The following is a 57,671-nucleotide window of genomic DNA, read 5'->3' on the forward strand; positions in this document are numbered from 1 at the left end:
CCCGCCGAGCATCTCCGCAGCGAACGCCACCAGCCGCGGCCTGACCTGGTCCATCTCCTCCGGGGTCACGGATCAGAACACGACCACATCACGAGCCGGATCAGCGGTAGCGACACACGTAACAAAGTACTACTAGGCGCGTACGCCGCCCGAGGTACGCCGGGTGTCGTCAGCGGGCGGACGTCAGCCGGCCCGATCCGGCGGAGCATGAGGCTCACGTTCCCGTCGAGCGATGAGTTTCGGGCTCCCGCCCGGTCTCCCTCGGCAAGCCCCGGAGGAGAGCCGCCATGACCGCCCAGACATTGCCCCTGACCACCCCCGCCGACGCGCTGCGTGCGCTGCGCGCCCGCCTCGCAGGCTCGGTGTACGTGCCCGGCGACGCCGAGTACGCAGGCAAGGAGAGTTACCGCGGCGCGCCCGCGTTCGTGGTCGAGGCGGCCACGCCCGCCGAGGTACGCAGCGCCCTGGGTGTCGCGCGCGAGTACGGCCTGCCGCTCACCGTCCAGTCCACCGGTCACGGCACCATCGTCGCGCCGACCGGCGGGCTGCTGCTGCGGACGTCCCGGATGGCACGGGTGCTCGTCGATCCCGACCGGCGGATCGCCCGTGTCGGGGCCGGTGCCCGGTGGAGTGAGGTCATCGCCGCGGCCGAGCCGTTCGGCCTGGCACCGCTGTCCGGTGACACCCCGTCCGTCGGCGTCGTGGGGTACACGCTGGGCGGCGGGCTGAGCTGGCTGTCCCGCAGGTACGGCTTCGCCGCCGACAGCCTGCTGCGCATCGACCTGGTGACGGCGGACGGCCGGTACGTCACCGCGACCGAGCACCGGAATCCCGACCTGTTCTGGGCCGTCCGGGGCGGCGGAGGCAACTTCGGCGTCGTGACGTCACTGGAGTTCCGGCTCTACCACGTGCCCGAGGTGTACGGCGGCAGCGCGGTCTTCCCGATCGAACGGGCCGCGGCCGCGCTGACCTTCCTCGCCGAGCACGGCGAGGAGCTGCCGGACGCGCTGTCCCTCTCGCTGGTCGTCGCCAGGAACGCCGGCGAGGACGGCCCCGGCCTGATCGTGCGCGCCGTCCACGCGGACGGGGCGGACGCCGGGGAGCGCGCCCTGCGACCACTGCTCGACATCGTCGGCGCTCCCGTCTCCGGCGGCTTCCGGCCGATGCGGTACTCCGAGGTCAGTGGTATCGGAGGCACGCCGCCGCGAGGTTTCGCGATGTACGACCGCCTGTCGCCCGAGCTCGTGGAGCGGGTGGTCGGCTCGGTGACACGTCCCGACTCCGGCGTCTCGGCCCTGGAGATCAAGCACTGGGGCGGCGCCATCGCCTGGCCCACCGACCCGGCACCGGGACCGGTGAGCCACCGCGACGTCCCGTTCGTGATGAAGCTGGACGCATCGCCGCACGCCGTCGCCGACCTCACCAGGTACGCCACCGGCCACTCGTACCTCAACTTCCTCAGCGACACGACGCGGACCGCCAGGGCCTACACCGAGGACAACTACCGGAGGCTGCGCGGCGTGAAGGCGGCCTACGACCCCGACAACATGTTCCACCGCAACCACAACATCCCGCCGGTGCTCAGGGCAGGGTGATCGCCGGCGTCGGCTCGTCGACGTCGGTGGGATCAGCGAGGCCGGTGCAGTCGACCTCGAGCACGTCGCCCGGATGCGTACGCATCCAGGCCCGCGCGCCCGCGTCGCCCTCCGCCTCGTCGGCGACGCCCGCCCACACGTCCCGCGCGAGCAGCACCGGGTGCCCGCGGTGTCCCTCGTACGTCGCCACTGCGACGCCGGGACGTCCGTCCGCCGCCCAGGCGTCGACCACGCGCCGGATACACGCCTCGGTCAGCCACGGTGTGTCGACGAGGAACATGACGCACCCGTCGGCCTCGTCCGGCAGGGCGGCCAGACCGGCGCGCAGGGACGCGCCCATCCCGTCGCGCCATGCGGCGGCGAACACCGTCGTCGCGCCCTCGACCCGGCCGAGCGTCGCGGCGCCCTCCACCACGACGACCGGGTCGCACCCGGCCGCACGCACCGTCGCCGCGGCGCGGTCGACGAGCCGTTCGCCGTCGAGCCGCGCGAGCGCCTTGGGCCCGCCGAACCTGCGACCCTCCCCCGCGGCCAGCACCAGCCCCGCGATGGTGCTCACGGGTCGGTGCGAACGGTGAGCCCGGCCGACTCGCGGTGAATCGGGCCGCTCAGCACGCCCAGCCGAGCACCGGTGCCGCCCCACCGGATCTGCACGATCTCGGCCGCGATCGAGACGGCCGTCTCCTCGGGCGTACGTGCGCCGATGTCGAGGCCGGTCGGCGACGAGATGCGCGACAGGTCGTCGTCGCCGAGACCGGCCTCGCGCAGCCGCTCCATCCGGTCGTCGTGGGTGCGCCTGGAACCCATCGCGCCGATGTACGCCGCCGGCGTACGCAGCGCGGCCTGCAGCAGCGGGACGTCGAACTTCGGGTCGTGGGTGAGGACGCACAGCACGGTGCGCCCGTCGATGGTGCCGGCCTCGAGCTCCCTGTCGAGGTAACGGTGCGGCCAGTCGACGACCACCTCGTCGACGTCGGGGAAGCGGCGCTTGGTCGCGAAGATCGGGCGGGCGTCGCACACCGTCACCCGGAATCCCAGGAAGGTGCCCATCCGCGCCATGCTCGCGGCGAAGTCGATCGCGCCGAACACGATCATCCGCGGCTTCGGCGCGAGTGACTGCACGAACAGCGCGAGGTCGTCTGCCCTGCGCTCGCCGTGCCTGCCCAGTCGCAGCACCTCGGTCGTGCCGGCGGCGAGCATGCCGCGCACGTCGTCGGCAACGGCGTCATCGAGGCGCGTGGAGCCGAGCGTGCCCGACCGGCGATCGGGCCAGACCACCAACCGGCGGCCGAGCTCGGGTGGCGACCCGTCACTCGACTCGCCCTCGACCGTGGCGCCGGAGCCGTCGACCTCGATGACCGTGACCACCGCGACGGGCTCGCCCTCACGCACTGAGGTGAGGACGTCGCCGAGCTCGGGGAACACCTGGTGGTCGACCGGCTCGACGAGGATGTCGATCACACCGCCGCAGGTCAGACCCACCGCGCCGGCGTCGTCGTCGCTGATGCCGTAGCGCTGCAGGACCGGCCGGCCGGACTCCGTCACCTCGCGCGCGAGCTCGTACACCGCGCCCTCGACGCAGCCGCCCGACACGCTGCCGAACGCCGCGCCGTCGGCGCCGACGGCCATGGCGGCGCCCGGTGCGCGGGGCGCGCTGCGCCAGGTGCGCACCACCCGCGCCATGCCGAACGGGCGTCCCTCCGCCCACAGCGTCGACAGCTCGTCGAGCACGTCCCGCATGCAGCACCTCCGGTATCCCGCATCTATCAGAGTACGGCGCCTCACGCCCAGCCGAGCTTGTGCAGTTGTTCGTCGTCGATGCCGAAGTGGTGGGCGATCTCGTGCACGATCGTGACCTTGACCTCCTCGGCGACCTCCTCAGGGGACGAGCTGATCGCGCAGATCGGGCGGCGGTAGATCGAGATCCGGTCCGGCAGGACGCCCGCATACCAGTCGCCACGCTCGGTGAGCGGCACGCCCTGGTAGAGGCCGAGCAGGCCGTCCTGCGGAGGGTCATCTTCGACCACGACGGCGACGTTGTCCATCATCTCGGCGAACTCCTGCGGGATGCCGTCGAGGGCGTCGCGCACCAGCTCCTCGAACTCCTCGCGCGTCAGGTCGATCACGAGTGTCATTGTCGCGGGGCTGCCCGCGGAAGGCGTCACCGGATGAGAGTCTGGGCCGATGCGCGTGGTCAAGGCGGTGTGGCAGCGGGTGCGGCGGCTGTTCGGGCCGCGCACCAGGCGACGCCTCGCCGTCACCGCGGTCGCCCTGGTCGGCGGCTGGTTCGGGCTCCTCGTCGGCGGCTCGGTCACCGCGCCCGTCGGCCCGGTCGAGGCGCAGCTGTCGCTCCGCCCGTCCATCACCGGCAACACCTTCGTCGACGTCGCGCCGCTCGGCACGCTCGAGCTCGACACCACCGACGCGCCACTGGCGATCAAGGCGTCCGTCGCCGAGATCAGGGTCGAGGCGGCCCGCGAGATCTTCGACGACCCCCGCAGTCTCAACGGCATCCAGGACCGGATCGTGTCCGACCTGCAGCGAGCGCTGGTACGCCTGGCCCTGCAGTCGCTCGGCTTCGGCGTGCTCGGTGCGGCGGCGTTCACGGCGGCGGTGTTCCGCACCTGGCGACGCGTCCTGAAGGGCTCGCTCGTGACGCTGGGCCTGATGCTGATCACGTACGCGGCCGCGGCCGCCACGTGGAACGAGCAGGCCGTCGAGCAGCCGCGCTACACCGGCCTGCTCGCCAGCGCGCCGAGCCTCGTCGGCAGCGCCGAGAGCATCGCGAGCGACTTCGGCCGCTACCGCATCCAGCTGGCGAAGCTCGTGACCAACGTGTCCAAGCTGTACGACGCGACCTCGGCGCTGCCGACGGACGAGCCCGACCCCAACACCATCCGGGTGCTGCACGTGTCCGACATCCACCTCAACCCGGCCGCGTGGAACGTCATCACGTCGGTGAAGGAGCAGTTCGGGGTGTCGATGATCATCGACACCGGCGACCTCACCGACCACGGCAGCAGCGCGGAGAGCCAGTTCGTCGACGAGATCGAGAAGCTCGACGTCCCGTACGTCTTCGTCAAGGGCAACCACGACTCCGAGGCGACGGTGCAGGCGGTCGAGCGTCAGGACAACGCGATCGTGCTGTCCGGCAGGTCGCGCACGGTCGACGGCATCAGGCTGTGGGGCATCGGCGACCCGCGGTTCACACCGGACAAGGACGTGCACACCGACGAGGACACCGTGCCACTGGGGGCGTACGGCCAGCAGCTCCGTTCGCGGATCGAGGCCGCGGGCACGATCGACATCGCGCTGACCCACGACCCGACGGTGACGAAGGAGTGGCAGGGCATCGTCCCACTCACCCTCGCCGGGCACACCCACAAGCGGGAGACGCGGCTCACCGCCGGCGGCACCAGGGAGATGATCGTGGGCTCGACGGGTGGCGCGGGCCTGCGCGCCCTCGACCACGAGGAGCCGACCCCGATCGAGCTGAACGTCCTGTACCTCGACAAGCGCACCAAGCGGCTGCAGGCGTGGGACGAGATCACGCTCGGCGGCCTGGGCCTCACCTCCGCGCAGATCGACCGGCACACCGAGGAGAAGCCCAACCGCCCGCTGAACCGCCTCGCCGGCGAGTCACCCACCCCCGTGCCGACGCCGACTCCGTCGGGCAGCCAGACCCCGTTCACCGTCCCGGCCACCACCCCACCGCCGGCCGGCTCGACCACCGGCCGCCGGCGCAGACCCGGTGGCCCACCCGCGCCGTAGCGGCGGTATCCGCGTTGGCGGGCGAGACGCCGGCGTCCTATCCTTGAGCCGTCTCAGTCGTCGACGTCCCCATCGTCTAGCGGCCTAGGACTCCGCCCTTTCAAGGCGGCAGCGCGGGTTCGAATCCCGTTGGGGGCACGTACAGCATCTGTTCTTCGCTTACCCGAAGGTCTTCGCCGTGGCGTAGCCCTTTCCGTCGTACTTCTGCACGATGACCGACGACACGGCCGGCTGGCCGTCCTTCGTGGTGTCGACTGCGGTGCCGTCCAGCATGAGCGGCGCCTGGAAGTCCGAGATGCCACGCAGCGCTTCCATGAAGCTGGCGCGTGTCGGATCGGTCGTCTTCTCGAACGCCTGCTCCAGCGTGGCGCCTACCATGTAGCTCCACATGCAGTGCGGGAAGGCGGGCGTGTCGGGGTAGTCCGCGTACTCCTCGAGGTCCGACAGGAACGTCACGACGTCGTCGTCCTTGGCGAACGCCGGGCTCTGCGGTGCTTTCGCGAACGACACGGAGTAGACCCCGGGGAAGGCCTTGGCACCGCCGGGCTCGAGAATCGCGGACGGACTCGAGGTGTTCGACGGGAGGAACCAGCTTGGTTTCCAGCCGGTCTGCCGGGTCTTCTCCAGGGACGAGATCACGAGCGGCGTGATCGACATCGCGTTGAAGAAGACATCCGCGTCGGTCGCGGCGAGCTCGGTGAGCTGCGCGTCGACCGACGTGTCGGTGGCCTCGTAGGTGAGCTCCTTGACGACCTCGATGTTGTCGGCACTGGCGATCGCCTTCTTGAAGCCCTCGACGTAACCTTTGCCGTAGTCGTCGTTCTGCGACAAGATCGCCACCTTGTGGTCGTCGTCCGAAGCGGCGAGCAGGTCACCGAACGCGGCGCCCTCATTCTGGTAGATCGGGACGAACCCGAGTTGCCAGGGGCTCTTCTTCCGGTTGCTGAACAGCGGGTCGCCCGTCATGACGAGCACCTGCGGGAACTCCTCGTCGACGGCCGCCTCCCGGTAGGCGCGGTTGGTCGGCGTGCCGAGCCCTGACGTGACGGCGAACACGCCGTCCGAGCCCATCTGCTGGAAGTTGGCCAGGGCCTTCTGCGGGTCGTACGCATCGTCGTAGCTCTTGATCTCGACGGTGCGTGTCTTGCCGTCGCCGAACTTGACGCCACCCGCCTCGTTGACCGCGCCGAAGTACGCCTTGATTCCTGCGACCGTGCAGGTGCCGGGGCCGGCCGTCGGGCCGCTGAGGGGGGTCGTGATCCCGAGCGTGATCGTCTTGTCCGTGATGCCAGGGCTCGTGGATCCCGCGCTCCCCCGAGGCCCGCCGCGAGCGCAGCCCGACACCGCGAGAGCGACGATCGACGCCATCGCGATGATGCGGACGAAGGTCCCGGCTCTCATTCGAATGTTCATTCCTGACCTGGCCTCTCTGTCTCTCCGGGTCATGCCTGCGCGCTGTCCGTGGACGGATGCTGCGCGGGCGGGGTTTGCGGGGAATCTTCCTGCGATGGTCGGGCACTGGGCCGCCGCGTGAGCCGACCGATCACTCGCGGGAGGCTCACGAGTCCTCCCGGCAGCAGGAACAGCACCGCCAGGAGGATCAAGCCCTGGCTGACGGCCGTCAGGTTCGGGTCGATCGCGTTGGTGAGCTGCGGGACGAACACGTAGTACGCGCCACCGAGCAGCGAGCCGGTGATGCGGCCGGCGCCGCCGATCACCATCGCGGCGACGAGGGCGATCGAATGGCCGAAGCTCAGGGTCTCGGGCGACGTGTACTGCACCGCGACGAGGTAGAGGAAGCCGCTCACACCGCCGAGGATCGATGCGATGGTGAAAGCAAGGACCTTGTAGCGATAGGGCGAGACGCCCATCGACGCGGCCACCGCCTCGTTCTTGCGCACCGCTACGAGGGCGCGGCCGAACTTGCCGCGCACGAGGTTGCGGGCCAGCAGGAAGGCTGCGGCGGCCACGACCAGCACGATGTAGAACTGCCACTGGTCGTTGTAGAGGCCGGTCCAGTCCGGTGCGCTGGAGAACCGGGCCGAGGTGCCCTGCGACCCCCCGGTGAGGCCGGACAGCCGCTTCGCCAGTGGAACGCCGACGATGGGAAGGGCGATGGTGACCATCGCGATGGCGAGGCCGCCCAGCCGGGCAGCGGCCAGCGCGACGAGCAGGCCCACGACGCCAGGGATGACGCAGGCCGCCACGAACACCAGCACGACGTTCCAGTCGTGGGTGACGCCGTAGGCGGCGGCGTACGCGCCGAGCCCGAGGAAGAAGATCTGCCCGAGATTGACCTGCCCGGTGTATCCCATCACGATGTTCAGCCCCAGGACGGCCACGGCGTAGACGCCGATGCGGATGAGCGTCTGGTTGGCGAACACCGGGAGGAAGAGCGGGGCGGCGAGCAGCAGGATCGCGACCACGATCACGAGCGCACGCCACACCCACCGGTTGCGAAGCCGAGCCGACATCGTGTTCATCAGACCCGCACCACGACCTTCCGCCCGAACAGGCCCTGGGGACGGACGACGAGGATCACGAAGATCAGGATGAACGGCACGGCGATCTTCAGGTCGTGGCCGATGAAGGGCACGTAGACGGCAACCAGGCTCTCGAGGACGCCGATCGCCCAGGCAGCGACCACGGCGCCGATCGGGCTGCTCAGTCCGCCGAGGATGACCGCGGCGAGCGCGTACACCAGCGGGGTGTCCAGCATCCCGGGGGTGAGGCTGAGCTGCGGGGCGACCAGCGAGCCGGCGATCGCACCGAGAGCGGCCGCGAGGCCCCAGCCGACCATGAGGAGACGGCCGACGGGAAGGCCCGAGAAGGCCGCGGATGCGGGGTTGACGGCAACGGCGCGCAGGGCGAGTCCGAGCTTCGTGCCGAAGAAGAGGAGCTGCAGCACGACCATGATCGCGATGATCGCGAGCGTCGTGCCGACCGAGCGGACGCTGACGACTACGCCGAACATGTCGACACTCGTGAGCGGGAACAGCGAGGGGAACGGGCGGTTGTCGTAGCTCCAGATCCACGCGCAGACACCGGTGAGGAGGGTCAGCAGTCCGATCGTCACGACGATGGCGGTATCGGGATCGCCCCGCTCGAAGCGCCGGATGAGGAAGCGCTCGACCACCGCACCGATGAAGAACGAGACGACCACGGCGGCGAGGATGCCGAGGAGTACGGGAAGCCCCAGCCGCACGAAGCTGTACGCGATGTACGCCGACAGTACGGCCATACCTCCTTGGGCGAAGTTGATGAGTCCGGTCGCCTGGTTCACGAGCACGATCGCGAGCGCGAGCGCGGCATAGATCGAGCCTGTCGAGAGTCCGTCGACCACGAGCTGGATGAACGTTCCCACGCTCTCAACCCCCCAGGTAGGCGCGTCGGATCTCGTCCATGCCCTCGAGCTCGGCCGAGGGGCCGGTGAGGACGTTGCGCCCCGTCTCGAGGACGGTCGCCGTGTCGACGAGGCGGAAGGCGAGGTTGGCGTTCTGCTCGACGACGACCATCGCGATGCCCGACTCCCGCCGCAGTCGGCCGATCGCCTCGTACACGGCCTTCGCCGTGCTCGGCGCGAGCCCGAGGGACGCCTCGTCGAGCAGCAGCAGCCGGGGCCCGGCCATGAACGCGCGCGCGATGGCGAGCATCTGCTGTTCTCCGCCGGAGAGCGCGGCCGCGCTGGCCGCGAGGCGATCCTTCAGCTGCGGGAACAGCGTCAGGCAGTAGTCGAGGTCGGCCGAGATCGCCCTGCGATCCTTGCGCAGGTAAGCACCGACCCGGAGGTTGTCCCTGACGCTCAGCTGGGCGAGCGTCCCCCGGCCCTCCGGCACGTGGGCGATGCCGAGTGCTGCCACCCGGTCGGGGCGGAGTCCCCGGATGTCGCGTCCGTCGAAGGTGATGCGTCCGGAGGTGCGGACCGTGCCGCTGATCGCGCGCAGAGTCGTCGTCTTCCCCGCGCCGTTCGCGCCGAGGATGCCGACGGCACCGCCGTCCGGCACGCTGAGCGAGACGCCTTCGAGCACCCGCACGGGACCGTAGGACGCTGTGACGTCGGTGAGCTCAAGCAGCGTCATCCGCGGCGTCCTTCCCGAGGTACGCCTCGACGACGCGCGGATCGGACTGCGCCTCGGCCGCGGTGCCCTCCATGAGCTTGCTCCCGTGGTCGAGCACGACGACCCGGTCGGTCAGTGCCGAGATGAGGCCCATGTGATGTTCGACGATGACGACGGTGATGTCCTCCTCGGTACGGATCCGCCTGACGGTGTCGATGAGCTGCGTCACCTCGCCGTGCGAGAGGCCTGCCGCCGGCTCGTCGAGCAGGAGCAGCGCGGGCTTCGACAGCAGCGCGCGGCAGAGCTCGATGCCCTTGTGCAGGCCGTGCGACAGCTCGTCCGCGCGAAGGTCCGCTGCCCAGCCCAGACTCACGCGATCGAGGAGCTCGAGCGCCTCCGCGCGGATCGCACGCTCGGCGCGCGTGGTATGCGGCAGGCGCAGTGACCACGACACCGGTCCGCCGCGAAGGCGGATGTGCCCACCGAGCAGCACGTTCTGCAGCACCGTGGCGTCGAGGTGGAGGGCGGGCTGCTGGAACGTGCGGGCCAGCCCGAGGCGCGCGAGCCTCGACGGCGACGTGCCGACCACCTCGGTGCCGTCGATCGTGACGGACCCCGAGCTGGGCTCGTAGTGACCGCTGATGCAGTTGAAGAGCGACGTCTTCCCCGCACCGTTCGGGCCGACGAGCCCGAAGATCACGCCCGGCTCGACATCGAAGGTGACGTCCTGGAGAACCTTGACACCACCGAAGTGGAGGGTCACGTCCTGGAGACTCAGGCGTGCGGCCACACCGCACCTCGCCTAGTGGTTGCTATCGGCAAGAGGTCGAGCCTGTGCAATCTTCGCTCCCTCGCCACTACGACGCAAGGACATCGTCATCGCGTCAGCTTTGTCGTGCGGGGAGAGTATGTCGCCTGCCATCGACGTTCCGCAGTGTGAACTTCCGCTAGACGGAACGATTGATTGAATGCTGCGGCGACTGCGGAGTAGCCTGCATCGTTCTCCGACCACCGCGACGAGGAGGTAGTCATGGCAGGTCGGGTGAAGAGTGAGCTGCTGCTCGTGGGCAGCCTGCCGGCGGCGACGACGGAAGCGGCACTGCGCAGCGGCGTGGAGTTCTTCGGAGACCTGGTGTTCGCGCTGCCCGACGGGGAGACCGGGCCTCGCGTCGCGTGGGCCGGGTACGAGCGTGAACACCTGGTGCGACCGCATCCCGACATCGAGACCGTCGAGGAAACCGCGTCGCCGACGGGGATCCCGCGCCATGCGTACGAGACGCCGATATTCCGGCTGCGTCCAGGTGTGCGCGAGCTGCGGTTCGAGTCCTGGCCGCGCATCGACGACGCCGTCATCTCCTACCGTCGATTCCGCGCCTTGCGTGACGAAGGCGTGATCCCGGCGCATCTGCGCTTCCAGGTGGGGTTGCCGTTCCCGCTGAGTGGGTTGTCCGGGTTCAAGGCGAACTTCGCCGCCGACTATCCGACCGCCTCGCGCGGCTACGAGGACATGGTCACCCGCGAGCTGGCGCGGCTGACGACGGAGGTGCCGCCAGAGGACCTCGCGATCCAGTGGGACGTGTGCTACGAGGTGCTCGACATCGAGGGCATGTTCAAGTGGACGTCCGGCGACGCGTGGGAGCGGTTCACCGGACCGGTCGAGCGGTTGACGCGGCTGATCCCCGAGCAGGTACTCGTCGGCTACCACCTCTGCTACGGCACATTCCCCGAGTGGCCGATGTACGAGGCCAGGGACATGGGCCTGCTCGTGCGCATGGCCAACTTCGCGGTCGCGAACTCAGGCCGCACCGTGGACTGGCTGCATCTGGCCGGGCCGCGCTACCTGCGCAGCGAGGACGACCGGTTCTTCCGCCCGCTGCACGGTCTCGACGTCGGCGATGCCCGGGTGTTCCTCGGCATCGTGCTGCCCCTCGACGGGGTGTCAGGACTGCAGCGCAGGAAGACGACCGCGGCTCAGCACCTCGCCGACTTCGGCGTCGCGATGTACTGCGGGTTCGGCCGTCAGCCGGGCAAGGACGGCGAGGAGACCATGCGCGAACACCGGACGGCAGCACTGGCCGCACGCGGCTAGTGTCCTGCGTCCTCGTTCTGCCAGTAGGTCTCAGGTCAGGTGGTCGAAGTCGCCGCGAACCCAACCGATGTGGCGGTCGGCGGAGCGTCGCACGACCTGTCGCGCGTCGGTGTCGATGACATTCTGGAAATTGCCGTAGAGGCGGTCGAACGCGAACTGCTCGACGTGCTCGGTGACCCGCTCGACCACCGCGGCGGACAAGGGGATGCGGTTAGGGAAGCTGCGCATGAAGCTGACCGACCTGCGGTCGGGGTTCGCGAAGACGGTGTCACCGCTGAGCAGCACACCCCTGCCCTCGGCGCCGGCGGCCCAGTGGACGACCGCGCTGCCGGGGAAGTGACCACCGGGCTGGGTCAGCGTGACACCCGGCAGCAGGTCCAACGTGCCCGACCAGGGCCGGATCATCGGATCGGGCCGCGCAACCCAGGACAGGTCCGCTTCGGCGACGAACACCGGCACCCCACCCAGGGCACGACCCCACTCCACCTGGAGGCCGAACATGTGTGGATGGCTCGCCGCGATCGCGACGACATCCCCGAGCTCACGCACCCGCCTGACCGCCTCCTCGTCGAGGAAGCCGATGGGATCCCAGAGCAGGCCGCCAGCCGGGGTACGGAGCAGCTTCGCCTGCTGCCCGATGCCGACCCCTGGCTCGCTGGTGATGCCGAACAGATCCGGCTCCAGCTCGACGACCTTGCTGCGGCGGCCGGACGCCGCCAGCTCCGCCAGCGTCGTCCACTGCTGTCCCTCGGCCGGCACCCACTGCCGCTCGTCCACGCAGATCGCGCACACGTCGACCTTCTCCCCGTGCTCGACGGCGCACGTCGCGCAGATCCAGAAGTCCACTGCCCATCCTCGCTCTCTGCATGCACCTGCTCGTCGGCGAAGCCCTTGGATCATGGCATCGATCTCATCCGCTCGACGGGGGTACCGACAGATCACTGTGCCTACGTCGACCCCACACTCTCGGTGAGGACCAGACCTTCGCTGTCGCTTGCCATGACATCAGCCCACCTGCACGGAGAGCTCGGACCCGTCCTCGAGGAGTGGGTCACCGAGCGGTCCTTCGCGCACGCCTACCCGCCGCTCACCTGAGCAGCGGATGCCGCGGTCCTCGCTCATCCGGGTCGTTCCGGACCGTCGCAGCTGCCCGGCTCCAGGGCGAGCCGGTAGCCACGCTTGACGACGGTCTGGACGAGCCGGGGCGTGCCGAGCGCCGAGCGCAGCCGTGCGACGGCCATCTCCACGGCGTGCTCGTCGTCACCGCCACCGGGTAGTGCGGCGAGCAGTCGCGACCGCGACACGACCTCGCCGGGCCGCCTGGCCAGCTCGCGCAGCAACGCGACGGCTGCGGGCGCCAGTGGCCTGACGGTGCCGTCGACGATCACCGCGCGCCGGCGTAGCTCGATCGTGTATCCGGCGACGGGCAGCACCCGCGCGCGAGCCGGCAGCTCCTCGGCGAGCCGGCGGACGAGCGCGCCGAGCCGCGCCCTGGCAGGCCAGACGGTGGGTATCTCCCGCTTCTCCAGTGGCCCGGCAGTGACCGGGCCGACGCACATGGCGAGGACGTCGTGCCGCAGCGCGGCGCACACCTCCCAGCCGAGGCCGAGGCCGTGGGCGTGGGCGAGCAGGCTCGCGGCGGCGGGTGCGCTGGTGAAGGTGACCGCGTCGAGCCCGCGCCGGACGATGGCGTCGACCAGCCGGTCGAGCGGGCCCGTGTCGGCGGGGGTCACCCACCGGTAGACCGGCACGGTGACCACCTCGGCGCCGGCGAGGCGCAGCGCGGCGCAGAAGTCGGGCAGCGGCTCGCCGTGCAGCTGGACGGCGACGCGCTTGCCCGCCACGCCTTCGGCGAGCAGGTGGTCGAGCACCTCGGCGGACGACTCCGACGGCGGGGACCACGCCTCGGTGATTCCGGCGGCGCGGACCGCGCCCTTGGCCTTGGGTCCGCGTGCGAGCACGGCCGCTCCGCGGAGAACGTCGAGCAACGGGTCGGTCAACCCCCACGCCTCGACGGCCTCGATCCAGCCGCGGAACCCGATGCCGGTCGTGGCGACGACGACGCTCGGCGGGTGGGCGATCACGTCGCGGCTGGCGGCGAGCAGCTCGGTGTCGTCGGCGAGCGGAACGATGCGGATGGCGGCGGCGTGCAGGACCGTCGCGCCGCGGCGTTCCAGCATCGTGCACAGCTCATCCGCACGTCGCGCGGCCGTCACCGCCACAGAGAACCCGGCGAGCGGCTCCGGGCCCGGTTCCGTGGCCTGGACGGTCACCGCGCTCACGGAGAACCACCCTGGCGCACTTCCACCGCCCCGTCGCGGACGCGGACGTCGTACCTCGCCACCGCGAACCGTGGATCGGTCAGGCACTCCCCGGTCGGCAACGCGTAGACGTGCTTGTGCATCGGCGAGGCGATGGTGGGAACTCCGGCGCGGTCACCCACGATGCCGCGCGACAGCACAGCCGCGCCGCAGGCAGGATCGACGTTCGCGACGGCGTAGAGGTCGCCGTCGTAGGTGCGGAACACGGCGACCTGGGTGCCGTCGCGCAGCAGCGCGGCCACGCCACGTTCGGGTTGCAGCCGCGCCAGGGGCCAGACCCTGGCCCAGTCGCCTCGCCGCTGGTCGACGCGACGTCTCTCGGTCGTGACGGTCATCGGGTCACCTCCGGTTCGCGTTCGGCATGCCGAGATCGACCGATACCGGTGCTGGGACGCGCTGATCGCGTTCGACGCTGAACGTGATCGACGGGTCGGGAGTGTCGGGCGCGTTGACGAACGAGACGAACCGCGCCAGCTTGTCCTGGTCGTCGAGCACCGCCCGCCACTCGTCGGCGTACGACGAGACGTGGCGCGCCATCGCCGCGTCGAGCTCGGCGCAGATGCCGAGGCTGTCGTCGACGATGACGGCGCGGAGGTGGTCGAGACCACCGTCCATCGCCTCGATCCAGGACGCGGTGCGCTGCATCCGGTCGGCGGTCCTGACGTAGAACAAGAGGTACCTGTCGATGAGCCGCACGAGCGTGTCGCGGTCGACGTCGTTCACGAACAGTTCCGCGTGGCGGGGACGGAACCCGCCGTTGCCGCCCACGTACAGGCTCCAGCCCTGCTCGGTGGCGATGACCCCGACGTCCTTGGCCTGGGCCTCGGCGCACTCCCTGGCACAGCCCGACACGCCCGCCTTGATCTTGTGGGGTGCGCGCAACCCGCGATAGCGCAGCTCGAGCTCGATCGCCAGCGTTACCGAGTCCTGCACGCCGTACCGGCACCAGGTCGAGCCGACACACGACTTCACGGTCCGCATCGCCTTGCCGTAGGCATGACCCGACTCGAAGCCGGCGTCGACGAGCCGGCGCCAGATCTCCGGCAGCTGTTCGACCCGCGCACCGAACATGTCGATGCGCTGACCGCCGGTGATCTTCGTGTAGAGGCCGAAGTCCTCCGCGACCTGCCCGATGACCATCAGCTTCCGCGGGCTGATCTCGCCGCCGGGAATCCGCGGCACCACCGAGTACGTGCCGTTGCGCTGGAGGTTGGCGAGGAAGTGGTCGTTGGTGTCCTGCAGCGTCGCCTGCTCGCCGGCCAGGACGTGGCCGTTGCCCTGGGACGCGAGGATGGACGCCACCGCCGGCTTGCAGATGTCGCACCCGCGCCCGCGGCCGTGCCGGGCGACCAGGTCGGAGAAGGTCCGTACCCCCGTCACGGCGACGATCTCGAACAGCTCCGCCCTGGACTGGTCGAAGTGCTCGCACAGCGCCTTCGACTGCTCGACTCCGGCGGTCGCGAGGAGCTGACCGAGCGACGGGACACAGCTGCCGCAGCTGGTGCCCGCCCGGGTGCACGCCTTGATCGCCGGGACGTCCGTGCACCCCTCGTCGGTGATCGCCGTCAGGATCGCGCCCTTGGTGACGACGTTGCAGGTGCAGATCTGCGCGTCGTCGGGCAGCGAGCCGACGCCGACTCCCACGGCGTCGCCGGGGGCCGGGGCGATGAGCACGGCAGGATCGGCGGGCAGCGGTCGCCCGACCAGCGGACGCAGTGTCGCGTACCGGGTCGCGTCTCCGACGAGCACGCCGCCGAGCAGCGTGCGCGCGTCGTCGGAGACGACGACCTTGGCGTAGGTGCGGGCGACGGGGTCGTTCAGCACGACCTCCAGCGCGCCGTCGGTACGGGCGTGCGCATCGCCGAAGCTGGCCACGTCGACGCCGAGCAGTTTCAGCTTGGTCGCCGTGTCGGCGCCGGGGAACGCGGCGCTGCCGCCCAACAGCCGGTCGGCGACCACCTCGGCCATCGCGTAACCCGGTGCCACCAGTCCGTACACGCTGCCCTCGAGACACGCGCACTCCCCGACCGCGAAGATGGACGGGTCGGCCGTACGGCAGGCCGCGTCGACGACGACGCCGCCGCGCTCGCCGACGGGCAGTCCGGCATTCCTGGCCAGCTCGTCGCGGGGGCGCACTCCTGCGGAGAAGACGACGAGGTCGGTGTCGATCGCCTCGCCGTCGGACAGCACCAGCCGCCGCACCCGCCCGTCCGAGCCGCTCTCGACGGATCGACCGGAAACGTCGCAGTGCACGGTGACGCCCAACTCCGTGACCAACTGGCCAAGCAGGGCACCGCCGCCCTCGTCGACCTGCGCCGGCATCAACCGCGCGGCGAACTCGACGACGTGAGTGTCGAGGCGAAGCGACGTGAGTGCGTTCGCCGCCTCGAGCCCGAGCAGACCGCCGCCGACGACGACACCGGTGCGTGCTCCCTCGGCGGCGGCCCGGATCGCGTCGAGGTCGTCGATCGTCCGGTAGACGAAGCAGCCAGGAGCATCCGCGCCCTCGACCGGCGGGACGAACGGCCGCGAGCCGGTGGCGAGCACGACCGCGTCGTAGGCGTGCGTCGCACCCGACGCGGTCGTGACCGTCCGCGCCACGCGGTCGATGTCATGGACAGGTTCATCCAGCCGCAGGTCGAACAGCCCGTCGCCGTCGGGCACGGGCTCAAGGCGGAGGTCGTCCTCGGTGGCGCCGTCGAAATACGACGACAGCGCGACCCGGTCGTACGCGGGCCGCGGTTCCTCGGCGAGCGCGGTGATCCGCCACCGGCCCGCGGTGTCACGGGCACGCAGGGCCTCGACCAGCCGGTGACCGACCATCCCCTGCCCGACGACGACGAGCTCCGCCATCACGCGACCTCCCCTTCCGTCGCCGTCCGCTCCGCGTCGGCCAGCCGGTGCACGACGGTCTCGAGGTCGCGGTGGCAACCACCGCACCCGGTGGTGGCGCGGGTCGCCGCGGCGAGCCCGGTCGTCGACCGCGCGCCCGCGTGCCAGGCACGGCGGATCGCACCCACGGTCACCGTGTTGCACCGGCACACGACGTCGGTCTCGGCAGGTTCGGCGGGGGACGCGTCGCCGGCGGGGAACGCGCGCCCGAGCAGCAGCGCGAGGCGGTCGGCGGGAGCCGGGTCACCGGTGTCGAAGAGGCGCAGGACGGTGGCGGCGGCATCCGGCAGGCCGAGCATGATCGCGCCGACGACCCGATCGTCGCGAAGCACGAGCTTCGCGTACCGGCCTCGTCGCGGGTCCTCCACGCGCACCGCCTCGGTCGTTCCGTCGTCCTCGGCGTGCGCGTCGCCAGCGGAGGCGAGGTCGAGGTCGGCGGCCTTGAGCCGGGTCACCGGCCGGGTCCCGCCGTACCGCGCGCTCGGGTCGGCGCCGGTGAGCAGGTCGGCGAGCACCGCCGCCTGCTCCCATGCCGGCTGGACGAGGCCGCCGACGACGCCGCGGTGCTGGGCGCAGTCGCCGACGGCGTACACGCGCGGATCGGACGTCGCCAGCCGGTCGTCGACGACGACACCGCGGTCGACGGCCAGACCCGAACGGTCGGCGAGCGCCGTCGCCGGCCGCACCCCGGCGGCCACCACGACGGCGGCGCAGTCGAGCCGACTGCCGTCGTCGAGGGCGAGCCCACGCCCCGGGATCCACCGCGCTGCGGTCGCGTTCAGCCGGACGGTGACGCCCAGACCCGCCATGCCGTCCCGCAGGACGCCCCCTGCCGCCGCGTCGAGCTGGCGTTCCATCAGGTGGCCCACCGGGTGGACGACCGTCACGCGGCAGCCGGTCGCGGCGAGTCCGCGGGCCGCCTCGAGGCCGAGGAGACCGCCGCCGAGGACCGCCACGGCGTCACCCGGCTCGACCAGCTCGCGGATGCGGCGGCAGTCGTCGAGCTCGCGGAACACCGACACACCGGCGGCGAGCCCGCCGTCCGGTGACGCGAGCCCGTCGATCGGCGGCAACCACGGCCGGCTCCCGGTCGCGAGGACGAGGCCTTCGTAACCCACCGCGGTCCCGTCACCCAGCCACACCCGTCGCCGCGCGCGGTCGATCGCGGCGACCGCAGTGCCCGTGCGGACGTCCACGCGGGACGTCCGCGCCCAGTCGGGACCGTGTGTCTCGACCGCGGCGAGGTCGAGCCCGCCGGCCAGCGCGCTCGACAGCAGCACCCGGTTGTAGGCGCGGTACGGTTCCGCGCCCAGCACGGTGAGGCGCACGCGGCCGGCATCCGGGTCGCGACGCCGCACCTCCTCGGCGAACCGGGCACCCGCCATCCCGTACCCGACGACGACCACGTGCCGCGTCACGACGACCGCTCCAGGCGGACGGCACAGGCCTTGAACTCCGGCATGCGGCTGATCGGGTCGAGCGCCGGGTTGGTCACGGCGTTCGCCGCCTGCAGCCCTGGGAAGTGGAACGGGAGGAAGACCGTGTCCAACCGCAGCCCCGGCGCGTACCGCACCCGCGCGTGCGTCGTCCCGCGACGGGACACCACGCGTGCCCAGACCCCGTCGACCAGCCCGGCGCGTCCTGCGGTGTCCGGGTGCACCTCGACGAACGCCTCGGGAACCGCCTCGGCCAGCTCGGCGACCCGCCGGGTCTGCGCGCCCGACTGGTAGTGCTGCAGCGCCCGGCCGGTCGTGGCGCGCAACGGGTACGCCGCATCCGGCATCTCCGCGGGGTCACGGTGGTCGACCGTGACGAACCGTGCCCGTCCGTTGGGCCGGGCGAACCGGTGACCCAGCGGCCGAGGTGTGCCCGGGTGACCGGCGTCGGGACACGGCCAGTGCACCGCGTCGGGCTGGTCGAGCCGCGGGTAGGTGATCCCGCCGTAGTCGGCGGTGCCGCCCGCCGACGCGGCCGCGAGCTCGGCGAAGACGCGCTCCGGGTCGGTGGGGAACCGTTCCGCGGGCTGGCCGAGCCGTACCGCGAGGCCGTGCAGCACCTCGAGATCGGTCCGCACGCCCGCAGGCGGCGCGACGGCACGGCGGCGGCGCAGCACCCGACCCTCGAGGCTCGTCATCGTGCCGTCCTCCTCCGCCCACTGCGTCACGGGCAGGACGACGTCGGCGCGTGCGGCCGTCTCGGACGGCACGAAGTCCGCGACCACCAGCAGGTCGAGCGCCGCGAGCCGATCCGCCACCGCTGCCGAGTCAGGAGCCGACACCAGCGGGTTGGAGCCGAAGAGCAGCAGCGCCCGGGGGCCGTCGTCCCTGCCGAGTGCGAGCAGCAGTTCGTACGCGCTGCGCCCTGGTCCCGGGAGGGTGTCGGGCTCGACCCCCCACACCCGCGCGACGTGGCGCCGCGCGTCCGGGTCGGTGATCATCCGGTAGCCGGGCAGCTGGTCGGCCTTCTGCCCGTGCTCCCGGCCGCCTTGCCCGTTGCCCTGCCCGGTCAGGCACCCGTAGCCCGACCCGAGGCGCCCGGGCAGGCCGAGGGCGAGGGCCAGGTTGATCCAGCCGGCGACCGTGTCCGTGCCGTTGGCGTGCTGCTCGGTGCCGCGCCCGGTGAGCACGAACGCCCTCTCGGCGGCGGCGAGCACCCGGACGACCTCCCGCATGTCCGAGGCAGCGACCCCCGTGACCCGCTCGGCACGTTCCGGCCACCACTGCGCGGCGATCCGCCACGCGTCCGCGAACCCCTCGGTCCGGTCGGCGAGGTATGCCTCGTCGTGCAGGCCTTCGGCGACCGCGACGTGCAGCAGTCCCAGCGCCAGCGCGAGATCCGTGCCGGGTAACGGCTGCAGGTGCATCCCACCGGCCGCGACCGCGTCCGCGGCCGTCGCCGTCCGCCGCGGGTCGACCACCACCAGCCGCGCGCCGCGCAGGTGACCCATCAACGGCGGCATCGTCTCCGCCACGTTCGCGCCGACGAGCATGATCACGTCCGCCCCGCCGAGATCGGTCACCGGGAACGGCAGCCCTCGGTCGACACCGAAGGCCGCCATGCCCGCCGCCGCGGCCGACGACATGCAGAACCGGCCGTTGTAGTCGACCTGCGACGTACCCAGCGCGACCCGGGCGAACTTGCCGAGCAGGTACGCCTTCTCGTTGGTGAGACCACCGCCGCCGAACACCGCGACAGAGTGCGGCCCGTACCGCTCACGCAGCTCGGCGAGGCGACCCGCGACGTGGTCCAGCGCGGTGTCCCAGCCCACCGGCCGCGGCGGCGCGCCTCGATCGTCGCGCACCAGCGGCGTCGTCAGCCGGTCCTCGACAGCGAGCAGCTCGGCCGACGTCCACCCCTTCTGACACAGCCCGCCTCGGTTCGTCGGGAAGTCTCGCGCCGTGACCACGACCGGCGCACGCGGATCGTCGACCGGGGTGAGGGTCATCGCGCACTGCAGCGCGCAGTACGGGCAGTGCGTCGCGACAGCGGCAGTCCCGGTCACACGCGTGCCCGTATCGGCCGGCGCACGTAGACGGCGAACGTGACGACCATGCAGACCACGTAGAAGACGAGGAAGGCGACGAAGGCCGGTGACCCGGACGCGAAGCTGAGGAACGACTGGCGGAACGCCAGGTTGATGAGCACGCCGCCGACCGCGCCTATCGCACCGCACAGACCGATCAGCGAGCCGGCGGCGAGGCGGGCCCACCTCCTCGCGTCCTCGGGATCGACGCCGGCCGCGATCCGGTCCTGCGCCTTGGCCGCGAAGATCGACGGGATCATCTTGTACGTCGAGCCGTTGCCGATGCCCGTGAGGACGAACAGCACGATGAACCCGACGGTGAACACGGTCAGCGAGTCCCGCGCCGACCCGACCAGGATCACCGCGACGCCGCCGATCATCAGACCGAAGTTCCAGAACGTCACCCGGGCGCCGCCTGCCCGGTCCGACAGCCAACCGCCGAACGGCCGGGACAGCGACCCGAGCAGCGGCCCGAGGAAGGTGACGGCGGCCGCCTCGAGCGGAGTGCGGTCGAACTGGTTCTGCAGGACCAGCCCGAACGCGAAGCTGTAGCCGATGAACGAGCCGAACGTCCCGATGTACAGCAACGACATGACCCAGCTGTGGCTGTCCTTCATCACGCCGAACTGCGCGCGCACGTCGGACCTGACGCCCGCGATGTTGTCCATGAAGCGTGCTGCCGCGAGGCCCGCCAGCACGATCAGCGGCAGGTAGATCATCGGCAGGTACTCGGGGTGGCTCGTTCCCGCCACCGCGACGACGACCAGCCCGACGATCTGAATCATCGCCACGCCGAGGTTGCCGCCCCCCGCGTTCAGCCCGAGCGCCCACCCCTTGCGCCGCTCGGGGAAGAACATGTTGATGTTCGTCATGGACGACGAGAAGTTCCCGCCGCCGCAGCCGGCGGCGACCGCGACGAGCAGGAACACCCAGTACGGCGCGTCCGGCCGCGACACGACGAGCGCGGCCAGCGCCAGGGGCACCAGCAACAGGAACGAGTTGACGATCGTCCAGTTCCGTCCACCGAACCGCGGCACGGCAAGCGTGTACGGCACGCGCAGGACGGCTCCGACGAGTGCCACCATCGAGGTGAGCAGGAACTTCTGCGCCACGTCGAGCCCGAACCCGTTCTCCGGGGTCATGAAGAGCACGAGCATCGACCACATCGTCCACGTGGAGAAGCCGAGATGCTCGGAGAATATCGACGCCCAGAGATTGCGGTTGGCGATCCTGCGTCCGGTGACCTCCCAGAACCGCGCGTCCTCGGGGTTCCAGTCGGCGAGCCAACGACCACGGCGTCGTCGTTCCTGTGTCGACACGACGTCAGCGGTCATCCCGCCTCCTCACACGACTTCGGTCACTCGACCTCGGGTCTCACGACCGTAGGAGGCGCGTGTTGCGTGCCCGTGATCCCACGTAACTTCTGTGAAACACCGCGCTCACACCCGGGACCTAGCGCGGCGTGAGGCCGGCTCCCCACCACGTCCCGCAGGACCGACAGGGCGGCACGGGTAGGTCGTCTCCGTCGGCGCTCAGAGCAGTTTCCTGCTCAGGGGTGACGGCGCTGCGTTGCCGGCTGGACGCGGCGTCACACGTGGTCTGGCCGTCGGGCTATCATACGATCGCATCCATACCGTCCAGGAGGCCTCATGGCGACCCGGAAGTCTCTCAGGGTCGAGCGCGTCCCGGCGCCCATCCGGTCCAGGGTCACCGACAACCTGCGCCGCGCGATCATCTCCCGCGAGTTCCAGCCCGGTGAGCGCCTGATCGAGCGTGAGCTGGTCGAGATGACCGGCGTCTCCCGCACGAGTATCCGTGAGGCTCTGCGAGAGTTGGCCGCCGAGGGCCTGGTCAGCACGACTCCGAACAAGGGCACCGCGGTGACGACGCTCAGTGCCAAGGAGGCCTCTGAGTTGTACCAGATGCGCTCCGTGCTCGAAGGGCTCGCCGGGCGGCTGTTCGTGGAGAACGCCACGGAGGCGCAGAAGAGGGCGCTGGCCAAGCAGGTGACCAAGCTCGAGAGGCTGGCGAAGAAGGGGGCGCGAATCCTCGACGCCAAGGACGAGTTCTATCGGATCCTGTTCGAGGGCGCCGGGAACGACACCCTGCGCGCGACCGTGTCCAGCCTGCACGCTCGCGTGACGTACCTGCGGTCACTGTCGTTGTCGACCAGCGGGCGGCCGCAGGACAGCGTCGTGGAGCTGCATGCGATCGCGGATGCGGTCATGTCCAACGACGCCGGCGGTGCCGAGAAGGGCTGCTCCGAGCATGTCGAACAGGCCCGCCTGGCCGCGATGCTCGCGCTGGAGTCGTTGGAGCCGACGGCAGACGGGCGCAAGGCCGGCAGGTCGTCGAAACGCTGAACGGCGTGAGTTCAGCGTACGGAGAACGATGCCGGCGTGGTCGATCTCGGACAACGCGGTCACGTCGGCCGGAGCCTTGGTCGTGTGCGCGAACGATCCCACGTTGAGGAAGCAGATCACCCGCGTGGCCGCGTGCGGCAGGATGTGCACGGGAAAGACGCCGACGTCGGCGATGCCGACCGACCCGGCGTCGACCACCGTGGTGACCCCTGACTGGACGCCGACCTCGTCCGGAGGACAGCACCCCATGCCGACGCTGGCGGTCGCGGCGCCGTGCGCTACATGCGCGTGCACGTCGACCAGGCCGGGCACGACGGAGCGACCCGGTCCCGACGCGTCGATCACCTGGCCGGCTTGGCTCGGGTCGACGGCGGGAGCGATCGTCGCGATCCGACCACCAGCGATCCCGATGTCCATGGGAGTGCGGCCGTCTCCCGTCAACGGTCGCGCCTCAGGCGCCGGCGAGTGGAGCCTCCGCGGCGATGTCGGTGTGCACGTCGATCACCACGGGCCTGTCGGCCTGCATGGCCCGTTCGAACGCCAGGGGCAGCTCGGCGGGCTTGTCGACGCGGATGCCGACCGCGCCCAGGTTCTCGGCGACCTTGGCGAAGTCCACCGGTTCGAAGGTCCACATCTCGCGCGACCGCGGCGTCGCCTGACCGTCGTACGCCCGGTCGAACCCGCGCTTGCTCTGGTTCCCCGAGTCGTTGTTGTTGACCACGGTGATGCTGTTGATCCGCCAGCGCACCGCGGTCTCGATCTCGGCGAGGTGGTAGTAGATCCCCGAGTCGCCCGTGAACACGAAGGTCGGACGCTCGGGTGCCGCTGCCTTCGCGCCGATCCCGGCGGGGAACGCCCAGCCGAGATGACCGGCACTGCGGAGGTAGTCCTGCTCGGTCGAGGTGACGTCGTGGAACTCGGCCATCCACATGCCTGCGTGCCCGGTATCCACGACGACCACGGCGTCGGCGGGCAGGGACGTGGTCAGCTCGCCGCAGAGCCGTTCCGGTCGGACCGGCACGTCGCTGCTCGTGAGCACCTCACGGTACTGGGCCGCCCAGTCCGACATGAGCGTGTCCACCCGCGCCAGCCAGCCCGACCGAGCGGGCCGGTCCATCCCGTCGAGCAACTCCAGCATCCGCCGCAACGCCGTGCGGGCATCGGCGAGCACAGCGACCTCCACCGGATAGTTGCGCCCGATGTGCTGCGGCTCGATGTCCAGCTGGACCGCCTTGCTGCCGAGCGGCGGGACCGTCCAGAAGTGCGTGGTCATGCCGCCCGTCTTGGTGCCGACGAAGAACACGAGATCGGCGGCGGTGACCGCGTCGTTCGCGCACTGGCGTGAGTACGTGCCGCAGACCCCCACCGACAGTGGATGGGTGCCGGGAATGACGTCCTTGCCATTGGCGGACGTGGCGACGGGGACGGACAGTGCCTCGGCCAGTGCCACCAGCTCGGCGCCCGCCCGCGACGAGCGCACGCCACCGCCGGCCACGATGATCGGGCGTTCCGCGGCCGCCAGCGCGTGCAACAGCGCGAGCAACGACTCGTCGTCGGCTACCGGGCGATACGCCGGCACTTCGGCGAACGACGGCTCGACCACCGCCTGCAGCTCGCCCGTGCGGCCGTCCAGCTGACCTTCGTTGCCCTGGACCTGCAGGTGCACCGGACCTGGGTGCCCGGTGGTGGCCACCCGGAACGCGTGCCGGAACATGTCGCTGAACCGGGACACGTCGTCGATCGACCCGTTGAACTTGGTCACCTGGTCGAACGCGGGCAGGTCGTCGACCTCTTGGTAGACGTGGCGGAACTTGGTGGCCGGATCGCGGCCCCCGGTGATGGCGATGACCGGAGAACCGGCGAGGAACGGTTCGCGCAGGCCGGCGCAGAGGTTGAGCGCGCCGATGACCTGCGCAGCGCACACGCCGGGACGATGTGCGACCCGCGCGTACCCGTCCGCCATGTAGGCGGCCGACTTCTCTCCGTGTGTCGTGATCCGGGAGATCTGCGGTTGCCGGCGCTCCATCTCCGCGAAGCTCCGCCGAATCACGGCAGGGACCTGGAAGATGTGGGTGACTCCGTAACCGCCGAGAGTGTCGGCCACTACCGAGGCACCGGTACGGGAGCTCGCCGTGCTTTCGGACATCGCGTGGTCCTCTCGACGACATGTGGCACCGACGGTGCCAAGCGCGAAACATCGACCAAATTGTACGACGAGCCTACCATCAGCCGACCGGACGCGAGGCGTCTCGGAGCACGACGGGAGCGGCCGTGTACGAGGTCATCGCCTTGCGATACGGGACCCGCCGGACGATGAAGAGCGATGTCTACCTGAACTACGACATCTACGCCGAGCAGTCCGACATCGCCGAGCTTCGCCGTGCGGCGGAATAGGACTGGATCGAGCTGTTCGCGGACTCGTACGAGCTGGCGCCGGGCATCGCCGTGATCGAGGTCGGCGGGCACACACCAGGGCAGCCGGTGCTGCAGGTAGCGACCCCGTCCGGCCCGGTGCTCGTGGCGTCGGACGCGGTGCACTACTACGAGGAGCTGAACCTGGGCCGGGCCAGGAGGCGGCCGACGAGCTCGCCTGGATATTCGCGCCGTTCGCCACCAAGGTCGTCCCGATGGGCCGGGTGGGTGTCGGGCACACCATGAAGCTGCTGAACAACCTCCTCAACGCGATCGCCCTCTCGGCCACCGCGGAGGTGATGGTCACCTGCGCAGCTACTACGCCTTCGCCGGCGCGCAGGTGGCGACGGCGAACGCCGAGGCGGCGGTGTACTCGCCCGACGCGATCCGTCGCGCCGTCGCCGACTACGCAGCGATCGGCATGACCGAGCTCACCTTCGCCCCGACCCGGCCGGACCTGGCGGAGATCGACAGGCTGGCCGACCTCATCCTGTGAACTCGTCACCGCGCCAGGGGGTGGAGAGGTCGTCCGATTCGCGGTGACTCGGGGTTCTTCTCCCGATCGCGTCGGCGCGGTACCGTGAACGCATCGGCTGAAGGGTCGTGACGGTTGCCGTGAACGTCCATGTCGATGCCGACCGCGACACCGAGGACACCCGCGTACGCGTGCGCCGGATGTTCTCCGAGAACGTCGTCGTGTGCGACGGCGCGATGGGCACGATGCTCCACTCCACCGGGGTCCCTCTCGACCGTGCGCTGTGCGAGCTGAACATCTCCCAGCCGCGGCTGGTACGCGACCTGCACGCCGCGTACGTCGCCGCCGGCGCCGAGATCATCCAGACCAACACCTTCAACGCCAACCGGATGCGACTGGTCCGAGTCGGCCTGGAGGACAGTGTCGTCGAGATCAACATCGCCGGCGCGCGGTGCGCGAGGGAGGCCGTCGAAGACAGCGGTCGCCCCGTACTCGTCGCCGGGTCGGTCGGGCCGGCACTGAGCGCGACCTGGGTGCCCCGTCCCCCTGGCGACGCGCGCGCGTCCACGCTCCGCGAGCAGATCGCCGCGCTGGCCGACTGGGTCGACCTCGTCGTGCTGGAGACGTTCGGCGACATCGAGTCGCTGGCCCAGGCCGTCGACATCGCCCTCGACGAGTGCGACCTGCCGATCGTCGCCCAGCTCACCTTCGGCGACGACGGCCGCACGTTGCGCGGTGAGGATGCCGTCGCCGTGGCCGAGGCGCTCGGCGGGCTCGACCTCGCGGCGCTCGGCGCCAACTGCGGTGTCGGCCCCGGGGCGCTGCAGCCGGTCGTCGCCGACCTCGCGCGGCTGGCCACGCTGCCGATCTCGGTCCAGCCCAACGCAGGCGTCCCGCGACGGCTGGGACGTCAGGTCCGCTACGTCCACGACACCGAGTACTTCGCCGAAGCCGCGCGCCAGTTCGTCGCGGCGGGCGCCACCGTCGTCGGCGGCTGCTGCGGCACGACGCCGGCACACGTCCGCGCGATCGCCAAGGCGGTCGCGTCGCTGACGCCCACCCGCACGCTGCCACCGATCCAGCAGCCGACGACCGCGACGGTTCGGCCGGAGATCGTGGCCGCGGAGGTCGACCACCCGAACCGAGCGAGCTGGCCACCGGCCGACCAGTTCGTCGTGATCGCGGGCATGCAGCCACCACGAGGCGAGGACATCGCCGGCTTCGTCGAGTACGCGCGCGAGCTGGAGGCAGCGGGCGTCAACGCACTCGCCATCACCGAACCCGCGCCGCCGATGGCGCGGATCAACCCCGTCGGCGTGTGCGTGGTCCTGCAACAGAGCGCCCAGGTCGACGTCCTGCTCCCGGTCGAGACCGCGGACCACAGCCTCGCGGCGCTGCAGGCGGACCTCCTCGGGGCCCACGCCCTCGGCCTGCGCACCGTGGTGTGCCGCACGGGCTCGCCGCGCGGTGTCGGCGACTACCCCGACCCCGGCCCGTTGTGGGACGTCGACTCGGTGCGGCTGATCGCGGCGCTGTCCGGGCTCAACGAGGGGATCGACTGGCGTGGCGTCCCGATCCCCGACTGCACCGAGTTCGTCATCGGTGCCTCGGTCAACACCTCGGCGGCCGAGCTGGACAACGAGCTCGACCGCGCCGAGGAGAAGGTACGCGCGGGCGCGCACTTCCTCGTGACCGACCCGATCTTCGACCCCGAGGAGGCGCAGGAGGCGTTGTCCGCCCTGCGCCAGCGCGGGGTACGTATCCCGGTGATCGCGACCCTGGCGCCGTTCGAGGACGCACGGACGATCGAGCGGCTGCGGCACGAGCTGCCGGAGGTGGCACAGCGCACCACGCCGCTCGCCGTGGTGACGAACGATGGCGCCGGACCCCGGTCGGAGCTCGATGTCGCGGTCGAGATCGGGGACAAACTGCGCACCCTCGTCTCCGGCGTCACGATCCACCTGCCCACACCACCCGACCCCCGCGCGATCCGGCTCATCAGGCGCCTCGTCGGGCCCGGGAGCGGAGCATGAGCAAGAGCCGCGTCGAACGAGCCAGGGACCCGGCGGAGGAGCCGGGCAACGGCCACCAGGAGCCACCCGAGCTCTCCGACATGGTCACCGGCCTGTCGCGCCAGAACACCGTCTACCGCCGCACCCTCGAGGTCTGCGACGAGCTCGCCGACGCCGTGCTCGACGGCGTCGACCCCGTCGAGCTGACCCGCGTCCTCGCCGACCTGGTGGACAAGCGGATCGTGTTGATGGATCCGGCGTTCGTTCCCCGCGCCGAGGCCGGGGCCGACGACGACAGCGCCGCGCTGCGCTGGGACCGGTCGGACCCGAGCATCGACCGCCTGCTGCGGGCGCTCGTCGTGAAGCGCCGGCCGCTGCGGGTGCCGTCGGTGCCCGGTTCGCTGCTCGAGCAGGGTTGTCTGATCACGCCGATCGTCGTCGGTGACGAGCCGCTCGGCTACCTCCTCGTCCTCGACCGGGCCGGCGACTCCGAGCCCGACGACGTCGACCTGCTGACGGCCACGTACGCCGCCACCCTCTTCGCGCTGACGCTCGCCCACGAACGCACCAGCACCGAGCTCGGCCTCCGCTATCAGCGCGCGATCGTCGACGCCCTCACCTCGGGCCACTTCCTCGACGCCGACGACGCACGGCAGAAGGCCCGCGCGCTCGGCCTCGACGAGGCGGTCGGCTGCCGCATCGGCGTCGTCCACGTCGACCGGCCCGAGTCACCGCGTGACGTCGACGCGGTCGCTCGACGCCTGTCGGCGGCCCTGCCGCGAGCGGTCGTCACGACGCACGAGTCGCGCATCGTGCTGATCCTGCCCGACCAGGCTCCACGCATGGGCGAGGGCCCGTCGCCGACACCGACCGCGTCGCTGTCGCGACTGTGGGAGCGGCTCGCCAACGCGACGAACGCCACCGTGACCTGCGGCCTGAGCGAGCACCTGACACACCCGGAGCACGCCCCGCACGGTCTCCGCCAGGCCGAGCAGGCGGTCGACCTCGGCATGCGGCTCGGCCGGGTCGGCCAGCTCGTCCGCTACGACGACCTCGGCATCTACCGCCTGCTGCTGCGCATCGGCGACATGAGTGAGCTCTGGCGGTTCGCCGACGACGTGCTCGGACCGGTCATCGAGTACGACACCACCCACAAGCTCGACCTCGTCAAGACGCTCTCGGAGTACCTGCGCCACCAGGGCAGCCTCAAGCAGGTCTCCCGCAGCCTGCACGTCCACCCGAACACGGTCGCGTACCGCGCCCAGCGCATCGAGAAGCTGACCGGCCTCGACCTCGCCGACCCCGACGACCGCCTGCTCGCGCACGCCGCGGTCAAGATCGTCGAGGCCCAGCGCGCCGTCGACACCTGAGGAGCGTCCGTTCACCCCTGGCTCAGCAGCCGCCATGACGATCAAAAAAAAGTCAGTCTTGACTGATTTGATTTCTGCGACTTACGGTGCTGCCATGGCCAGTGAGGAAGCGCGCCAGCCGAAGCAGGCTCGCAGCGTCGCCACCCGGGAGCGGTTGTTGGACGCCGCCGTGGAGTGCCTGATCGAGTACGGGTACGCCGGTACGTCCACACCGCTGGTCTGCAAGCGCGCCAACCTCTCCAGGGGTGCACAACTGCATCACTTCGCCACCAAGGACGAGCTGCTGCTCGCCGCGATGGAGCACCTGGCGAGGCGCCGCTTCCAGGAGCTCAGCACCCGGGCACGGAAGATCCGCAAGACGATGTCGGACGACCCGGCCACGCGGATGCGCACGGCGATCGACCTGCTCTGGACGACCTTCTCCGCGGACCTGTACTTCGGCGCTCTCGAGCTGTGGGTGGCCGCACGCACCAACCCGACGCTGCGCGCCGAGGTGCATCGGATCGAACGGCACCTGGGTAAGGAGGTCCAGGCGCTCTTCCACGACCTCTTCCCGAGTGAGATCACGGACTCGCGCGAGGGAACCGAGGCGCTCCGCGCACAGACGTACCTGCTCCGCGGCCTCGCGCTCACTCGCCTGCTCCGGGACGGGCCGGGCGACGAGGAGAAGATGCTCGACGTCGCGGCGAAGCTGCTGACAGATGTGGCCGCCCCGTCGGCCGCCACCACGACGCGAACCGGAAAGACCAAGCCGCCCAAGAAGACACAAGCCCGGACGGGCACGAGCTAACAGCCGAGCCACACTGCTGCCCACCAGCGGAGTTCGAAGGAGAACCGACGATGGTGTCTACCAACCATGCCTCCGACAGGTCAGAACGGGGAATCAGTAGGCGCAGTCTCTTCGGCGGCGCCGGAGCGCTCGCCCTGGGTGGGGTGGTCACCGCATGCGGCGGACCGGCAGCGCAGTCCACATCGAAGTCGAAGGTGACGAACTCTGACGGCAAGAAGCTGCGCCGCATCACCTTGAGCTACGGGGTGCCGACCCTCGACACGACCACCGCGTGGTTCGGTGCGATCCCGCGCGCTCTCGGGTTCTACGAGCAACACGGGCTCAGCGTCGAGATCGAGGGCCTGCAAGGTGGCACGGCATCGGTCGCGGCGCTGACGACGAACCGTTCGCAGCTCGCGACGCAGAGCACGCAGGTCATCTTCACCTCGGTCGACCGCGGGGTGGAGCTCAAGGGCGTCATGTGCCAGATTCCCGGCGACTTCATCGGTATCGCCGTGAGCGACTCGAGCCCGATCACCGAGGAGTCACAGCTCGCCGACTACCTGCGCGGCAAGACGATAGGCACCAACGCGATCGGCGGCAGCCCGGACATCGAGGTCCGTGCGGTCGTCAAGCACATGGGTCTCGAACCGGACAAGGACGTCAAGTTCCTCGCCGTCGGCACCGGAACCCCGGCCCTGCACGCGCTGCAGAAGGGGCGCGTCACCGCCCTCGGGCTGTGGGCGATGATCTACGCGAACTTCGAAGCGCAGGGCACGAAGCTGCGGATCTTCCGCCCCGATCCGCTGTCCAAGCTGGGATTCCAGCACGCGACAGTAGCGACGCAGGCAATGGTGGACGACGACCCCGAGCTGGTCCTCTCGTACTGCAAGGCGGTCGCCAAGTCGCTGGCCTTCCTCAGCGCCGCGGATCCAACCGAGATCGTCAAGCTGCACTACCGCCTGTACCCGGCCGCGAAACCGCAGGGCATGTCGTCCGCACGTGCCGTGGAGATCGGGACCAAGGTGCTGAAGAGCGTCATGCCGTACCTCGAGCTCGACAAGCGGATGCAAGAGGGTCAGCTGCTCGGGGACATGGAGGACTCGAAGATCACGGCCGTCGGGGAACTGCTGCGCGGTGCCGACACGATCAAGAAGGTCGAGACGCCGAGCGCCTACTTCACCCGCCAGTTCCTCGAGGAGGCCAACGACTTCGACCGCGACGCGATCGTCGCGCAGGCGAAGAAGTTCTCGGCGTGAGACGTGAGGGTGGAGGCGTGATGCGACAGCGACACTTCGAGGACGTCGAGGTGGGCATGGAGCTGACCCCGGTGACCAAGGGCCCGATGACCAGCATGCACCTCATGCGGTGGTCCTCGGCGATCGAGAACTGGCACCGCATCCACTACGACCGCCCGTTCGCCACCGACCACGACGGCCTGCCCGACGTGCTGGTCAACGGTTCGTGGAAACAGCACGTGCTGGCTCAGCTGATCAAGGACTTCGCAGGCCCGTCGGGCTGGCCGTTGAACATCTCGTTCAGCTACCGCGGCATGGACGTGCGCGGCGCGACCATCACCGCGTACGGAGAGGTCAGCGGGCGTCGCGAACTGGCCCGATGGGGGGTCGTGGAGTGCACCATCGGCATGCGCAACGAGAACGGTGATGTGACCACGACGGGAACGGCGCACGCGCTGCTGCCGCGCCGCGACGGTCCGCCGGTGCCGTATCCGCTGCCCCCGTCGCTGATCGAGCAGGCCACGGACGGTGCGGCAGCGTGAGTCGAACGAACGACAACCGATCCGAGCCGGGAGCTGAGAGGTGGGCACAGATGAACGTGGACCGTGTCGAGCTGCATGAGGTCGGGCCGCGGGAAGGTTTCCAGTTCGAAGGGATCGGGCAGCCGGACAAGATCTCCACGGCGCAGAAGGTGGAGCTGGTGGAGGCGCTGGCGCAGACCGGGCTACGCAAGATCCAGGTGACCAGCTTCGTCAGTCCCAAGCACGTGCCGCAGATGGCCGACGCGGACGACGTGTCGACGCAGGTACGCAGCTTCCCCGGGGTCGCGTACGACGCCGTCTACCTGAACGACAAGGGCCTCGAACGTGCCATTGCTGCCGGCATCTACGAGATCGACGGGCACGTGAGCCTGACGGCGAGCGAGACGTTCTCCAAGCAGAACCAGCGGCGTGACATGGCCGCGGACATCGAGATGCAGCGCAAGCAGCTCACGCTCTACCGGGACCACGGCATCCCGGTGCGGTCCGGCACCTTGATGGCGGCGTTCGGTTGCAACTACGAGGGCGACATCTCCGTCGAGCGGGTGCTGGAGTGCGTCGGGATCATGCACGACCTGGCAGCTGAGTTCGACACCCAGATCGACGACGCGCTGCTCGCCGACACCATGGGCTGGGCCGACCCCGACCAGATCAAGCGGGTCATCGGCGCGGTACGCGAACGCTGGCCGGCGATGTCGGTCTCCCTGCACCTGCACGACACCCGAGGCACAGGGATCGCCAACGTGTACGCGGCGCTCGAGACCGGTGTCACGGCGTTCGACTCGTCCGTCGGCGGCCTGGGCGGGTGCCCGTTCGCGAAGACGGTCGCCGGCAACGTCGCGACCGAGGACATCGTCTTCATGTGCGAGCGGATGGGCATCGAGACCGGGGTCGACCTGGGCAGGCTCGTCGAGGTCGTCAAGCTTGCCGAGGAGATCGTGGGCCATCCGTTGCCCGGCAAGCTCGGCCACGTCTACGCGGCAGCGTGACCATGGTCGCCGAACAGGTAGCCGTCACGGACTACATCACCGCCGAGGTGCGTTCGCTGATCGGGCGCAAGGGCGAGACGATGGTCGCGTCCGATCCCGTCGACCGCAGCTCCGTACGGCGGTTCGCGCAGGCGATCATGGACGACGACCCGCTCTACTGGGACGAGGACCATGCGGCGAAGTCGCAGTACGGCCGGATCATGGCGCCGCCGCTGTTCCCACTCCACGCCCTGCGCAGACCAGGCGGGACATCGGATCCGCTCGACCGGTCGTTCGAGGACTCCGACTACGACGGCGCCGGCGACGTGCTCGGCCGGATGGGTCTGCCTGACGTCCCCATCCCACAGCAGCGGTTGCTCAACGGCGGCAACGACGTCCGGATCCTCGGCCTCGCCGGAGTCGGCGATGTCATCGTCACGCAGAGCGCCTACGAGGACATCTACCAGAAGAACGGGCGCAGCGGCGCACTGATCTTCGTCGACATCGTCACCGACTACTGGGTGCAGCAGGATGGCACCGCACTGCTGCGCAGCCGCCAGGTCTTCATCTGGCGGTAGACCGACGGGCTCTGGCAGGTGAGAAGATGCGATTCATCGCGTACTCGAACGCAGGCACGCCGACCATGGGCGTGGCGGTGGACGACCGGGTCGTACCCCTGTGTGAGGTCGCTGAGTTCTACGCCGACCTGCCGAGCTACCGTGCGGCAGCCGCGACGAAGACCGCTGCCGCTGCCGACGGGCTGGCGCTCACGGACGTCGAGCCCGCGATACCCGTACCGGCGACGGCGCACGTGCTGTGCGCGGGCCTGAACTACCGCGACCATGCCGCCGAGGCAACCGCGGACCTGCCGACGGTGCCCGACGTGTTCGGCCGGTGGGCGTCGACGCTCAACCGGGACGGCGGTGAGGTGCCCCTGCCACCGCGGGAGCACGGCCTGGACTGGGAAGGTGAGCTCGCCGCCGTCGTCGGCGCGCCCCTGCGAGACGTGGACGAGGCGGAGGCGGAGGAGGCGATCCTCGGTTATGTGTGCTTCAACGACCTGAGCGCACGGGGGTTCCAGTTCGCCGGCAAGCAGGTGACCGTCGGGAAGAACGCCGACGGTTCGGCGCCGATCGGCGCGCAGATCGTCGAGCCCGACGACCTCGGGCGAGCACGCGACCTCCGTATCCGCACCACGGTCAACGGCCGGCCGAAGCAGGAAGGCTCCACGGCTCAGCTCGTCTTCACGGCCGCGCAGATCATCGCGTACGTGTCCGGCTGCATGTCGCTGCGGCCAGGGGACCTGGTAGCCACGGGCACGCCCGCCGGCGTCGGCTTCAGCCGTGCACCCGCCGAGCTGCTCGGCAGCGGGGATGTGGTGACCGTGTCGATCGAGGGGATCGGCGAACTGACCAACACGATCGCGTGACCGGACACGAGCTGCCGCGCTGTGCAGGCATGGGAGGGCAACGCCATGGCCATAGACGTCGAGTCCCTCGCACTCGATCAACCAGCGGAGCTCCCCGGTGACGCGTTCCAGGCATTACGCCGTGCTGCGGACCTCTGGGGCGCTCGCGACTTCATCGTCGTCGACCACCGGGCACAGGTGGTGTCGTTCGCGGAGCTCCTCGAGCATGCGACCACCTTCGGCGAGCTGCTCCGCCACCGTGGGGTCAAGCCCGGTGATCGGGTCGGCCTGGCGCTCGCCAACTCGGTGGAGTGGGCCGCCGCGGCGTTCGCCGTCTTCGCCGTAGGTGGCGTCGTCGTACCGTTGAGCACCAGGCTGGTCGACCGGGAGGTACGGCACTGTCTCGAGGTGACCCGCCCGGCCGCGGTGGTGCTGCACCAGTCCGTCCGCACGCGCGACCTGCTGAGCGAGTGGCCGAGCCTGCGCGAGGTGGAGCGAGATGACGGTGCACCGATCGACGTGTGGGTGCACCGGACGTCCGGGCAGCAGTGGACTGCGCCGGAACCACAAGGGGAGGCGGTCGGGTCGCCGACAACCACCGCGCTCGACGACCTCGACGGGGCTGCGGTGATCCTGTTCACCTCAGGCACGACATCGGCACCCAAGGGCGTTGTCCTGACGCATCACGGCCTGCTGAGGCTCGCGTACGAGGTCGGTCGCCGTCAGGGACTCGGCCCGGACGACAGGTTCTTCTCGATCGCACCGTTCTTCCACTGCAGCGGACTCATGCATGCGATGCTGACGACGCTACTGACCGGCGCGACGCTGTTCACGGCGACGAGGTACCGGGCGCAGGACGTTCTGGGCGTGCTGCGCGACGAGTCGATCACCGTCTCGCACGGCCCGCTGCCGGCCGCCGACGACGTGCGTGCACACCCGGATCCGCGCGGCTTCCCGCAGTTCACGCGCGGGTGGGCCGGTGGCACCAGCGACGACCTCGCCGACCTGGAGAGCGCGATGGGCACCCGGCTGTGCTCGCTGTGGGGCATGACCGAGACCGGCGGCTGCTTCGCACTCACCACCGCGGACGACCCGCGCGACGTCCGGCACGGCACCGCCGGATTTCCACTGCCTGGCCTGGAGTTCCGCATCGCCGGTGCCGACGGGTCGCCCGTCGACGGCGCGGAGCCCGGCGAGCTGTGTGTGCGCGGCTGGAACGTGACACCCGGGTACTTCCGTGACCCGGCCGCCTCCGCGTCCGCCATCCGGGACGGCTGGCTGCACACGGGTGACCGCGCCGCACGACTGCCGGACGGTCGGTTGCGGTTCCTGGGTCGACAGAAGGACATCATCCGGGTCGGTGGCGAGAACGTCGCGCCGACGGAGATCGAGTCGGTGCTCACCGAGCTCGACGCGGTCACCGACGCTGCGGTGATCGCCGCGCCGGACGCACGCCTCGGTGAGGTGCCGGTCGGCATCGTCGTGCTCACGCCGGGAGGTCAGGTGACGGCGAGCGGACTCACCGAGCACTGCCGCACGCGACTGGCGAGCTTCAAGGTGCCGCGCGACTTCTTCCTGGTCGACGGCATTCCGCGAACACACGCCACGAACAGGATCCAGCGCACCAAGCTGCACGCCGATGTGCGGGATGGGAAGGCCACACATGTCAGGTGACCTGATTGACGTCACGTCCGTCAGCAAGACGTATGAGACGGCCAAGGGCGGACTGGTCCACGCACTGCAGGATGTCTCCCTCACCATCGGGCGTGGCGAGTTCGTCAGCATCGTCGGGCCGAGCGGATGCGGGAAGTCCACCCTGCTCAGCATCATCGCGGGCCTGGACGAAGCCAGCCACGGCGCGGTCGGAGTCGCGGGCGTGCACGTGCGCAGGCCCAGCAGAGACGTCAGCATCGTGTTCCAGAACCCGGTGCTCCTGCCATGGCGCAAGGTCGTGGACAACGTCCTGCTGCCGATCGAGCTCAGCTCGAGACGCATCTCGCAACAGCATCGGAGCAAGGCTGGCCAGGTGATCGAGATGGTCGGTCTCACCGGATTCGAGAACTCTTACCCGCGAGAGCTGTCCGGTGGCATGCAGCAGCGTTGCGCGATAGCGCGGGCCCTCATGCTCGACGCTCCCGTGCTGCTGATGGACGAGCCATTCGGCTCGCTCGACGCGCTGACCCGCGAACAGCTCAACCTCGAGATCCAGGACATCTGGATGCAGACCGGCACCACCGTCATGCTCATCACGCACGACATCGACGAGGCTGTGCTGCTCAGCGACCGCGTCATCGTCATGTCGAGGAGACCGGGATCGATCGTGCGCGTGTTCGACATCGACGCGCCACGGCCGCGTGGGCACGGTGTCGGCGACGAGCTCGAGACGGCTCGCGTCCGCGCCGCCATCCGCGAGGAGCTGGGTGTGGCGGGGCCCGTGCGGTCCCAACAAGACGTCAAGGAGCCGACCGATGTCCACTAGCCAGGGAGTGCCGACCCACTCCGACGTGGAGAGCTCAGCCGGCGGGCTACCGACCGCGGCAGCCGGCCGTCGAGGGCTTCGCCGGTGGAGGGCGGTGTCCGGCCAGATCAGCAAGGTGCTCTACGTCGTGGCCACGTTCATCCTCGTCACCGTGGTCTGGCAAGCGGTAGTCACCCTGTTCCACGTGCCGTCGGTGATCCTGCCGGGGCCGATCGAGATAGCGGGCGCGCTCTCCACGGCGAAGACGATCATCCCGGTGCAGCTCGGCTGGACGATGTACTCCGCGATCATCGGATTCGGGATCGCGGTCGTGAGCGGAGTGGTCTGCGCGCTCCTGGTAACCGAGATCTCGTTGCTCCGTAAGACGTTCTACCCGCTCATCATCAGCTTCCAGTCGATGCCACACATCGGCATCGCGCCACTGATGGTCGTCTGGTTCGGGTTCGGCACCACGTCGCACGCGGCGATGTCGGCGGTGGTCGCGTTCTTCCCGATCTTCACGAACATGGCGCACGGCCTCGACACCGTGCGCGGAGAGCGCCTGCGGCTGTTCCGCTCGTACGGTGCGTCAAGCCTCCAGACGATGCGGAAGCTCAAGCTGCCGATGTCGCTGCCGTTCCTGTTCGCGGGCGCCAACGTCGGCATCATCTTGTCGATGCTCGCCACCATCGTGTCGGAGTTCCTCGGCTCGAACCAGGGGATGGGCTTCATGCTCGTGCAGCAGAGCAACAACCTGAACACCCCCGGTGTGTTCGCGGTGCTCATCGTGCTCGCGGTCGTCGGCCTGCTCCTGCACGCGATCGTCACCGGCCTGCGCCGGATCGCCTTGCGCTGGAGCCTGTGAACAAGGAGAGCGATGACCGACCTGCGACTGTGGCATCAGAGCCTCACCGACCTCGGCCTGCTGGACGCCTACCAGCGAGGTCTCACCGAACACCTGACGGACGTCGTGACGGACGACGTCGTGGTCGACGTGCACGGGATGAGCTCCGGGACCTACACCACCCCGTACCCGGGTAGCCGGATCCACCAGGTGTACCTGCAGAGCCTGCACAAGGAGCAGTTCGTCTCCGCCGCGCTGACCGCGGAGTCCGCCGGCTACGACGGGATGATCATCGCGACCATCCCCGACCTGGCGCTGGAGGAGTGCCGGTCGTTGGTCGACATCCCGGTCGTGGGGTTCGGTGAGGCGAGCTTCAAGGTGGCGTCGATGCTCGGCGGCGTCATCGGTGTGGTCTCGTTCGACATCGAGCCCCTGGAGCCGCAGCTGCGCCGCAATGCCGAGCGCTACGGGGTCGGCTCCCTGCTCGGGCCGATGACCGACGCGAAGGCGTCCTTCGACGACGTCGTGGACGGACTCGCCGGCGGCGATGCCGGCAAGGTGGTCCGGGCCGTCACCGAGGCAGGACGGGAGCTGATCGCCCGGGGGGCACAGGTGATCGTCCCCGGGCCTGGACCGATGAACCTGTTGGTGGCCAGGCAGCGACTCACCCGCATCGACGACGTTCCGGTGATCGACTCGCTGCGGGCGAGTGCCGAGATGTGCGCCATGCTCGCCAGGATGCGACGTGCCGGCGTCTACCCGAGCCGCCGCGGCTTCTACTGGGCCAAGCCCGAGCGGGCACAGGTCGCCGCGGCGCGTGAGGTCTACGGCCTGGCCACGCCTCGCTGACCGGGAAGCGATTCAGCATGACGAGCACGATGGATGCGACCTCGCCCGACCGCGACGTCCCGCCGGCGGTCTTGCGTGAGATCGAGCGACGGGTGCTGTGGCTGTCGACGGCGATGGTCCACCACGCCAACAGCGTGCGCCCGAAGACCGCAGGCCCGAAGGTCGGCGGCCACCAGGCGTCGTCGGCGTCGATGGTGTCGCTGATGACGTCGCTGTGGTTCCGGCACCTCCGACCGGACGACCGAGTGTCGGTCAAACCGCATGCCTCGCCGGTCCTGCATGCGATCAACTACCTGCTGGGTAGGCTGGAAGAGCAGTACCTGACGACGCTGCGTTCGATCGGCGGTCTGCAGAGCTACCCGAGTCGCGCGAAGGATCCCGACCCCGTCGACTACTCGACCGGGTCCGTCGGCATCGGGGCGACGGCCACCATCTGGGGCGCGGTCGCGCGGCGTTACCTGCAGAGCAGGGCGGAAGAGTCGACACACGGCCGGCAGTACGCGCTCGTCGGTGACGCGGAGCTGGACGAGGGCGCCGTGTGGGAGGCCGTGCTCGATCCGGGTGTGGTCGAGCTGGGCGAGCTGGTGTGGATCGTCGACCTCAACCGGCAGTCGCTCGACCGGGTGGTGCCGAACATCGCGGTCGATCGGTTGCACGGGATGTTCGCCGCCGCCGGGTGGCAGGTGCTCACCGTGAAGTACGGCGGGCTGCTCGAGGACCTGTTCACCCGCCCCGGCGGTGACGCGTTGCGCACCCGTATCGACGAGATGAGCAACCCCGAGTACCAGCGGCTGCTGCGTTGTCCGCCCGCCGAGATGCGGCGTCGACTGCCGGGCAGCGGCCATGGAGCCGCAGCACTCGAGCAGCTGGTCGCCGACCTGGACGACGCGACCCTCACGGCGGCGATGGGCAACCTCGGCGGACACGACCTGGGCTCGCTCGACCGTGCGTTCCAGGCCATCGACGACACCCGCCCCACCGTGATGATCGCCTACACCGTCAAGGGATACTGCCTGCCGATCCAGGGGCACCCGCAGAACCACTCCGCGTTGCTCACCGACGAGCAGATGGAACGGCTCGCCGCCGACCTCGGCGCCGATCACGCCGACCCGTGGGCGCGGTTCCGCGATGGCAGCCGGCCCGCGCTGCTGTGCGCCGAGACCGCGCGTCGGCTACGGCGCGACGACACGGCTGTGGGCGGACCACCGGAGGTGCCGGTCGACTTCGGGCGTACGCCGACGAACACGGGCACCACCCAGGAGGCGCTCGGCCGGGCGCTGCTCGACCTGACTCGGCAGGCGCCACACGCGGCGGGCCGGGTCGTCACGGTGAGCCCCGACGTCAGCTCGTCGACCAACCTCGGCGGTTGGGTGAACAAGGTCGGTGTGTGGTCGGTACGTGAACGCGTCGACTGGTTCGCCGACGATCCCGACACGATCCTGCACTGGCAGGAGCAGCCGACGGGGCAGCACATCGAGCTCGGCATCGCGGAGACGAACCTGGTGGGGTTGCTCGGTGAGCTCGGCGCGACCTGGAGCCGGTGGGGGCAACCGCTGCTGCCGATCGGCGTGCTGTACGACCCGTTCGTGACACGTGCGCTGGAGCCGTGGACGTTCGGCATCTACGCCGGTGGCCAGTCGATCCTGGTCGGCACGCCGTCCGGGGTCAGCCTCGCCCCGGAAGGTGGTGCGCACCAGTCGATCATCACGCCGTCGATCGGGCTGGAACAGCCGGACTGCCTCGCGTACGAGCCGGCGTTCGCGATCGACGTCGAGTGGACGCTCCTTGCCAGCCTGGCACGACTCGGGCGCCAGGACGGCACGTCGACGTATCTCCGGTTGTCGACCCGACCGGTGGACCAGCGGCTCGCGCGCGTGCCGACGGATCCGACGGCACGCGCCCGCCGGCGGCGGCTCGTCGTCGCCGGCGCCTACCCACTGCGCCGCGCCGACAGGCCACGTGTCACGGTCGCGGCGCTGGGCGCGGTCGTCACCGAGGCGCTGGCCGCCGCGGACCGGCTCGACGCGATCGGCGTCGGCACGGACGTCGTCTGTGTCACCAGCCCGGGACTCCTCTTCGACGCGTTACGTGGACGGCAAGGTCGCGGAGCCGGCCAGGACTGGATACTGGAGCAGGCGTTCCCGAGCAACCGGGCTGTGCCACTGGTCACCGTGCTCGACGGTCACCCGCACACCTTGGCATTCCTCGCCGGTATCAACAATGTCGCGAACATGACGCTCGGCGTCACGTCGTTCGGCCAGTCCGGCGCGCTGCAGGACGTCTACCGCTACCACGGCATCGACACCGACGCGATCGTGGCCGCGGCGCTCGATCTCACCGACTGACCGGTCGGCCGGCGCTACATTGGCACGATGGAAGCGCCGGACGCCGGGCAGCAGTCGCGAGTGCGCTCGCGTCAACAGCCGCGGCTCCTCGCATCGTTACGCGACGAGGGCCCGATGTCGCGCGTGGCGCTCGGGGAGCGGCTGGAGCTGCCACGCGCGAAGCTCAGCGGTGCGCTGACCCGGCTGGTCGACGCGGGGCTCGTGCAGATCGGTGGTCCGGCGGCCAGCCGGGGTGGTCGGCGCTCGATGCTCGTGCACCTGGCGGACGACCTCCGCTTCCTTGCCGCGGACGTCGGTGCGACATCGGTCAACGTCGCGGTCACCGACGGCAGGTGCGAGGTGCTCGCGAGCCAGAGCGAGGACTGTGACGTGCGGCAAGGGCCCGCGCGGGTGCTCCAGCGTGTGGTCGACCTGGCGAACCTGGTGCTGGCGAAGACTCCCGGCCGGCTGATGGGCGCCGGCATCGGCCTGCCGGGTCCGGTCAGCTTCCGAGACGGCATGCCGGTCGCGCCACCGATCATGCCCGGCTGGGACCGCTACCCGGTGCGCGAGGAGCTGGCCGGACGGTGGGGCTGCCCCGTCACGGTGGACAACGACGTGAACGTGATGGCGCTCGGCGAACGCCACGCCGGTGTGGCCCGGTCGTTGGACGACCTGATCTTCGTCAAGGTCGGCACCGGCATCGGCTGCGGCATCGTGCTCGGCGGCGTCGTGTACCGGGGCGTGGCGGGCAGCGCGGGCGACATCGGGCACATCCGGCTGGACGACGACGGACCGGTGTGCGCATGCGGCGAGGCCGGCTGCCTCGAGGCGTACTTCGGCGGCGCCGCCCTGGCACGAGACGGCCTGACACTCGCGCGCAGCGGCCGGTCACCGATGCTCGCCGAGACGTTGACCGAGCGCAGCACGCTGACCGCCGAGGACGTCGGTGCCGCCGCCGCGGCCGGCGACTTCGGGGCGACGAACCTCCTGCGGGAGGGCGGCCGACGCCTCGGCCACGTGATCGCGTCACTGGTCAGCTTCCTGAACCCGGGCATGGTCGTGATCGGAGGCGGCGTGTCGCGCGTCGGCCATCCGCTGCTCGCCGAGGTGCGCGGCTCGGTCTACCGCCGCTCCCTCCCGCTCGCCACGAGCAACCTGCCCATCGTGCTCTCCGAGCTGGGCGACCTGGCGGGGGTCACCGGCGCCGCCTGGTCCGCCACCGAGCACGCCTTCATCCTCGTCGACTGAACCGCGCTCCGGACTTTCGTCCTGAGTCGTCGAAAGATCGCACGTCCAGATCTAAAGTGCGCTACGTTGTGACCTCGCGCACACCATGCCCCCTCGGGAGACCGGCCCATGACCGATGACGCGCTCCTGACGATGGCCGGCATCGTCAAGACCTTCCCCGGAGTGCGCGCGCTCGACGGGGTCGACCTGGAGGTCCGCGCCGGCGAGGTGCACTGCCTGCTCGGCCAGAACGGCGCCGGAAAGTCCACACTGATCAAGGTGCTGTCGGGCGCGCATCAGCCGGACCAGGGCGTGATCAGCTGGCACGGTCGACCCATCACGCTCGGCTCGCCGGTCGACGCACTGCGCCTCGGCATCGCCACCATGTACCAGGAGCTCGACCTGGTCGACGGGCTGTCGGTGGCGGAGAACGTCTTCCTCGGTCACGAGCCGGCCACGTTCGGCTTCACGCGCTACCGGCACGCCCGGGCCAGCGCCAGTCGACTGCTGCACCGGCTGGGCCATCCGGAGATCCCGCCGGGCCGAGAGGTCGAGCTGCTGTCGGCCGCCGGCAAGCAGCTGGTGTCGATGGCACGAGCACTCGCGCACGACGCGCAGCTGATCGTGATGGACGAGCCGACCGCGGCGCTGGCCAACGACGAGGTCGACAACCTGTTCCGCATCGTCGGGGAGCTGACCGCGGCCGGCGTCGCCGTCGTCTACATCTCCCACCGGCTCGACGAGATCCGCCGCATCGGGCATCGAGTGACCGTGCTCAAGGACGGGCGCACCGTCGCATCCGGACTCGACGCGGCGAGCACACCGACCGCACAGCTGGTCAACCTGATGTCCGGCCGCACGATGCAAGCCGTCGCGCCGCGCCGCCAGGAGTCCACGATGGACGAACGGCGCGAGGTGCTGAGGGTCGAAGGGTTGACCAGGGTCGGCGAGTTCGCCGACGTGAGCTTCACCGTGCACGCCGGCGAGATCGTCGGCCTCGCCGGACTGGTCGGCGCCGGTCGCAGCGAGGTGCTCGAGACCGTGTTCGGCGCGAGGAAGCCGGACGCCGGCACGGTCGCCGTGGGCGGCAGGCGGCTGCGACCTGGCAGCGTGACCTCCGCGGTGGCCGCCGGCGTGGGGCTCGCTCCGGAGGAGCGCAAGAGCCAGGGCCTGCTGCTGGACCAGTCCGTGGCCGACAACGTCATGCTGGCCAGCCTGCCTGAGTACAGCCGTGCCGGGTTCCCCGATCGGGCCCGAGAGCTGCGCGACTCCCGCGCCACGCTGGAACGGCTGGACCTGCGCCCGGCCGACCCGCGCCGGGTGATGCGTACGCTCTCCGGCGGCAACCAGCAGAAGGCGGTCGTGGCGCGCTGGCTGGTGCGCGACTGCAAGGTACTGCTCCTGGACGAGCCGACCCGCGGGGTGGACATCGGCGCGCGGGTCGAGCTGTACCGGCTGATCCACGAGCTGGCGGCGTCCGGCGTGGCGGTGGTGCTGGTCTCCAGCGAGGTTCCCGAGGTACTCGGGCTCTCTGACCAGGTACTGGTGATGCGCGAGGGTCGCCTGCTCGCCACGCGGCCTGCGCGGGACCTCACCGAGGCCGCGGTGCTCGACATGGTGATGACAGGCAGCGAGGTCATGACGTGAGCGATGGAGCTGACGTGAGCGCGCGGTCGTCCCCGACCGCACCGGAGTCCGAGGCGACGTCGGAGCCGGACCGCACGGAACCACCGGCGAGAACGCGTGTCCCGAGCGGTCTACGGCTGGACGTCCGCATGATGATCCTGCTCGGCGTGCTGGTCGTGCTCTGCGTGGTCGGCTACGTCACCAAGCCGGACGCGTTCCTCTCCGAAAGCAACATCTCCACGATGCTCCGGCTCGCCGCGGCGATCGGCGTCGTGAGTGTCGGCATGACCTTCGTGATCATCTCCGGGGGCATCGACCTGTCCGTCGGGTCGCTGGTCGCACTGGCCAGCGTCTGGATGACCACGGTGGCGACTCAGTCCTACGGCCCGTTCGTGATGGTGCTGTGCGCGTGTGCCGTCGGGCTGGGTGCCGGACTGATCAACGGGTTGCTCATCGCGTACGGCCGGCTGGTGCCGTTCATCGCCACGCTCGCGATGTACGCGTCCGCGCGCGGGCTGGCCGAGAGGCTGTCCGGACGGCGCACGCAGGTAGTCACCGAGCTGGGGTTCCTCGACGTCTTCCGCGGTGACCTGCTCGGCATCCCGGTGCTCATCTGGATGCTCGCCGCGGTCTTCGGCGTCGGTTGGGTCGTGCTCAACCGCACGACCTTCGGTCGGCGCACGTTCGCCGTCGGCGGCAACGCCGAGGCGGCTCGACTGGCCGGCATCAACGTCAAGCGACACCTCGCGGTGGTGTACGGCATCGCCGGGCTCTGCTGCGGCATCGCCGCGGTGATGGTGGTCGCCCGTGCCACCTCGGGCGCCTCCACCAACGGCATGTTCTACGAGCTCGACGCGATCGCCGCCGTCGTGATCGGCGGCACCCTGCTGTCGGGCGGTCGCGGCACGCTGATCGGCACGCTCATCGGCGTGCTGATCTTCACCGTCGTGAACAGCATCTTCGCGCAGAACAATCTCGAGACCGACATCCAGAACATCGCCAAGGGCGCGATCATCGTCGCCGCCGTTCTGCTGCAGTACGGCACCACCAGAACCAGCAAGACCTGATGCCACCAACCATGCACGACAGATGATTCGAGGGAGTACCCGTGTCTCACAATCCAACGCTGGCTCGCCGCCGGTTACTGCTGGGCGCTTCCGCACTGGGCGCAGGCGCGCTCCTGGTCGGCTGTACCTCCAACGAGCCGACCGACGAGAGTACGGAGCCGGTCGCCGGTGGTGGCGGTGAGAACGCGTCACCGGGCAAGGAGATCACCGTCGGCTTCTCCGCGCCGGCCGCCGACCACGGCTGGATGGCGGCGATCACCAAGAACGCGCAGGCGCAGGCGAAGACGTTCTCCGACGTCACGCTCAACGCCACCGAGGGCACCAACGACGTCAACCGCCAGATCGCCCAGGTCGAGACGCTGATCAACGCCGAGGTCGACGTGCTGGTGATCCTGCCGTTCGACGGCAAGGCGTTGACCGCGGTCGCCAGGCAGGCGATGGACGCCGACATCCCGGTGGTCAACCTGGACCGGGTGTTCGACACCGCGCTCGCCTACCGGACCTGGGTGGGCGGCGACAACTACCGGATGGGCGTCAACGCCGGCGACTACCTCGGCGAGCAGCTCAAGGCGAAGAAGGTGTCCGATCCGGTCATCGGCGAGGTCGCCGGGATCGACTCGCTGCCGCTGACACGGGACCGCAGCAGGGGATTCAAGGACGCCCTGGCACGCCACGGGTTCAAGGTCGGTCCACGGGTGGCCGCGGAGTTCACCTCGGAGTCCGGTGAGCGGCAGACCGCGAACCTGCTCCAGGGCGCAGGCAAGCTCGACGCGCTGTGGAACCACGACGACGACCAGGGCGTCGGCGTGCTCGCCGCGATCGAGTCGGCGGACCGGAGCGAGTTCATCATGGCCGGCGGTGCCGGGTCGCGGAACATGATGGACCGGATCAAGTCAGACAGCTCGGTCATCAAGGCCACCGTCCTGTACAGCCCGGCGATGGCGTCCTCGGCGATCTCGCTCGCCCGCCTGCTCGGTCAGGACAAGGGCATGGCCGATCTCGCCGAGCACGAGATTCCCGCGAGCATCACCGCCTACTCGGCGGTCGTGACCAAGGAGAACGTCGACCAGTACCTGGACATCGGCTTCGCGTCGTAGGCGCGGCGTGGGAACGGGCGGACACATAGACGACGAGGGGTGATCATGACGGTGGGCAGCCGGGGACGGATCGGGATCGGCATGGTCGGCCACGCGTTCATGGGCGCGGCGCACTCGCACGCATGGCGGACAGCGCACCGGTTCTTCGATCTGCCGGTGGTGCCCCACCTTGCCGTCCTCGGCGGTCGCGACGTCGCCAGGACCAAGGCCGCGGCGGCGAAGCTCGGTTGGGCGGACGTGCAGACCGACTGGCGTGAGCTGGTGGCCTCCGCCGACGTGCAGTTGGTCGACATCTGTACGCCGAGCGACTCGCATGCGGAGATCGCCGTCGCGGCCCTGGCCGCCGGGAAGCACGTGCTGTGCGAGAAGCCCCTCGCCAACACCGTCGCCGAGGCCGAACAGATGGCCGCTGCCGCGGCCGAGGCGGCAACCCGTGGCGTGCGATCGATGGTGGCGTACAACTACCGCCGGGTCCCCGCGGTCGCCTATGCACGCCGGCTCGTCGAGGCCGGCCGGCTCGGCACGATCCGCCACGTGCGCGCCCTCTACCTACAGGACTGGCTGTCCGACGAGCATGCCCCCATGACCTGGCGGTTGCGTAAGGAACGGGCAGGCTCCGGCGCTCTCGGCGATCTCGGCGCGCACATCGTCGACACCACCCAGTACCTGCTGGGCGACGTGCTCACGGGAGTCGCCGCGCTCACCGACACGTTCGTCCACAGGCGGCCGGAGGAGAACGGCTCGGGCGAGCTCGACGACGTCACCGTCGACGACGCGACGGTGTTCCTCGGCCGGTTCGCCGGCGGCGCGCTTGCGACGTACGAGGCCACCAGGTTCGCGCTCGGCCGCAAGAACGGCATGTCGGTGGAGATCAACGGGTCGCGCGGCAGCCTGCGCTTCGACTTCGAGTCGATGAACGAGCTGTGGTTCTTCGACGGCACGGGCGACGCCGCGGAGGCGGGGTTCCGGCGCATCCTCGTCACCGAGCCGACCCACCCGTACGTCGGCGCGTGGTGGCCGCCGGGGCACCTGCTCGGCTACGAGCACACGTTCACCCATGAGGTGGTCGACCTGGTGCGGGCGATCGTCGACGGCACCGACCCCGCACCGTCGTTCGCGGACGGGCTGCGGGTGCAGCGGGTGCTCGACGCCGTCGGCAGAAGCGCTGCGGCAGGATCGGCGTGGACCGAGGTCGCAGCAGTGGGGAGCAGACGATGAGTCGACCAGTGACGCTGTTCACCGGCCAGTGGGCGGATCTTCCGTTCGAGGAGGTGTGCGAGCTCGCCGCACGCTGGGGATACGACGGTCTGGAGATCGCCTGTTCCGGCGATCACTTCGAAGTCGACCGAGCGCTGGCAGAGGACGACTACGTCGCGGGCAAGCTGCGGCAGCTCGCTTCACACGGACTCGGGGTGTGGGCGATCTCCAACCATCTCGTCGGCCAGGCGGTGTGCGACGACCCGATCGACGACCGGCACCGCAACATCCTGCCGTCCCGGATCTGGGGTGACGGCGACGCAGAGGGTGTGCGCGCCCGCGCGGCGCAGGAGATGGCCGACACCGCACGTGCCGCCGCGAAGCTGGGTGTCTCCACCGTCGTCGGCTTCACCGGGTCGAAGATCTGGAAGTACGTCGCGATGTTCCCGCCGGTGTCGCAGGAGGTCGTCGACGACGGCTACGCCGACTTCGCCGAGCGATGGAACCCGATCCTCGACGTGTTCGACGAGCAGGGCGTCCGCTTCGCACACGAGGTGCACCCGTCGGAGATCGCCTACGACTACTGGACCACCAGGCGCACGCTGACCGCCGTGGACGACCGTCCGGCGTTCGGTCTGAACTGGGACCCGTCGCATTTCATCTGGCAGGACCTGGACCCTGTCGGGTTCATCCTGGACTTCGCCGACCGCATCTACCACGTCGACTGCAAGGACACCAAGAAGCGCTTCGACGGCCGCAACGGCCGGCTGGGCTCGCACCTGCCGTGGGCCGATCCGCGGCGCGGCTGGGACTTCGTGTCGACCGGCCACGGCGACGTGCCGTGGGAGGAGTCGTTCCGCGCGCTCAACGCGATCGGCTACACCGGCCCCCTCTCCGTGGAATGGGAGGACGCGGGCATGGACCGGCTGCGCGGCGCGGCGGAAGCGGTGACGTTCGTCCGCAACCTCAGCTTCGACAAGCCGGCCGCTGCGTTCGACGCGGCGTTCAGCACACGGGATTGACCCATACTGAACAGTCATGACCGATGATGCGCACAAGCCCAGCCGTGAGCTCTCCGACTCGGAGGAGGTGCTGCTCGGCTTCCTCGACTACTACCGGTCGGTGATCACCCGAAAGATCGACGGCCTCGGTGAGGAGGAGCTGCGGTCGAGCCGGCTGCCGTCGGGCTGGACCCCGTTGCAGCTGCTCAAGCATCTCGCGTGCATGGAACAGCGGTGGTTCCGCTGGGGCTTCACCGCCGAGCAACTGCCGGACCCGCACGGGGACGAGGACGACTCCGGGCGTTGGCGGGTCGGCGCCGACGAGACCGCCGCCGAGCTCGTCACCGCTCTGCACGCCGCGGGCGCGTCCACCCGGTCGATCGTCACTGCCGCCGACCTGACCGACGTCGCCGCGGCCGGCGGACGGTTCCCCGAGGACGACCCGCGCCCTCGTCCCACGCTGGCGTGGATCCTGGTCTACGTGCTCCAGGAGTACGCCCGTCACGCCGGCCACCTCGACACCGCCAGGGAGCTCATCGACGGTGCCACCGGCGAGTAGCGCCGGATCCGGTCTCACTCGCCCGGGTCGAACCGAACGACCGTGCCTAGACTGAACCGGTGTCGTCCGCCCTGACCCTTCTCGACGGCGTGCGCTGGTGCGGCAGGCTCGTTGCCGGCGACCGGCCGCAGGCGTTGCTGGCGGCGCTCACTGCCGGAAGCGGCCGCGCGGTGAGCAACGAGCGGCTGATCGAGGCGGTGTGGGGCGAGGACGTCCCGGCCAACACGGGCAAGGCGTTGCAGGTACTGGTGTCGCGAACCCGTACCCTGTGCGGCCCGGACGCGGTGGTCCACGACGGTCGCGGCTACCGGCTCGGCGTGTCACCGGACCAGGTCGATGTGCTCCGACTCGGCGAGCTGACCAGGCGAGCCCGTCGCGCCCTGGCAGACGATGACGCGGTCGCCGCGCGTGAGGCTGCCTTCGAGGCGGTCGGACTGACCAGGTCGCTGGTGGTTCCCGACGACGACCACGACGGTCCGCTGGCCGAGCTGCGCAGGGTCGCCGCGCGGCACGCGGCCGAGCTCACCGGACTGCTCGGTCGCGCGCTGAGCGCGACCGGCGACCACTCCGCCGCACTGCCCCGTCTCGAGGAGACGTTGCACCGAGACCCGTCGGACGAGGCCGTACTCGCCTGCCTGCTCCGCAGCGAGGCGACCGTACGGGGTACGGGTGCGGCACTCGATCGCTACGAGAAGTACCGCAGCGAGCTGCGCGACCGGCTCGGCACCGACCCGGGTGACGATCTCCAGCGGGTCCACCGGTACCTGCTCGCGCTCGACAGGCCGGTGCGCGAGGGGTTGCGCTACGACACGAGCAGCCTGCTGGGCCGCGAGGACGACATCCGGCGACTGCGCGCTCTGGTGGAGACCGTCCGTGTGGTCTCGATCGTCGGACCCGGCGGCCTGGGCAAGACCCGGCTGGCGCACGTGCTCGGGCGCGACGCCGGACAACCGGTGGTCCACTTCGTCGAGCTGGTCGGCGTCACCGTGCCGGAGGACGTGGTCGGCGAGGTCGGCTCGGCACTGGGTGTGCGCGACTCGGTCAGCGGCCGCCGCACGCTGACACCTGAGCAGCGATCCGACGTTCGTGCCCGGATCGCCCAACACCTCGTCTCGGCCCCCAGCCTGCTGATCCTGGACAACTGCGAGCACGTGGTGGAGGCCGTGGCCGACCTGATCGCGTTCCTGGTGGCCACGACCCAGGACCTCCGGGTGGTCACCACGACCCGTGCCCCGCTGGCGATCGCCGCCGAGCACGTCTACCCGCTCGGTGAGCTCGGTACACCGGATGCCGTCGAGCTGTTCCGCCAGCGTGCCGTCGCCGCGCGCCCAGGCGTCAGGCTCCCCCACGACGCCGTGACCGACATCGTCGTCCGGCTGGACGGGCTCCCCCTGGCGATCGAGCTGGCCGCGGCCAAGGTGCGGGTGATGTCGGTCGACGACATCCGTCGACGCCTGGAGAACCGCTTCGCCCTGCTACGCGGCGGTGCCCGTGGCACCCCCGATCGACACCAGACCCTGATCGCGGTCATCGACTGGTCCTGGAACCTGCTCGGGGAGCCGGAGCGCCGGGTTCTTCGCCGGCTCTCGGTCTTCCACGACGGCTTCACCCTCGATGCCGCCGAGGCGGTTCTCGCCGGCGATGCCCTCGACGCCGTGCAGTCGCTGGTGGACCAGTCCCTGTTGGGCGTGACCGAGTCAGGGGCGGGCGTTCGCTACCGGATGCTGGAGACCGTCCGCGAGTTCGGTCGGATGCAGCTGGTCGACGCCGGCGAGGACGAACCGGCTCACGCCGCTCAACGCGCCTGGGCAACGACGTACGGTCGCGACCACGGGAAACGGCTGTTCGGGCCCGACCAGTTCACGGCGATGGACGCCATGGCCGCGGAGGAGAGCAACCTCGCCGACGTGCTCCGTCAGGCGCTCGCCGCACCCGACCCGGACACGGTCGTCCAGCTGCTCGCCACGCTGGGCTCGTTCTGGTCCATCCGTGGTGACCACGCGAGAGTGATCGTCCTGGCGGGTGCCATCGTCGATGCGATGGCGGGCTGGCACCCGCCCGCTCGGCTGGAGGATGTCACCCGGCAGGCCATGGTGGTCGCACTGAACAACCTGCTGATCGCGGCCGACGAGCGGACCAGGTCGATCCGCGACCTGCTCATCCGGCTCGGGGACGGTGGCGCCGAGCCCCGGGTGCGTGCCATGACCAGGGTGCTGCTCTCCCTCGACCCCGCCGACGGCGCGGTGCTCCAGGTGAGGCTCCGAGAGCTCGCCGACGACCCCGACCGTCACGTAGCCGTCGTGGCGTCGCAATGGCTCAGTCACACACTCGAGAACAACGGCGACCCCGCCGGTGCCGTCGAGGCGGCCGAGCACGCCCTGGGCCTGACCGAGGAGTCGGACGGCCCCTGGACCTCGGCGATCCTGCACACCCAGCTGGCCCAGCTCGACATGCAGCTCGGCCGTCGCGAGGCGGCGACGGTCCACGCCCACGCGGCGCTTCCCGTGCTCGACCGGCTCGGGGCGGCCGACGACCTCGTCCAGCTCCGGACGCTGCTGGCGCTCTGCGCCGTGGCCGACGGGCGTCTGGAGGAGGCTGCCTCCCAACTCCGGCGCATCGACCAGAGGGGGGAGCCGGAGGCCATGTTCGGCGGGCCGATCCTGGTGCTGACCGGGGAGGCGGAGCTCGCCCTGGCCCGTGGGGATCACGCCACCGGCCTGAGGATGTACCGGGAGGCGGTGCCCCGGATGCATGCGGTCAGGTTCCCCGGCCTGGAGCAGACCGGCCTGGAACCGTGGGTGCTGCAGGGCGAGTCGACCGCGTTGACGGCGTACGCCCTGTACGGCGGCGCCGAGGACGAGGCGGCGGGAGCGGAGCTGTTCCGCACCTGCCTCGACCGGGCGCCACGGGCGCTGGACCTCGGCCACCCCGATCTGGACTACCCGGTGTCCGGCGTCCTGCTGTTCGCGCTCGGGGCCTGGGGCCTGATGCGTCAGGTCATGCCGGCGGAGGACGCCGTGCGGTTGCTGGTCTTGGCCGAGCGGTTCGCGTACAACCGCTCGACGCCGACCCTGGCCTGGGAGAACGTCGAGTCGCATGCGGATGCAGGGGCGCCCGGCCTGATCACCGCGCTCCGTGGGGAGTTCGGGAACCGGCGAGGCCCCGAGCTCCTCGACGAGGCCCGCAGGTGCGTCGAGAAGATCGGGTGACCCGGTGCGCCTACAGGTGGCGCTTGTAGCTCCAGACGGACAGCGGGGCGAAGATCGCGATCACCACCACGCTCGCGACCAGCGTCCAGCCCACCTCCGCGGTCAGGTCCGCGTTGTTGGCCAGGTCGCGTGCGGCGGAGACCAGGTGTGAGACCGGGTTGATCCGCACGAACGTGGCCAGCCAACTGGGCAGCGTGTCGACCGGGACGAACGCGTTGGACAGGAACGTCAGCGGGAACAGGATCATCATCGAGATGCCCTGCACGCTCTGGGCGCTGCGGGCGATCGTGCCCACCCAGGTGAACACCCAGGCCAGTGACCACCCGGTGAAGATCGACAGCAGGATCGCGGCGAGCACGCCGAGCGCGCCACCGTCGGGGCGGTAGCCGATGAGAATGCCCATCGCGAAGGTCAGCGTCGCCGCGATCGTGTAGCGGAGCAGGTCGGCGACCATCGGTCCCGCCAGTGGGGCGATCCTGGCCATCGGCAACGACTTGAACCGGTCGAAGACGCCCTTGTCCATGTCCTCGCGCAGCTGCACACCGGTCGCCATGCACGTGGTCAGTACGGTCTGCGCGAGGATGCCCGGGATCATCAGCGGCAGGTAGCTCTTCACGTCACCGGAGATGGCGCCGCCGAAGATGTACGCGAACATCACCGTGAACAGGATCGGCTGCAGGGTCACGTCGAAGAACTGCTCCGGGTTCCGGCGCATCTTCTTGGTGGCCCGCCAGGCCATGCTCATGGTCTGGCTGAGCGTCTCCGCCAGGGTGTTGCGGGGCCGGGTCCGTGCGACCGCGACCTTCGGGTCGAGTGTGACCGTGGTCATCTGGCCACCTCCTGATACGGCTCGTGGGGTGCGTTCTGGTCGTCGACCGAGGCGTCGCGCTGACCGTCGCCACCGGCGTCGTGTCCGGTCAGGGCGAGGAAGACCTCGTCGAGCGTGGGCTTGTCGACGCTCACCGACGTGATGCCGATGCCCGCCTGGCGGAGCCCGATGAGCACGTCGGCCGCCCGGTCGGCGGTGTCGAGCGCGACGTTCATCCGGCCCGACTCGGGAGCGAGCACGGGCTCCTCGCCGAGCAGCCGGCGGACCACGTCGACGGCGAGGCCCTGGTCGGCGCCCTCCGCGAGGCGTAGCTGCAGCGTCGAGTCGCCGACCGAGGTCTTCAGCTCGTCGGGGGTGCCTTCGGCGACCTTGCGGCCCCGGTCGATGACCGCGATCCGGTCGGCGAGCTGGTCCGCCTCGTCGAGGTACTGCGTGGTCAGCAGGACGGTGCAGCCGTCGGCCACCAGGCCACGGATGGTGTCCCACATCTGTCCACGGGTACGCGGGTCGAGACCGGTGGTCGGCTCGTCGAGGAAGATCAGCGGCGGACGGGTGATCAGGCTGGCGGCCAGGTCGAGGCGCCGCCGCATGCCGCCGGAGAACTGCGAGATCCTCTTGTTCGCCGCGTCCTCGAGACCGAACTGGCCGAGCAGTCGCTTCGCCGTCTCCCTGGACCTGCGCGAGCTGATCCCCTGGAGGCGGCCGAACAGCCAGAGGTTCTCGGTGGCGGTCAGGTTCTCGTCGACCGAGGCGTACTGCCCGGTGACACCGAGCAGTTGCCGGATCCGATGCGGCTCGCGACGTACGTCGACGCCGAAGATCTCCGCCTCGCCCTCGTCGATGCCGAGCAGTGTGGCGAGCATCTTCAGCATCGTGGTCTTGCCGGCGCCGTTGGGACCGAGCACGCCGAAGACCTCGCCCTGACGGACGTCGAGGTCGATGCTGTCGACGGCCCGGACGGCACCGAACGCCTTGACCAGACCGTGTGTGCTGACAGCGCTTGTCATGGTGTTGCTCCTTCACGGCCGGGTTCGGGTTGACCGGCCTGACGGAGCAACTCTGCGGGCGGATGGATACACGGCGCCCTCACGCCGGTTTCACTCGTTCATGCGACGGGGCGGTCAGTCGTCCGGGTCGGCGATCTCCTGGTACGGGAGCGCGTGCAACGCCTGCAGGGCGCGCAACAACGCCCGGCGGTCGGCCGCGGGGAGCCGGGCGAGGAGGCGTTCCTCGCGGCGCTGGATCGCCGACTGCACCGAGTCGCGTGTTCGTTGCCCTTCCTGCGTCAATGCGAGGAGGCGGGCGCGCCGGTCGGCGGGGTCGGGGTGACGCTCGATCAGGCCGCGGTCCTGCAGGTCGTCGAGCACGGCGATGATGCGCGTCTTGTCCGCGCCGATGGCCTGGGCGAGTGCGGCCTGGGTGCGGACCGGCTCGGCGTCGAGCCCGAGCAGCACGACATAGCCCCACATGGTCAGGTCGTGGGCGTCGAGCACCGGCTGCTCCGCCGCGGTCAGTGCGCGCCCGAGGGGCACCATCATCGCCGCGAGGTCCGGGCGGCTGGTGTCGCGCCGCGATCGTGACTGCCTGGTCATCGCGGCAATGGTACGCCTTGTCAGATCGTATGCGAATGCTTACGATCTGCTTACGCACATCGACGGGAGTGGTCATGCGGACGGTCGACACGGACGTACGAGAGTTGGACCGGCGCGCGGTGCTGGCGAGCATGGAGATCGTCTCGCTGGTGCAGGTGTCCGACCTCGACCGACCAACGCCGTGCGCGGAGTGGACGCTCGGCGAGCTGCTCGCCCACATGACCGCCCAGCATCACGGCTTCGTCGCGGCGGCGTCGGGCGAGGGCGGCGATCTCGCGCGATGGCAGGTCACGCCCGGCGTCTCGGATCCCGTCTCCGCGTACACGCTCGCCACCGCTCGCGTGGTCTCGGCGTTCGCGGCGGTCGGCGTGCTCGACCGGGACTTCTCGCTGCCGGAGCTGAGCACCCAGCTGACCTTCCCCGGCAGGCAGGCCATCGGCTTCCACTTCCTCGACTACGTCGTGCACGCGTGGGACGTCACGCGGACACTTGACGTACCGCTCGACCTGGACGACGACGTGCTCGCCACCGCACTCGCGATGGCACAGGACGTCCCCGACGGGAACCTGAGACTCCGGCCTGGTGCGGTCTTCGGACCCGGCGTCCCGGTGGCGGTCGACGCGTCGACCCTGGACACGACCGTGGCCATGCTCGGCCGCTCACCGTCCTGGCCGGACTGAGCCGGCGTCACGCGGTGTCTCCGCACTCGTCCGCAGCCTCGCCGTCGACTACGCGCCGGCCGCCTCGGCACGCCGGCCGAGATCGCCCGGGCGGTCGCGTGGCTGCTGTCCGACGAGGCGTCGTACGTCACCGGGTCACACCTGTTCTGCGACGGCGGCCTCACCGTGAAGAGCGCCCACACGTTCTAGACGACCGGGCGCCGCAGCCGCCGCCCGTGGTGTTGTAGAGTGGCGTCGGCCTTCGCGGAGACGAGCACCAGCGTTCGACCGGGGCGCCGTCGCATCATCGCAACATGGTCCTGTGGAGCAGCTAGGAGTGCTCGCCACCCTGTCAAGGTGGAGGCCGCGGGTTCAAATCCCGTCAGGACCGCCCAACGTTCTCGCAGGTCACAGGGCCGCCACCCCGGCAGAGGGTGACGGCCCTTCACTCGTTCCCGGCTCCGGGTCCTCACCGCTGCCGGTACTGGTCGACCGGGCCGGCTCAGGTCTGGAGCACCTCGCGGGCTTCCGGCCACGCGTACCGCAAACATGCGGGTGAGCCGTTGAGTCGAGCCGGAACACCTCCGGGAGGTGGCACGTCGGCGCGCTGGATGCACCTTCCCCCGAGTGCTCGGTAGAAGGACTGGGCTGGCCGGTTCTGCTCCAGGACCCACAGGTAGAACCCCGATCCCGGTGTACGTTCCGCGACCACCTCGGCGCTCAGCCGTAGCAGGCGACCGCCGATGCCACGTCGCTGGAAGCCGTCACTGACGTGGAGGTTGTCGAGCAACGCACCCCAGGTCGGGTGTTCGTCGAGGATCGTGTGAGCAAAGCCGACGACCACATCGTCCTCCTCGGCGAGGAGCGTGTACTGCCTGTCCGAGGGTTCGCGAAGTCGGTCGTTCCAAAGGGCGACGCGATCGTCGATGACGTCACCATCGAGGTACGTATCCGAGTAGGCACCTCGATAATGACGTCGCCAGCTGGCCGCGTGCAGCGCGGCCACCATCGGAGCATCCGGCTCTCGGGCAGGACGGAATCGCATCAGGTCAAGGTGGCGCACTACTGGTCCTCCTCATCGATCCTGGCAGTAGCACCGCGCCGAAGCCGGGTGCCGGACCGTCACAGGGCCAGGTCCCTCAGGTCACTCTGGATGAGTCGGCAGCAGCATAGATCACGGGATCCGTTCAGACTCATCCGGCAGATTCATGGCGAATATCCAGTCGAAGCCGTCGAAGCCGTGGGTCCGGCTCCGACCTCTGCGGTGAAAGCACCCGACGAAGAAGGAGAGATCCATGGGGCATCCTGTCGTGCACTTCGAGATCATCGGGACCGACCCGGCCAAGCTCCGCGGCTACTACGGTGACCTGTTCGGATGGGAGTTCGCCATGGGCGACGCGTCCACCGAAGCGGTCTCCGAGCCCGGCAACTACGGCTTCGTGGACGGGAGCACCCACGGTGAAGGGGGCATCAACGGCGGTGTCGCCGGCGGCAAGGGCTTCGAGGCCCGCGTCCTGTTCTACGTAGGCGTCCCTGACGTCGAGGCCGCACTCCGGAAGGCCGAGAGCCTCGGCGGGACACGCGCGATGGGTCCCGAACCCGCGCAGGCTCGCGCGGGAGACCTCGTCGTGGGGCACTTCACCGATCCCGCGGGCAACGTGATCGGCGTCGCCGCGCTGTCGTAACCGTCGTCGGACCCGAATCGAACCCGAGGAGTGGAAGATGAAGTACCTCGTCATGATCTACAGCAACCCCGAGACCTGGGGGCACCCGATCTTCCTGCGGACCGCGGAGGCTCTGGCGATGTCCGATGAAGAGCGTGCCGAGATGACCAGGCAGTCCGAGGAGCTGTTCGCGGAGATCGCCGGGTCCGGGGAGCTCGTGGCCGGCGAAGCGCTCGCCGACCCGGTCACCGTCAGGACCGCGCGGGTACGCGACGGTGCACCGGTGATCACGGACGGGCCGTACCTCGAGGCCAAGGAGCAGCTGGCCGGGTACTTCGTGGTCGACTGCGAGAGCGCCGAACGGGCGACCGAGATCGCGGCGCGGTTCCCCGACGCGCGGTTCGCCGCGGTGGAGGTGCGCCCGATCATGGACATGTCCGGCCAGGAGATGTGAGCGTCGACACCGGCATGGAGGACCTGCTGCGCCGGCTGGCGCCGCGGGTCCTCGCCGCGGTCGTACGGCGGTACGGGCACTTCGACGCCGCCGAGGACGCGGTGCAGGAGGCGTTGTTGGCCGCGGCGACGCAGTGGCCGGAAGGCGGGACGCCCGACAGCCCGCAGGGATGGCTGATCACGGTAGCCGCGCGCCGGCTGACCGACCTGCTCCGCAGCGAGCAGGCCGGCCGGCGCAGGGAGGAGAAGGTGGCCTCGCTGACCCCGCCGGACGAGCTGCTCTCGCCGGCTGCCGACGTCGGGGGATCGTCGAGCCAGGACGACACGCTGACCCTGCTGTTGTTGTGCTGCCATCCCGGCCTCACCGCGCCGTCCCAGATCGCGCTCACCCTGCGCGCCGTCGGCGGTCTCACCACGGCGCAGATCGCCCGGGCGTTCCTGGTGCCCGAGACGACCATGGGCCAGCGCATCAGCCGCGCCAAGCAGAGCATCAAGGCGGCGGGCGCCCGGTTCCGACCGCCGTCCGAGGACGAGCTGGCGGACCGTCTCGGTGCCGTCCTGCACGTGCTCTACCTGATCTTCAACGAGGGGTACACCGCCACCTCCGGCCCCGACCTGCACCGCGGCGAGCTGAGCGGTGAGGCGATCCGGCTCACCCGGGTCGTCCACGCGCTGCTTCCCGACGACGGCGAGGTTGCCGGACTCCTCGCGCTCATGCTGCTCACCGACGCGCGCCGGCCTGCACGCACGCGGCCCGACGGCAGCCTCGTCCCGCTCGCCGAACAAGACCGCGGCCGGTGGGACAGGGAGTCGATCGACGAAGGCATTGCGCTCATCAGCGAGACCCTGCCCCGGACGGTGCCCGGCCCGTACCAGATCCAGGCGGCCATCGGCGCGGTGCACGCGGAGACACCGCACGCGGAGGACACCGACTGGCCGCAGATCGTCGTGCTGTACCGGCTACTCGAAGAGCTGGCGCCCAACCCCATGGTCACCCTCAACCACGCCGTCGCGGTCGCCATGGTGCACGGCCCGCAGGCCGGCCTCGACCTGCTCGCGCCCCTGGACGACGACGACCGGCTCGCCGGGCACCACCGCCTCCACGCGGTCCGCGCACACCTGCTGGAGATGGCGGGGGACCACCAGCGCGCCCGATCCTGCTACCTCGCGGCCGCACGCCTGACCACCAGCCTCCCCGAGCAGAACTACC

General features: G+C 70.2%; 50 protein-coding genes, 2 tRNA genes and 1 pseudogene (1 of these 53 running past the window's edge). 33 read left to right on the forward strand and 20 right to left on the reverse strand.

Translation table 11 applies throughout. The annotated features are described in order from the left end of the window. Window positions 1-287: 287 nt before the first annotated feature. Window positions 288-1,595, forward strand: coding sequence for an FAD-binding protein (locus GEV10_05490; GenBank protein ID MQA77924.1), 1,308 nt, complete (start codon window positions 288-290; stop codon window positions 1,593-1,595). Here the strand turns inward: GEV10_05490 and GEV10_05495 are convergent. Genes GEV10_05495 through GEV10_05505 form a run of 3 tightly spaced genes read right to left on the reverse strand, consistent with a single transcriptional unit; the run spans window position 1,582 to window position 3,721 of the window. Beyond that, window positions 1,582-2,154, reverse strand: a complete 573-nt coding sequence (locus GEV10_05495) for an NTP transferase domain-containing protein (protein MQA77925.1) — start codon at window positions 2,152-2,154, stop codon at window positions 1,582-1,584. The two genes, GEV10_05490 and GEV10_05495, sit on opposite strands and share 14 nt — an antisense overlap. Continuing rightward, window positions 2,151-3,335, reverse strand: coding sequence for an XshC-Cox1 family protein (locus GEV10_05500; protein ID MQA77926.1), 1,185 nt, complete (start codon window positions 3,333-3,335; stop codon window positions 2,151-2,153). The genes GEV10_05495 and GEV10_05500 overlap by 4 nt, the downstream gene beginning before the upstream one ends. 41 nt (window positions 3,336-3,376) lie before the next feature. Next, window positions 3,377-3,721, reverse strand: coding sequence for a hypothetical protein (locus GEV10_05505; protein MQA77927.1), 345 nt, complete (start codon window positions 3,719-3,721; stop codon window positions 3,377-3,379). A 58-nt stretch (window positions 3,722-3,779) separates the two neighbouring features. Here GEV10_05505 and GEV10_05510 point away from each other — a divergent pair, with 58 nt between their 5' ends. Both GEV10_05510 and GEV10_05515 read left to right on the forward strand, forming a co-directional pair. Next, window positions 3,780-5,366, forward strand: a complete 1,587-nt coding sequence (locus GEV10_05510) for a hypothetical protein (protein ID MQA77928.1) — start codon at window positions 3,780-3,782, stop codon at window positions 5,364-5,366. Between the two features lie 65 nt (window positions 5,367-5,431). Beyond that, a tRNA-Glu gene (locus GEV10_05515) sits at window positions 5,432-5,504 on the forward strand. 21 nt (window positions 5,505-5,525) lie between these two features. Here GEV10_05515 and GEV10_05520 read toward each other — a convergent pair. Genes GEV10_05520 through GEV10_05540 form a run of 5 tightly spaced genes read right to left on the reverse strand, consistent with a single transcriptional unit; the run spans window position 5,526 to window position 10,214 of the window. Continuing rightward, the gene (locus tag GEV10_05520) at window positions 5,526-6,767 is read right to left on the reverse strand and encodes an ABC transporter substrate-binding protein (GenBank protein MQA77929.1); all 1,242 of its coding nucleotides are present in this window, start codon (window positions 6,765-6,767) and stop codon (window positions 5,526-5,528) included. Between the two features lie 41 nt (window positions 6,768-6,808). Next, on the reverse strand, window positions 6,809-7,849 hold the full coding sequence (locus GEV10_05525; GenBank protein ID MQA77930.1) for a branched-chain amino acid ABC transporter permease: 1,041 nt from the start codon (window positions 7,847-7,849) through the stop codon (window positions 6,809-6,811). Next, window positions 7,849-8,730: a branched-chain amino acid ABC transporter permease gene (locus tag GEV10_05530; protein MQA77931.1), complete on the reverse strand. Its 882-nt coding sequence runs from the start codon at window positions 8,728-8,730 to the stop codon at window positions 7,849-7,851. Before GEV10_05530 ends, GEV10_05525 begins: the two co-directional genes overlap by 1 nt. Window positions 8,731-8,734: 4 nt before the next feature. Further along, complete coding sequence (locus tag GEV10_05535; GenBank protein ID MQA77932.1) at window positions 8,735-9,445, reverse strand: ATP-binding cassette domain-containing protein; 711 nt, start codon at window positions 9,443-9,445, stop codon at window positions 8,735-8,737. After that, window positions 9,432-10,214: an ATP-binding cassette domain-containing protein gene (locus GEV10_05540; GenBank protein ID MQA77933.1), complete on the reverse strand. Its 783-nt coding sequence runs from the start codon at window positions 10,212-10,214 to the stop codon at window positions 9,432-9,434. The genes GEV10_05535 and GEV10_05540 overlap by 14 nt, the downstream gene beginning before the upstream one ends. 252 nt (window positions 10,215-10,466) lie before the next feature. On the opposite strand from GEV10_05540, the gene GEV10_05545 reads away from it, so the two are divergent. Next, the gene (locus GEV10_05545; GenBank protein ID MQA77934.1) at window positions 10,467-11,513 is read left to right on the forward strand and encodes a hypothetical protein; all 1,047 of its coding nucleotides are present in this window, start codon (window positions 10,467-10,469) and stop codon (window positions 11,511-11,513) included. A 30-nt stretch (window positions 11,514-11,543) separates the two neighbouring features. Here GEV10_05545 and GEV10_05550 read toward each other — a convergent pair whose 3' ends face one another. The 7 genes from GEV10_05550 to GEV10_05580 all read right to left on the reverse strand — a co-directional run bounded on the left by GEV10_05550 (window position 11,544) and on the right by GEV10_05580 (window position 21,568). After that, complete coding sequence (locus GEV10_05550; GenBank protein ID MQA77935.1) at window positions 11,544-12,359, reverse strand: MBL fold metallo-hydrolase; 816 nt, start codon at window positions 12,357-12,359, stop codon at window positions 11,544-11,546. Window positions 12,360-12,631: 272 nt separating this feature from the next. Beyond that, window positions 12,632-13,786, reverse strand: coding sequence for a uroporphyrinogen-III synthase (locus GEV10_05555; protein ID MQA77936.1), 1,155 nt, complete (start codon window positions 13,784-13,786; stop codon window positions 12,632-12,634). Window positions 13,787-13,791: 5 nt separating this feature from the next. After that, entirely contained in the window at window positions 13,792-14,169 is a 378-nt protein-coding gene (gene nirD / locus GEV10_05560; GenBank protein ID MQA77937.1) for a nitrite reductase small subunit NirD, read from the reverse strand. A gap of 4 nt (window positions 14,170-14,173) precedes the next feature. Further along, window positions 14,174-16,687, reverse strand: a complete 2,514-nt coding sequence (gene nirB / locus GEV10_05565; protein ID MQA77938.1) for a nitrite reductase large subunit — start codon at window positions 16,685-16,687, stop codon at window positions 14,174-14,176. Further along, on the reverse strand, window positions 16,687-18,144 hold the full coding sequence (locus tag GEV10_05570) for an NAD(P)/FAD-dependent oxidoreductase (protein MQA77939.1): 1,458 nt from the start codon (window positions 18,142-18,144) through the stop codon (window positions 16,687-16,689). The genes nirB and GEV10_05570 overlap by 1 nt, the downstream gene beginning before the upstream one ends. Continuing rightward, window positions 18,141-20,171, reverse strand: a complete 2,031-nt coding sequence (locus GEV10_05575) for a molybdopterin-dependent oxidoreductase (GenBank protein ID MQA77940.1) — start codon at window positions 20,169-20,171, stop codon at window positions 18,141-18,143. The genes GEV10_05570 and GEV10_05575 overlap by 4 nt, the downstream gene beginning before the upstream one ends. Window positions 20,172-20,224: 53 nt before the next feature. Continuing rightward, on the reverse strand, window positions 20,225-21,568 hold the full coding sequence (locus GEV10_05580; protein MQA77941.1) for an MFS transporter: 1,344 nt from the start codon (window positions 21,566-21,568) through the stop codon (window positions 20,225-20,227). A gap of 330 nt (window positions 21,569-21,898) precedes the next feature. Here GEV10_05580 and GEV10_05585 point away from each other — a divergent pair, with 330 nt between their 5' ends. Continuing rightward, entirely contained in the window at window positions 21,899-22,612 is a 714-nt protein-coding gene (locus tag GEV10_05585) for an FCD domain-containing protein (protein MQA77942.1), read from the forward strand. 451 nt (window positions 22,613-23,063) lie between these two features. Here GEV10_05585 and GEV10_05590 read toward each other — a convergent pair whose 3' ends face one another. Then, window positions 23,064-24,758, reverse strand: a complete 1,695-nt coding sequence (locus GEV10_05590) for a thiamine pyrophosphate-binding protein (protein MQA77943.1) — start codon at window positions 24,756-24,758, stop codon at window positions 23,064-23,066. A gap of 278 nt (window positions 24,759-25,036) precedes the next feature. Between GEV10_05590 and GEV10_05595 the strand changes: the two are divergent. The 22 genes and pseudogenes from GEV10_05595 to GEV10_05700 all read left to right on the forward strand — a co-directional run bounded on the left by GEV10_05595 (window position 25,037) and on the right by GEV10_05700 (window position 51,264). Continuing rightward, a pseudogene (locus GEV10_05595) lies at window positions 25,037-25,162 on the forward strand (N-acyl homoserine lactonase family protein). Window positions 25,163-25,627: 465 nt separating this feature from the next. Next, window positions 25,628-27,532, forward strand: a complete 1,905-nt coding sequence (locus tag GEV10_05600) for a bifunctional homocysteine S-methyltransferase/methylenetetrahydrofolate reductase (GenBank protein MQA77944.1) — start codon at window positions 25,628-25,630, stop codon at window positions 27,530-27,532. Beyond that, a complete protein-coding gene (locus GEV10_05605; protein MQA77945.1) occupies window positions 27,529-28,881 on the forward strand; it encodes a hypothetical protein in 1,353 nt (450 codons plus the stop codon). Before GEV10_05600 ends, GEV10_05605 begins: the two co-directional genes overlap by 4 nt. 34 nt (window positions 28,882-28,915) lie before the next feature. Beyond that, window positions 28,916-29,671, forward strand: coding sequence for a TetR family transcriptional regulator (locus GEV10_05610; GenBank protein ID MQA77946.1), 756 nt, complete (start codon window positions 28,916-28,918; stop codon window positions 29,669-29,671). 50 nt (window positions 29,672-29,721) lie between these two features. Continuing rightward, on the forward strand, window positions 29,722-30,909 hold the full coding sequence (locus tag GEV10_05615; protein MQA77947.1) for a hypothetical protein: 1,188 nt from the start codon (window positions 29,722-29,724) through the stop codon (window positions 30,907-30,909). A 20-nt stretch (window positions 30,910-30,929) separates the two neighbouring features. Continuing rightward, window positions 30,930-31,430, forward strand: a complete 501-nt coding sequence (locus GEV10_05620) for an acyl dehydratase (GenBank protein MQA77948.1) — start codon at window positions 30,930-30,932, stop codon at window positions 31,428-31,430. Between the two features lie 50 nt (window positions 31,431-31,480). Continuing rightward, window positions 31,481-32,416 carry a hydroxymethylglutaryl-CoA lyase gene (locus GEV10_05625; GenBank protein ID MQA77949.1) on the forward strand — a complete coding sequence of 312 codons (936 nt, stop codon included), beginning with the start codon at window positions 31,481-31,483 and terminating at the stop codon, window positions 32,414-32,416. Further along, the gene (locus GEV10_05630) at window positions 32,413-32,973 is read left to right on the forward strand and encodes a hypothetical protein (GenBank protein ID MQA77950.1); all 561 of its coding nucleotides are present in this window, start codon (window positions 32,413-32,415) and stop codon (window positions 32,971-32,973) included. The genes GEV10_05625 and GEV10_05630 overlap by 4 nt, the downstream gene beginning before the upstream one ends. 26 nt (window positions 32,974-32,999) lie before the next feature. Continuing rightward, complete coding sequence (locus tag GEV10_05635) at window positions 33,000-33,824, forward strand: fumarylacetoacetate hydrolase (GenBank protein ID MQA77951.1); 825 nt, start codon at window positions 33,000-33,002, stop codon at window positions 33,822-33,824. A gap of 45 nt (window positions 33,825-33,869) precedes the next feature. Next, the gene (locus GEV10_05640) at window positions 33,870-35,477 is read left to right on the forward strand and encodes an AMP-binding protein (GenBank protein ID MQA77952.1); all 1,608 of its coding nucleotides are present in this window, start codon (window positions 33,870-33,872) and stop codon (window positions 35,475-35,477) included. A 1-nt stretch (window position 35,478) separates the two neighbouring features. Beyond that, window positions 35,479-36,282: an ATP-binding cassette domain-containing protein gene (locus tag GEV10_05645; GenBank protein MQA77953.1), complete on the forward strand. Its 804-nt coding sequence runs from the start codon at window positions 35,479-35,481 to the stop codon at window positions 36,280-36,282. Then, a complete protein-coding gene (locus GEV10_05650) occupies window positions 36,272-37,126 on the forward strand; it encodes an ABC transporter permease subunit (GenBank protein MQA77954.1) in 855 nt (284 codons plus the stop codon). The genes GEV10_05645 and GEV10_05650 overlap by 11 nt, the downstream gene beginning before the upstream one ends. Before the next feature lie 12 nt (window positions 37,127-37,138). After that, complete coding sequence (locus GEV10_05655) at window positions 37,139-37,954, forward strand: hydantoin racemase (GenBank protein ID MQA77955.1); 816 nt, start codon at window positions 37,139-37,141, stop codon at window positions 37,952-37,954. Between the two features lie 29 nt (window positions 37,955-37,983). Then, window positions 37,984-40,299 (forward strand): pyruvate dehydrogenase, encoded by a 2,316-nt coding sequence (locus GEV10_05660; protein ID MQA77956.1) that lies wholly within the window; start codon window positions 37,984-37,986, stop codon window positions 40,297-40,299. 27 nt (window positions 40,300-40,326) lie between these two features. Beyond that, window positions 40,327-41,529, forward strand: coding sequence for an ROK family protein (locus tag GEV10_05665; GenBank protein MQA77957.1), 1,203 nt, complete (start codon window positions 40,327-40,329; stop codon window positions 41,527-41,529). 108 nt (window positions 41,530-41,637) lie between these two features. Further along, on the forward strand, window positions 41,638-43,155 hold the full coding sequence (locus GEV10_05670; protein ID MQA77958.1) for an ATP-binding cassette domain-containing protein: 1,518 nt from the start codon (window positions 41,638-41,640) through the stop codon (window positions 43,153-43,155). 128 nt (window positions 43,156-43,283) lie between these two features. Next, window positions 43,284-44,201 (forward strand): ABC transporter permease, encoded by a 918-nt coding sequence (locus GEV10_05675; protein ID MQA77959.1) that lies wholly within the window; start codon window positions 43,284-43,286, stop codon window positions 44,199-44,201. A gap of 41 nt (window positions 44,202-44,242) precedes the next feature. Continuing rightward, window positions 44,243-45,298, forward strand: coding sequence for a substrate-binding domain-containing protein (locus tag GEV10_05680; GenBank protein MQA77960.1), 1,056 nt, complete (start codon window positions 44,243-44,245; stop codon window positions 45,296-45,298). A gap of 45 nt (window positions 45,299-45,343) precedes the next feature. Beyond that, a complete protein-coding gene (locus GEV10_05685; protein MQA77961.1) occupies window positions 45,344-46,516 on the forward strand; it encodes a gfo/Idh/MocA family oxidoreductase in 1,173 nt (390 codons plus the stop codon). Continuing rightward, window positions 46,513-47,517 carry a TIM barrel protein gene (locus tag GEV10_05690; protein MQA77962.1) on the forward strand — a complete coding sequence of 335 codons (1,005 nt, stop codon included), beginning with the start codon at window positions 46,513-46,515 and terminating at the stop codon, window positions 47,515-47,517. The genes GEV10_05685 and GEV10_05690 overlap by 4 nt, the downstream gene beginning before the upstream one ends. A 16-nt stretch (window positions 47,518-47,533) precedes the next feature. Then, entirely contained in the window at window positions 47,534-48,055 is a 522-nt protein-coding gene (locus GEV10_05695; GenBank protein MQA77963.1) for a DUF664 domain-containing protein, read from the forward strand. Between the two features lie 59 nt (window positions 48,056-48,114). Then, window positions 48,115-51,264 carry an AAA family ATPase gene (locus GEV10_05700; GenBank protein MQA77964.1) on the forward strand — a complete coding sequence of 1,050 codons (3,150 nt, stop codon included), beginning with the start codon at window positions 48,115-48,117 and terminating at the stop codon, window positions 51,262-51,264. A 10-nt stretch (window positions 51,265-51,274) separates the two neighbouring features. Here the strand turns inward: GEV10_05700 and GEV10_05705 are convergent, their stop codons facing one another. From GEV10_05705 to GEV10_05715, 3 genes are all read right to left on the reverse strand, one after another. Then, complete coding sequence (locus GEV10_05705) at window positions 51,275-52,093, reverse strand: ABC transporter permease (protein MQA77965.1); 819 nt, start codon at window positions 52,091-52,093, stop codon at window positions 51,275-51,277. Continuing rightward, complete coding sequence (locus GEV10_05710; protein MQA77966.1) at window positions 52,090-53,100, reverse strand: ATP-binding cassette domain-containing protein; 1,011 nt, start codon at window positions 53,098-53,100, stop codon at window positions 52,090-52,092. The genes GEV10_05705 and GEV10_05710 overlap by 4 nt, the downstream gene beginning before the upstream one ends. A gap of 114 nt (window positions 53,101-53,214) precedes the next feature. Beyond that, entirely contained in the window at window positions 53,215-53,685 is a 471-nt protein-coding gene (locus GEV10_05715) for a winged helix DNA-binding protein (GenBank protein ID MQA77967.1), read from the reverse strand. A 74-nt stretch (window positions 53,686-53,759) separates the two neighbouring features. On the opposite strand from GEV10_05715, the gene GEV10_05720 reads away from it, so the two are divergent. From GEV10_05720 to GEV10_05730, 3 genes are all read left to right on the forward strand, one after another. Continuing rightward, window positions 53,760-54,365 (forward strand): TIGR03086 family protein, encoded by a 606-nt coding sequence (locus tag GEV10_05720; protein MQA77968.1) that lies wholly within the window; start codon window positions 53,760-53,762, stop codon window positions 54,363-54,365. Between the two features lie 81 nt (window positions 54,366-54,446). Beyond that, entirely contained in the window at window positions 54,447-54,554 is a 108-nt protein-coding gene (locus tag GEV10_05725; protein MQA77969.1) for an SDR family oxidoreductase, read from the forward strand. 106 nt (window positions 54,555-54,660) lie between these two features. After that, a tRNA-Asp gene (locus GEV10_05730) sits at window positions 54,661-54,735 on the forward strand. A gap of 111 nt (window positions 54,736-54,846) precedes the next feature. Here the strand turns inward: GEV10_05730 and GEV10_05735 are convergent. Continuing rightward, window positions 54,847-55,407: a GNAT family N-acetyltransferase gene (locus tag GEV10_05735; protein ID MQA77970.1), complete on the reverse strand. Its 561-nt coding sequence runs from the start codon at window positions 55,405-55,407 to the stop codon at window positions 54,847-54,849. A gap of 232 nt (window positions 55,408-55,639) precedes the next feature. Here GEV10_05735 and GEV10_05740 point away from each other — a divergent pair, with 232 nt between their 5' ends. The 3 genes in view from GEV10_05740 to GEV10_05750 are tightly spaced (at most 37 nt apart) and all read left to right on the forward strand, a layout consistent with a single transcriptional unit that may run on beyond the window. After that, entirely contained in the window at window positions 55,640-56,029 is a 390-nt protein-coding gene (locus tag GEV10_05740) for a glyoxalase (GenBank protein ID MQA77971.1), read from the forward strand. A 37-nt stretch (window positions 56,030-56,066) separates the two neighbouring features. After that, on the forward strand, window positions 56,067-56,462 hold the full coding sequence (locus GEV10_05745) for a YciI family protein (protein MQA77972.1): 396 nt from the start codon (window positions 56,067-56,069) through the stop codon (window positions 56,460-56,462). A gap of 14 nt (window positions 56,463-56,476) precedes the next feature. After that, on the forward strand, window positions 56,477-57,671 hold the 5' portion of the coding sequence (locus GEV10_05750) for an RNA polymerase sigma factor (GenBank protein MQA77973.1). It continues 38 nt past the right edge of the window; only the first 1,195 of its 1,233 coding nucleotides appear in the window; it begins with the start codon at window positions 56,477-56,479; the stop codon falls past the right edge of the window.

The sequence above is a fragment of the Streptosporangiales bacterium genome (assembly GCA_009379955.1).
GTDB lineage: Bacteria > Actinomycetota > Actinomycetes > Streptosporangiales > WHST01 > WHST01.

Bases quoted from the DNA above. Each gene is read 5' to 3' on its own strand.
- GEV10_05695 (MQA77963.1), top strand. From the start codon at position 47,534: ATGACCGATGATGCGCACAAGCCCAGCCGTGAGCTCTCCGACTCGGAG.
- GEV10_05625 (MQA77949.1), top strand. From the start codon at position 31,481: ATGAACGTGGACCGTGTCGAGCTGCATGAGGTCGGGCCGCGGGAAGGT.
- GEV10_05665 (MQA77957.1), top strand. From the start codon at position 40,327: ATGGAAGCGCCGGACGCCGGGCAGCAGTCGCGAGTGCGCTCGCGTCAA.
- GEV10_05590 (MQA77943.1), bottom strand. From the start codon at position 24,758: ATGTCCGAAAGCACGGCGAGCTCCCGTACCGGTGCCTCGGTAGTGGCC.
- GEV10_05575 (MQA77940.1), bottom strand. From the start codon at position 20,171: ATGACCCTCACCCCGGTCGACGATCCGCGTGCGCCGGTCGTGGTCACG.
- GEV10_05585 (MQA77942.1), top strand. From the start codon at position 21,899: ATGGCGACCCGGAAGTCTCTCAGGGTCGAGCGCGTCCCGGCGCCCATC.
- GEV10_05605 (MQA77945.1), top strand. From the start codon at position 27,529: ATGAGCAAGAGCCGCGTCGAACGAGCCAGGGACCCGGCGGAGGAGCCG.
- GEV10_05740 (MQA77971.1), top strand. From the start codon at position 55,640: ATGGGGCATCCTGTCGTGCACTTCGAGATCATCGGGACCGACCCGGCC.
- GEV10_05660 (MQA77956.1), top strand. From the start codon at position 37,984: ATGGATGCGACCTCGCCCGACCGCGACGTCCCGCCGGCGGTCTTGCGT.
- GEV10_05690 (MQA77962.1), top strand. From the start codon at position 46,513: ATGAGTCGACCAGTGACGCTGTTCACCGGCCAGTGGGCGGATCTTCCG.
- nirB (MQA77938.1), bottom strand. From the start codon at position 16,687: ATGGCGGAGCTCGTCGTCGTCGGGCAGGGGATGGTCGGTCACCGGCTG.
- GEV10_05510 (MQA77928.1), top strand. From the start codon at position 3,780: ATGCGCGTGGTCAAGGCGGTGTGGCAGCGGGTGCGGCGGCTGTTCGGG.
- GEV10_05500 (MQA77926.1), bottom strand. From the start codon at position 3,335: ATGCGGGACGTGCTCGACGAGCTGTCGACGCTGTGGGCGGAGGGACGC.
- GEV10_05535 (MQA77932.1), bottom strand. From the start codon at position 9,445: ATGACGCTGCTTGAGCTCACCGACGTCACAGCGTCCTACGGTCCCGTG.
- GEV10_05635 (MQA77951.1), top strand. From the start codon at position 33,000: ATGCGATTCATCGCGTACTCGAACGCAGGCACGCCGACCATGGGCGTG.
- GEV10_05685 (MQA77961.1), top strand. From the start codon at position 45,344: ATGACGGTGGGCAGCCGGGGACGGATCGGGATCGGCATGGTCGGCCAC.
- nirD (MQA77937.1), bottom strand. From the start codon at position 14,169: ATGACCGTCACGACCGAGAGACGTCGCGTCGACCAGCGGCGAGGCGAC.
- GEV10_05670 (MQA77958.1), top strand. From the start codon at position 41,638: ATGACCGATGACGCGCTCCTGACGATGGCCGGCATCGTCAAGACCTTC.
- GEV10_05650 (MQA77954.1), top strand. From the start codon at position 36,272: ATGTCCACTAGCCAGGGAGTGCCGACCCACTCCGACGTGGAGAGCTCA.
- GEV10_05675 (MQA77959.1), top strand. From the start codon at position 43,284: ATGATGATCCTGCTCGGCGTGCTGGTCGTGCTCTGCGTGGTCGGCTAC.
- GEV10_05745 (MQA77972.1), top strand. From the start codon at position 56,067: ATGAAGTACCTCGTCATGATCTACAGCAACCCCGAGACCTGGGGGCAC.
- GEV10_05715 (MQA77967.1), bottom strand. From the start codon at position 53,685: ATGACCAGGCAGTCACGATCGCGGCGCGACACCAGCCGCCCGGACCTC.
- GEV10_05655 (MQA77955.1), top strand. From the start codon at position 37,139: ATGACCGACCTGCGACTGTGGCATCAGAGCCTCACCGACCTCGGCCTG.
- GEV10_05705 (MQA77965.1), bottom strand. From the start codon at position 52,093: ATGACCACGGTCACACTCGACCCGAAGGTCGCGGTCGCACGGACCCGG.
- GEV10_05525 (MQA77930.1), bottom strand. From the start codon at position 7,849: ATGAACACGATGTCGGCTCGGCTTCGCAACCGGTGGGTGTGGCGTGCG.
- GEV10_05720 (MQA77968.1), top strand. From the start codon at position 53,760: ATGCGGACGGTCGACACGGACGTACGAGAGTTGGACCGGCGCGCGGTG.
- GEV10_05610 (MQA77946.1), top strand. From the start codon at position 28,916: ATGACGATCAAAAAAAAGTCAGTCTTGACTGATTTGATTTCTGCGACT.
- GEV10_05620 (MQA77948.1), top strand. From the start codon at position 30,930: ATGCGACAGCGACACTTCGAGGACGTCGAGGTGGGCATGGAGCTGACC.
- GEV10_05710 (MQA77966.1), bottom strand. From the start codon at position 53,100: ATGACAAGCGCTGTCAGCACACACGGTCTGGTCAAGGCGTTCGGTGCC.
- GEV10_05520 (MQA77929.1), bottom strand. From the start codon at position 6,767: ATGAGAGCCGGGACCTTCGTCCGCATCATCGCGATGGCGTCGATCGTC.
- GEV10_05640 (MQA77952.1), top strand. From the start codon at position 33,870: ATGGCCATAGACGTCGAGTCCCTCGCACTCGATCAACCAGCGGAGCTC.
- GEV10_05490 (MQA77924.1), top strand. From the start codon at position 288: ATGACCGCCCAGACATTGCCCCTGACCACCCCCGCCGACGCGCTGCGT.
- GEV10_05615 (MQA77947.1), top strand. From the start codon at position 29,722: ATGGTGTCTACCAACCATGCCTCCGACAGGTCAGAACGGGGAATCAGT.